At 47.7% G+C, this 57,671-nt stretch carries 33 protein-coding genes; 16 read left to right on the top strand and 17 right to left on the bottom strand.

The window, feature by feature from the left end:
- The first annotated feature begins 14 nt into the window (after positions 1-14).
- Genes DB398_RS00165 through DB398_RS00115 form a run of 11 tightly spaced genes read left to right on the top strand, consistent with a single transcriptional unit; the run spans position 15 to position 23,234 of the window.
- A complete protein-coding gene (locus DB398_RS00165) occupies positions 15-710 on the top strand; it encodes an ABC transporter ATP-binding protein (protein ID WP_108422390.1) in 696 nt (231 codons plus the stop codon).
- 39 nt (positions 711-749) lie between these two features.
- Positions 750-3,131, top strand: coding sequence for an ABC transporter permease (locus DB398_RS00160; protein WP_108422389.1), 2,382 nt, complete (start codon positions 750-752; stop codon positions 3,129-3,131).
- A gap of 32 nt (positions 3,132-3,163) precedes the next feature.
- Positions 3,164-5,551 carry an ABC transporter permease gene (locus DB398_RS00155; RefSeq protein WP_108422388.1) on the top strand — a complete coding sequence of 796 codons (2,388 nt, stop codon included), beginning with the start codon at positions 3,164-3,166 and terminating at the stop codon, positions 5,549-5,551.
- Positions 5,552-5,580: 29 nt separating this feature from the next.
- Entirely contained in the window at positions 5,581-7,995 is a 2,415-nt protein-coding gene (locus DB398_RS00150) for an ABC transporter permease (protein WP_108422387.1), read from the top strand.
- 21 nt (positions 7,996-8,016) lie between these two features.
- Entirely contained in the window at positions 8,017-10,449 is a 2,433-nt protein-coding gene (locus DB398_RS00145; protein ID WP_108422386.1) for an ABC transporter permease, read from the top strand.
- 24 nt (positions 10,450-10,473) lie between these two features.
- Entirely contained in the window at positions 10,474-12,873 is a 2,400-nt protein-coding gene (locus DB398_RS00140; RefSeq protein ID WP_108422385.1) for an ABC transporter permease, read from the top strand.
- A gap of 13 nt (positions 12,874-12,886) precedes the next feature.
- A complete protein-coding gene (locus DB398_RS00135) occupies positions 12,887-15,337 on the top strand; it encodes an ABC transporter permease (RefSeq protein ID WP_108422384.1) in 2,451 nt (816 codons plus the stop codon).
- A gap of 29 nt (positions 15,338-15,366) precedes the next feature.
- Positions 15,367-17,676: an ABC transporter permease gene (locus tag DB398_RS00130; protein ID WP_108422383.1), complete on the top strand. Its 2,310-nt coding sequence runs from the start codon at positions 15,367-15,369 to the stop codon at positions 17,674-17,676.
- A 31-nt stretch (positions 17,677-17,707) separates the two neighbouring features.
- Positions 17,708-20,104, top strand: coding sequence for an ABC transporter permease (locus tag DB398_RS00125; protein WP_108422382.1), 2,397 nt, complete (start codon positions 17,708-17,710; stop codon positions 20,102-20,104).
- A gap of 39 nt (positions 20,105-20,143) precedes the next feature.
- Entirely contained in the window at positions 20,144-22,561 is a 2,418-nt protein-coding gene (locus DB398_RS00120; protein WP_108422381.1) for an ABC transporter permease, read from the top strand.
- A 10-nt stretch (positions 22,562-22,571) separates the two neighbouring features.
- Positions 22,572-23,234, top strand: coding sequence for an ABC transporter ATP-binding protein (locus DB398_RS00115; protein WP_072876386.1), 663 nt, complete (start codon positions 22,572-22,574; stop codon positions 23,232-23,234).
- 69 nt (positions 23,235-23,303) lie between these two features.
- Here DB398_RS00115 and DB398_RS00110 read toward each other — a convergent pair whose 3' ends face one another.
- The 7 genes from DB398_RS00110 to pdxA all read right to left on the bottom strand — a co-directional run bounded on the left by DB398_RS00110 (position 23,304) and on the right by pdxA (position 29,495).
- Entirely contained in the window at positions 23,304-24,422 is a 1,119-nt protein-coding gene (locus tag DB398_RS00110; protein WP_108422380.1) for an NAD(P)/FAD-dependent oxidoreductase, read from the bottom strand.
- A 35-nt stretch (positions 24,423-24,457) separates the two neighbouring features.
- Positions 24,458-25,816: an acetyl-CoA carboxylase biotin carboxylase subunit gene (accC, locus tag DB398_RS00105; protein ID WP_108422379.1), complete on the bottom strand. Its 1,359-nt coding sequence runs from the start codon at positions 25,814-25,816 to the stop codon at positions 24,458-24,460.
- 89 nt (positions 25,817-25,905) lie between these two features.
- On the bottom strand, positions 25,906-26,394 hold the full coding sequence (gene accB / locus DB398_RS00100; RefSeq protein WP_108422378.1) for an acetyl-CoA carboxylase biotin carboxyl carrier protein: 489 nt from the start codon (positions 26,392-26,394) through the stop codon (positions 25,906-25,908).
- Positions 26,395-26,421: 27 nt separating this feature from the next.
- Positions 26,422-27,417 (bottom strand): beta-ketoacyl-ACP synthase III, encoded by a 996-nt coding sequence (locus tag DB398_RS00095; protein ID WP_108422377.1) that lies wholly within the window; start codon positions 27,415-27,417, stop codon positions 26,422-26,424.
- A 174-nt stretch (positions 27,418-27,591) separates the two neighbouring features.
- Positions 27,592-27,792: a 50S ribosomal protein L32 gene (gene rpmF / locus DB398_RS00090; protein WP_072876398.1), complete on the bottom strand. Its 201-nt coding sequence runs from the start codon at positions 27,790-27,792 to the stop codon at positions 27,592-27,594.
- A gap of 7 nt (positions 27,793-27,799) precedes the next feature.
- A complete protein-coding gene (locus DB398_RS00085) occupies positions 27,800-28,333 on the bottom strand; it encodes a YceD family protein (protein ID WP_108422376.1) in 534 nt (177 codons plus the stop codon).
- A gap of 109 nt (positions 28,334-28,442) precedes the next feature.
- Positions 28,443-29,495, bottom strand: a complete 1,053-nt coding sequence (gene pdxA, locus DB398_RS00080; protein WP_108422375.1) for a 4-hydroxythreonine-4-phosphate dehydrogenase PdxA — start codon at positions 29,493-29,495, stop codon at positions 28,443-28,445.
- 58 nt (positions 29,496-29,553) lie between these two features.
- Here pdxA and DB398_RS00075 point away from each other — a divergent pair, with 58 nt between their 5' ends.
- The 3 genes from DB398_RS00075 to DB398_RS00065 all read left to right on the top strand — a co-directional run bounded on the left by DB398_RS00075 (position 29,554) and on the right by DB398_RS00065 (position 31,548).
- Entirely contained in the window at positions 29,554-30,144 is a 591-nt protein-coding gene (locus DB398_RS00075) for a riboflavin synthase (RefSeq protein ID WP_108422374.1), read from the top strand.
- Positions 30,145-30,289: 145 nt separating this feature from the next.
- On the top strand, positions 30,290-31,045 hold the full coding sequence (locus DB398_RS00070; protein WP_108422373.1) for a sulfite exporter TauE/SafE family protein: 756 nt from the start codon (positions 30,290-30,292) through the stop codon (positions 31,043-31,045).
- A gap of 131 nt (positions 31,046-31,176) precedes the next feature.
- Positions 31,177-31,548 carry a hypothetical protein gene (locus DB398_RS00065; protein WP_108422372.1) on the top strand — a complete coding sequence of 124 codons (372 nt, stop codon included), beginning with the start codon at positions 31,177-31,179 and terminating at the stop codon, positions 31,546-31,548.
- Between the two features lie 78 nt (positions 31,549-31,626).
- Here DB398_RS00065 and DB398_RS00060 read toward each other — a convergent pair whose 3' ends face one another.
- From DB398_RS00060 to DB398_RS00030, 7 genes are all read right to left on the bottom strand, one after another.
- A complete protein-coding gene (locus DB398_RS00060; protein ID WP_108422371.1) occupies positions 31,627-34,242 on the bottom strand; it encodes a M14 family metallopeptidase in 2,616 nt (871 codons plus the stop codon).
- 199 nt (positions 34,243-34,441) lie between these two features.
- Positions 34,442-35,095, bottom strand: coding sequence for a gluconate 2-dehydrogenase subunit 3 family protein (locus DB398_RS00055; RefSeq protein ID WP_108422370.1), 654 nt, complete (start codon positions 35,093-35,095; stop codon positions 34,442-34,444).
- Entirely contained in the window at positions 35,095-36,813 is a 1,719-nt protein-coding gene (locus tag DB398_RS00050; RefSeq protein WP_108422369.1) for a GMC oxidoreductase, read from the bottom strand. Before DB398_RS00050 ends, DB398_RS00055 begins: the two co-directional genes overlap by 1 nt.
- 292 nt (positions 36,814-37,105) lie before the next feature.
- Complete coding sequence (locus DB398_RS00045) at positions 37,106-37,909, bottom strand: hypothetical protein (RefSeq protein ID WP_108422368.1); 804 nt, start codon at positions 37,907-37,909, stop codon at positions 37,106-37,108.
- Between the two features lie 28 nt (positions 37,910-37,937).
- A complete protein-coding gene (locus tag DB398_RS00040; RefSeq protein ID WP_108422367.1) occupies positions 37,938-39,647 on the bottom strand; it encodes a RagB/SusD family nutrient uptake outer membrane protein in 1,710 nt (569 codons plus the stop codon).
- A gap of 15 nt (positions 39,648-39,662) precedes the next feature.
- Positions 39,663-42,821: a SusC/RagA family TonB-linked outer membrane protein gene (locus DB398_RS00035; RefSeq protein WP_108422366.1), complete on the bottom strand. Its 3,159-nt coding sequence runs from the start codon at positions 42,819-42,821 to the stop codon at positions 39,663-39,665.
- Between the two features lie 615 nt (positions 42,822-43,436).
- Positions 43,437-47,600 (bottom strand): two-component regulator propeller domain-containing protein, encoded by a 4,164-nt coding sequence (locus DB398_RS00030; protein WP_108422365.1) that lies wholly within the window; start codon positions 47,598-47,600, stop codon positions 43,437-43,439.
- A gap of 1,398 nt (positions 47,601-48,998) precedes the next feature.
- On the opposite strand from DB398_RS00030, the gene DB398_RS18405 reads away from it, so the two are divergent.
- On the top strand, positions 48,999-50,582 hold the full coding sequence (locus DB398_RS18405; protein WP_199913333.1) for a MauE/DoxX family redox-associated membrane protein: 1,584 nt from the start codon (positions 48,999-49,001) through the stop codon (positions 50,580-50,582).
- Between the two features lie 142 nt (positions 50,583-50,724).
- A complete protein-coding gene (locus DB398_RS00020) occupies positions 50,725-51,003 on the top strand; it encodes a DUF6520 family protein (protein ID WP_108422364.1) in 279 nt (92 codons plus the stop codon).
- Between the two features lie 65 nt (positions 51,004-51,068).
- On the opposite strand, the gene DB398_RS00015 is transcribed toward DB398_RS00020, so the two are convergent.
- From DB398_RS00015 to DB398_RS00005, 3 genes are all read right to left on the bottom strand, one after another.
- Positions 51,069-53,639, bottom strand: a complete 2,571-nt coding sequence (locus DB398_RS00015; RefSeq protein WP_159076271.1) for a S9 family peptidase — start codon at positions 53,637-53,639, stop codon at positions 51,069-51,071.
- A gap of 79 nt (positions 53,640-53,718) precedes the next feature.
- The gene (locus DB398_RS00010; RefSeq protein ID WP_108422362.1) at positions 53,719-55,104 is read right to left on the bottom strand and encodes a RagB/SusD family nutrient uptake outer membrane protein; all 1,386 of its coding nucleotides are present in this window, start codon (positions 55,102-55,104) and stop codon (positions 53,719-53,721) included.
- 17 nt (positions 55,105-55,121) lie between these two features.
- The coding region (locus DB398_RS00005; RefSeq protein WP_108422361.1) for a SusC/RagA family TonB-linked outer membrane protein at positions 55,122-57,671 on the bottom strand (2,550 nt) is incomplete at its 5' end.

Genomic DNA, 57,671 nt, shown 5'->3' with positions numbered 1-57,671 from the left:
CAACCATCTAAAAAATGATACAGATACAGAACCTTAAAAAGAGCTTCAGAACAGAAGAAGTGGAAACCTTGGCCCTGAACGGGGTCAACCTAAAAGTGGCCGAGGGGGAATTCGTGGCCATCATGGGCCCTTCCGGGTGCGGGAAGTCCACTTTGCTCAACATTATTGGTATGCTGGACAATCCCTCCGATGGCAGCTACAAGTTTGCGGGCCACGAAGTGGGCGGGCTGAAGGAGAGCCAACGCACCCAATTGAGAAAGGGAAACCTGGGCTTTGTGTTCCAGAGCTTCAACCTTATTGACGAGCTCACCGTTTTTGAAAATGTGGAGCTTCCCTTGATCTACCTCAAAATGAGCAAGGCAGAGCGCAAGGAAAAAGTGCAAAAAGTGCTCGAGCGGATGAAGATCGCGCACAGGGAAAAGCATTTTCCACAGCAACTTTCAGGAGGGCAGCAGCAAAGGGTCGCCATTGCCCGCGCCGTGGTCACCAACCCAAAACTCATTCTGGCGGATGAGCCCACGGGAAACCTGGATTCCAAAAACGGCATCGAGGTGATGAACCTGTTGACGGAACTCAACCAAGAGGGCACCACCATTGTGATGGTAACGCACTCCGATCGTGATTCACACTATGCGCACAGGGTCATCAACCTGTTCGACGGGCAAATTGTGACCGAAAGCCAAAACAAACCCATGAAAGCCATGGTCTAGGGGTTTATTCATCAATCAAAACAATCAAAAAACACCATTATGTTCAGGAACCACCTAAAAGTCGCATGGCGCAACCTAAAGTCCAACAAACTGTTTTCCATCATAAACATTGTTGGGCTTTCCATGGGTCTGACCATTGTTATTTTGCTGTTCCTGTTCATTTCACACGAAAGGAGCTTTGATTCCTCTTTTCCAAAAAAAGACAGGATCCATAGGGTGCTGCTAAAAACCAATGGGGACTTTGGTTTTGAGACCTGGGCATCGGCACCACCGGTCACTGCATTGGCCATGCAGGAAGAGGTCACCAATGTGGAAAGTGCCGCAAGGTTGCTCAAACATAATTTTGGGAGGCCTGCCTCGATGCGCATTGATGATCAGAATTTTACCGAAAATCTGTTCTATTGGGTCGATAAGGAACTGTTGACCATTTTCGATGTTGAATTGGTAAAAGGAGATGCGAGCGGTCCTTTGGACAGACCCGGAACAGTGATTATCTCCGAGACCGCGGCCAAAACCTATTTCAACCATGAGAATCCTTTGGGCCAGACTATTTTGGTGGACAACAGCCTTGCCCTTGAAGTAACCGGGGTTTATAAGGATTTCCCCGAGAACAGCACCTTGGATGCAGAGATCATGGCCTCCAGCAACGGATCTTGGTTCCATGACCGAAAATCTTGGTCCAATGCCAGTTTTGAAACCTATTGCCTGTTCAAGAAAAATGTTTCTTTGGATGCTACCCAGAAACAAATGGACCAAATGCTTGATGCCAACCTCCCAAAAAACCAGCAATGGTATTCCTTTGGTTTGCAGCCCTTGGAAAAAGTCCACTTGCATTCCGCTTCCTACGGGAATTCCTACTCCTCAAGGATAGGCGACATCAATGAAGTCCGCAACCTCACCTATCTGGCCATTTTGATCCTTCTCATCGCCTGTGTAAACTATATGAACCTGACCACGGCCCGGTCACAAAAACGCTCAAAGGAAGTGGGCATCAGCAAGACCTTGGGCGCATCTTCCGAATCATTGATTGGCAGGTTCTATGTGGAAACCGGACTCATCACGGCTATATCCATTGTCTTGGGCATTGTTCTGGCCATATTCTTACTTCCAAGCTTCAATGGGTTAACCAACCAGAACCTCAACATAGGCCTCTTGTTCAACAGCTCCTTTGGATTGGTGGTCTTGGGCATGTGGGTGGTCACTACCTTCTTTTCAGGGCTATATCCTTCCCTATATCTGTCCCGGTTCATGCCGAAAGAGATTTTATCCCCCTCGCTTACCCGGGGAAAAGGGAACGTGCTTATCAGAAAAGGATTGGTCGTGATGCAATTTGCCGCTTCCACCGCACTTATTGTGGGGGTCATGGTCATTTACCAACAGACAAAATATATCCAAAACAAAAATCTTGGTTTCGCCGCAGAAAACGTAATGGCCATTTCCGTAGGCGGGTTGCGGGAAGGGGAAAACAAGAGGGCCTTGGTGCAAGAGTTCGAAAACCTTTCGGAAGTCACTGCGGTGTCCATGGTACAGGGCTATCCCGGAATGGATGTGAGTGGGCGTACCCTTCGGAAAAAGGAAACGGACGAACAGGGCATGAACATACAGACCAACGTGACGGATGCGGGCATTGTGGACGCATTGAAACTCCATCTTTTGGCCGGCAACAGTCTTCCCAAATCCAAAAGTGAAAAAGACACTTTGGTGGAAGTGGTATTGAACAAAAAAGCGATTGACTATCTTGGGTTTACCCCTGAAGAGGCCATCGGCAAAGAAGTTTATATCGGTGTCCCCAACACCATTGTCGGGGTGGTCGAGGATTTCAATTACGAGTCCCTGCACCAACCCGTCGGGGCCTACGCCTTTCACAACAGCCCAAGCGAGGGGAAATCCTTCATGTTGGTGCGCTTCAAATCCAGGGAACTGGTCAGTACCGTTGCCACACTCAAAAACACATTCACGAGGGTAGTCCCCAACCTGGATTTCAATTATTCCTTCTTGGACCAGACCATCGCAAGAATGTATGCCCGTGAAAAAAGGGCAGGAAACATCAGCATTGTGTTCTGTCTTCTGGCCATTTTCGTTGCGGCCCTGGGCCTATTTGGTCTTGCGGCCTATACGGCGGAGCAGCGCAGAAAGGAAATAGGCATCCGAAAAGTGTTGGGGGCATCGGTAGGCAAGATCAGTCAGATGCTCTCCAAGGATTTTGCCCAATTGGTGCTCATTGGCCTGCTGATCGGTTTTCCAGTGGCCTACTTTTCCATGGAAAATTGGTTGGAAGGTTTTGCCTATCGCATCGATATAGAATGGTGGGTGTTCCTGCTGGCAGGAACCATTGCCCTGGGCATTGCCTTACTCACCGTGAGCTTTCAATCCATCAGAGCGGCATTGACCAATCCCGTAAAAAGTTTGCGGACCGAATGAATTGACATCAACATCATCAAAAAACGACCACCATGATCAAAAACCATTTCAAAATCGCCTGGAGAAGCCTTACCAAAAGAAAGGGCTTTGCCTTCATCAATATTTTTGGCCTATCCCTGGGCTTTGGTTGTAGCATATTGGTTTTCCTTTTTGTGAGCCACCATCTACGGTATGATAATTTCCATGCCAACGCGGAGCGCATCTACAGGGTGAACACCGAGGAGCACAGGGACATCATCGATTACGAAGCGGCCGTGCCCCCTGGCTTTGCCAATGCTTTTAGGCAAGATTACGATTATGCCGAGATCGTGGCCAAGAACGTGACCATGAACGATTGGCTGGTGACCTCAGAAAACGGAACTGGGAAAAAACAGTTCAAAGCTGATGTGGCCTTCACCGAAACCGGGTTTTTTGAAATATTCAACTATCCTTTGATCGACGGTTCCAATGGAGCACCCATATCGGAGCCCAACACGGCCCTGATCACTGAACAGCTGGCCAAAACCATTTTTGGGGATACCAATCCGATAAACCAGACTTTTGTTTTGGAGAACAGTGAGACCATCCGAGTAACCGGTGTGCTGAAGGACCTGCCCAAAACAACGTTGACCCAATCCCAGATTTTCGTGTCCTTCGAGACCTTGAAAAGCTATGACGAATTTACGTCATCGGAAGGTTGGGGTGGCATCAACTCTTCGCTGCACTGCTTTGTGCTCATGCGTCCAAACCAAGATATTGCCCAGATCGAGGAACAGCTCCAAGGGTATGTGCAAAAATTCAGGCCCGAACACAAGAATGTGCACCATTACAAATTGCAACAGCTATCGGACGTCCATTTTGACAAACGCTATCAAGGCGGCATGGATCCCAAAACCCTGTGGATATTCTCCTTTGTAGGTCTTTTTATCCTAATCGTGGCCAGCATCAATTTTATCAACATATCCACTGCGCAATCCACGTATCGTTCCAAGGAAGTCGGTGTGCGCAAGGTACTCGGCAGTTTTAAAGGGCAGTTGTTCTGGCAGTTCATGGCCGAAACCTTCATCATTTGCATTTCAGCCTTGGTGCTGGGCGCTGGCCTATGCCTTTTGGCACTGCCTTCCTTCAATTCTGTTTTTGATCTGGAGCTTTCCTTCCAAGAGCTCTTGAATGTCAAGTTCTTTGCCTTTGTGCTCTCCATTTTGGCATTGGTCACCTTATTGGCCGGAAGTTATCCCGGGGCCGTATTGACGCGCATAGCTCCCGTCTTGGCCCTAAAAAGAAAAATCTCCCACAATGATGTGGGCGGATATCTCACCCGAAAAACATTGGTGGTCACCCAGTTTACCATCTCCATTGTGCTGATCATTGGCACCATAGTCATTGGAAAACAATTGAAATATGCCATCAACTCCGATCTCGGCTTTGAAAAAGAGAGCATTGTCATGGTCGAGATCCCAGGTGAAATAGACCTTGTGCCCCTTCAGGGCTTCAAGGACCGACTGCTGCAGAATTCGAACGTGCATGGGGTGACCGCTTGTTTTACCTCTCCCGGAGCCGGCAACAATTCTTGGGGGACCAGTGTGACGTTCAACAACAAGCCGGAACCGGAAGAATTCAACATTAAGGTAAAGGCCGGGGATGAGGATTATTTGGATGCGTTCAACCTGAAGCTCATAGCGGGCCGAAAATTTTTCGCAAAAGATTCCGTGGATGAAATCATCGTCAATGAGGACTTTGTGAGAAAGGTGGGGCTATCGAGCCCGGAAGAGGCCTTGGGCAAGGAGATGAACATAAGCAAGGATTTCATACAGGGCAAGATTGTAGGGGTGGTCGCGGACTTTCACGATGAAGATTTCTATTCCGGGATCAGTCCCATTTTTATCGCCCCAGACTCAAGGCTGTATGCAGAAATGGCCATCCAAATCAATTTGTCCGATGCCAAAAATGCCCTGGCGCATATCGAAAGGGAGTGGTCGTCCACATTCCCCGAATATGTTTTTGGATATTCATTTCTGGACGCCCGTGTCGCACAGCTTTATGAATCGGAACAACGCTTTTTGTCCCTCATCGGGGTTTTCTCGGGACTTGCCATTTTCATAGGTTGTTTGGGGATATATGGCCTTATCCTGTTCTTCATTGTCCAAAAGACGAAGGAAATCGGCATCCGGAAAGTATTGGGTGGCAGCGTACAACATCTAGTGTCCATTGTGATCCAGGATTTTTTCAAGCTCATCATCATTGCAGGGGTCATTGCCGCGCCAGTGGCTTGGTATTTTATGAACAGATGGCTGGAAAACTTTGAGTACCGCACCGATTTAAGCTGGTGGATCTTTGTTGTGGCGGTCGCCGTTGTGATGGCCATCACCCTGATCACCATTATCTATCAAGCATTGAAGGCCGCATTGACCAATCCCATAAAAAGTTTGCGGACCGAATGAAGTGACATCATCATCAAAAAACAATCATCATGTTTAAAAACCATTTACGAATCGCTTGGCGCAATATCAAAAAAGATAAACTTTTTACCACCATTAAAATTGGTGGTTTTGCCGTTGGTATAGCCGCTTGTCTCTTGATTGCCCTTTTTATTGGGAATGAGCTGAGCTACGACACCCATTACCAGAACAAGAACCGGATCTACCGTGTGGTGATGCAGGGCACCATGGGGGGCGAACTCCTGAAGAGCGTCCATTTTCAACTTCCTTTTGCAGAGACCTTGGAGACCACCTTCCCCGAAGTGCTGAAGGCGGGCAAAATAAACACCAGCGAGCTTTTTGGTGCAGGAAGAAGGCCTCTTAGGGCCGCCGGCACCTCCCAGAACAATTTTGAGGAAGGCTTCATCTATGCGGACCAACAGGTTTTTGAAATTTTGGAACTTGAGCTGGCGGAGGGTACCCCAGAGAATCTTTTGACCAATCCCGGAAGCGTGGTGATGACGGCCGAAAAAGCTGCCAAATATTTCCCAGAGGGCAATGCCGTGGGAAAAACGGTCTATTTGGACGATAATTCCACTAGGCCCTACACGGTGACCGGGGTCATTAAGGATGATCTTTCAAAGAAATCCCACCTTGATTTTGATTTTCTTCTGGCCATCGAGGACACCAACATGAGCTGGTCCAACACCAATTACTTCACCTATCTGTTGCTCGACGACAACGCGGACGTGGCGGCCTTGGAGCTGAAAATGCGTTCCATTCTAGATCAATATGTCATCCCGTCTTATAAGGAACGCATGAGGGGAGAGGAATTCATGGAGGTTTTAAAAACCTTGGAATACAAACTACAACCTGTTGGGGACATCCATCTCAGATCCGATGCAAAAATGGGCGATGGCCTTAAACATGGTGACATCCGTTTTGTTTGGCTGTTTGCTGCCATTGCCGGGTTTGTACTCTTGTTGGCGGTGATCAATTTCATCAATCTATCCACTGCAAAATCCGCCAATAGGGCCAAAGAGGTGGGCTTGAAAAAAACCGTTGGTGCCTTTAAAAGCCATTTGATAAGCCAATTCCTCACCGAATCTGTCATCTATAGCCTCATTTCCTTTGTTATCGGGGTTTTTCTGGCCTGGCTGTTGCTTCCCACCTTCAATACCATTGCGGCCAAAAGCATTGTTATGCCCTGGTCCGCTTGGTGGTTCCTGCCTACCATTGCACTGGCGGCCCTGTTCGTTGGGATCATGGCCGGTCTTTATCCCGCCTTCTATCTATCTGCCTTCAAACCGGTGAACGTGCTGAAGGGCACCCTGAGCACTGGGAGCAAAAGTGGCAAACTCCGCAGTGGTCTGGTCGTTGTCCAATTTACCACCTCAGTGGTGTTGATCATTGGCACCTTGATCATCTACAACCAAATGAATTTCATTTTGGACAAGAAATTGGGCTTCAACAAAGACCAAGTACTGGTCATAAAAGGGACCAATCTTCTAAAGGACAACTCACAGTCCTTCAAAGAAAGGCTTCTTGGGCTGTCCGATGTGAAAGCGGTTTCCATAAGCGATTACCTCCCCATTGAGGGCACCAAGCGGAACGGGAACACTTTCGGGACGATCTCCAACGGAAGGCAAGAGGTTTCAGTGCCCGCGCAGATATGGCGTGTGGACCACGATTACATCAATACGCTTGGGTTGCAATTGAAGGAGGGACGTGGATTTTCGAAGGATTTTGCCAGCGATTCATCCGCTATTGTGATCAATTCCACCATGGCCAAGGAACTGGGCTTTGAGGACCCGATAGGAAAACGCATCAACAACGGCGAGGACTGGACCATCATCGGGGTGTTGGAAGATTTCCATTTCAAAAACCTTAAAGAGGATATTGCCCCGGTCTCCTTGGTCATTGGCGATAGCCCCAGCATGGTTTCCGTGAAACTGAACAGCAGCGAAGCCGCAAACGCCATCCATGACATACAGGCCATCTGGCAACAATATGTGCCGCAACAGGCCTTTGAGTATACCTTTCTGGACCAAGAGTTTGCCCACATGCACGACGATGTACAGCGAATGGGCAAAATATTCAACAGTTTTGCCCTCTTTGCCATTTTTGTGGCCTGTTTGGGACTCTTTGCCCTGTCCGCATTCTTGGTGGAGCAACGGAAAAAGGAAATTAGTATCCGTTTGGTCCTTGGGGCCCCGTTCAAAAGCATTTATCAGCTGCTCACCATGGATTTCATGAAATTGATCCTATTGTCGATCATCATCGCCATCCCTATCGGTTGGTACATGATGGACCGATGGTTGGAGGACTTTGCCTACAGGATCCATATCTCATGGGGAACTTTTATGCTGGCCGGGCTTTTGGCCCTGATGATCGCATTGTTGACGGTAAGCTTTCAATCCATACGAGCCGCATTGACCAATCCTGCCAAAACACTGAGGGCAGAATAAACAATCAAAAAAACGAGCACCATGTTCAAGAACAATTTGAAAATAGCCTGGAGAAGCCTGAAGAAACAACCTTTCTTCACTTTCCTGAACACATTTGGGCTGGCCATAGGCATGGCCGGTGGACTTTTGTTGGGCCTTTATATCTATGACGAGCTCAGCCACGATAGCATGTTTGCCGATTCGGAGCGCATCTATCGGCTCAATGCCGATATGAAATTTGGCGGCAAGGAAGAAGCACTTGCCGAAGTTTCCGCGCCCATGGCACAAGCCATACTGAACGATATTCCTGAAGTGGAGCTCACCACCAGGTTCAGGGGCATTGGCAGTACATTCGTCCGCACCCAAGAAGCCCTCAGCAATGTACGCGAAGCATCGGTGACCTATGCAGACTCTACTTTTTTTAAGATGCTGGGGCTGGAATTGTTATATGGGGATGAAGGGACCGCCTTGACGGAACCCAACACCTTGGTGATGACGAGGACCGCCGCCGAAAAGCACTTCACGATCGATCAGGCCATTGGAAAAACTTTGGTGCTGAACGATAATGTAACCTATACGGTGACAGGGGTCATGGAAGACCTGCCCAATAATTCATTTCTTAGGGACCGGAGCCTTTTTCTTTCCATGGCAGGTTATGAGGATGCCCAATTGGCCGAATGGGGAAGCCACAACTATTACACCCTCATCAAAATGATTCCCGGGACCAAGGCCGAGGCTATCCATGATCGGTTGCAGCAAATGGTGGGCAAATATGTGATCCCCTACGCCCAGGCATTTTTCCCGGGCATCACGGAGCAGCAGTTCATAGATTCAGGCAATTACATGATCTATTCCACAATCCCGTTGGAGGACATCCATTTGTATTCCAGAAGAAGTCCGGAGTTCAGTGCGGTGAGCGACATCAAGAACGTTTACATCCTTGGGGCCATTGCCCTTATCCTATTGGTTCTGGCAAGCGTCAACTTTATGAACCTTTCCACGGCACATTCCCTCAAAAGGGCAAAGGAAGTGGGCATCCGAAAAACCTTGGGGTCGCAACGAAAGAGCCTGATCGGGCAGTTTTTAACGGAATCGGCATTGATTGCCTTGGGATCCCTAGTGGTCGCCGTGATCATTGCGATAGCCGTTCTCCCCTTATATAATGACCTGAGCGGAAAGGACCTTTCCCTGCCCATATCCAATCCCGTGTTTTGGTCGGTCCTCTTATTGGCGGCTTTGGCATTGGGGTTCCTCTCCGGAAGCTATCCCGCACTTTTCATGTCCCGCTTTGTGGCCGCCAAAGTGCTCAAGGGACAGGGAGACCAATCTGTGGGCGGTGGCCGCGTGCGGAATGTCCTCGTCATCCTACAGTTTTCCATTTCGGTATTCTTGATCATGGGGACCCTCACGGTTTTCCAACAATTGCAATTTATTCAAGGAAAAGACCTGGGATATGCCAAAAATCAAGTCCTGATCATTCAAGGGGTGAATGCCCTTGAAGGAAAAAAACATGCTTTCAAAGATGCTGTCTCCCAACTCAGCCAAGTCAAGACAACCACATTGAGCAGTTATTTGCCCACCCCTTCGTCAAGGAGCAGCGGGACTTTTTTGCGTGCAGAGGACCAAAGCATGGAAAAAGCGCTGAACATGCAGCAATGGCAAGTGGACGAGGACTATTTGACCACTATTGGGCTGGACATAGTTGCCGGAAGAAATTTTGATGTTGATCATTTTGCCACTGATTCTTCTGCCATCCTGCTCAATGAAAAGGCCGTTGCCACTTTGGGGAAAACCCCCGAAGAAGTGCTGGGCTTACAATTTGTGGACGAATTTGATGATGGTTCGGTGGTAACCATCATTGGCGTTGTGAAGGATTTCCATTTTGAGAGTCTTAGGGACGAAGTAAGTTCCTTGGGACTGTTCTATGAAACGGATTTTGCCAGCAATTTGGCCATAAAGCTCCATGGGGGCGACGTTTCCCGAACCCTTTCGGAAATAGAGGGAATTTGGAACGATTTGGCCCCTTCCCAGCCTTTTGAGCATTATTTTATGGACGATTCCTTCAACACCAGTTATGATGCGGAACAGCGTTTGGGACAGATCTTCATGATCTTTACGGTGCTTTCCATCATCATTGCCTGTTTGGGTCTTCTTGGTCTGGCCGCCTTCAATGCACAAAAAAGGGTGAAGGAGATCGGGGTTCGGAAAGTATTGGGTGCCGGTGTGGGACAAATCGTTTACCGACTTTCGATGGATTTTCTACGACTTGTGGGGCTGTCGGTCATCATCGCATTGCCCTTGGGTTGGTATGCCATGGACCGCTGGCTACAGGATTTCTCCTATCGCATCGACATCCCTTGGTGGATCTTTGCCCTATCGGCACTCATGGCCGTGGGGGTTGCACTCTTGACCGTAAGTTACCAAAGTATAAAGGCCGCTGTGGCCAACCCTATCAAAAGCCTAAGAACCGAATAAATCATCAATCAAAATCGAAAAGCCATGTTTAAGAACTATTTTAAGATTGCGTGGAGGAACCTTACCAAGAACAAGGCCTACACCGTTATCAATGTGGGGGGGCTTGCGCTGGGCATGGCCGTGACCTTGATCATTGGCCTATGGGTGAGTGACGAGTTGAGTTACGACAACTACTTTACCCATAAGGACCAGATTGCGCAAATTTTCCAATCACAGACGTTTAATGGGCAGACAGGGACGGGACCGGCCATTCCCCGACCACTCGAAAAGGCTTTCAGGGATGGGTACATGGACAATTTCAAGCACGTGGCCATGTCTTCATGGAACACCTCGCAATATTTGAAATACAAGGAAACGAGCATCTCCCGGGATGGTAATTTTATGCAGCGTGATGCCCCTGAAATGCTCGACCTCAAGATCCTGAAAGGTGAAAAGGACGGCTTGCGCGAGATCAATTCCATCATGTTGAACGAATCCACGGCCAAGGCCCTTTTCGGTGATGAAGAACCCATTGGGAAGACCATTGAGGTGAACAGTCAATACGACATGATGGTGACCGCCGTGTATGAGGACATTCCTTTCAATACCTCCTTCGTCGACACAAAATTTCTGATGCCCTGGGACAAATATGTATCGGTGAACGAATGGATAAAAAATGCTGAGGACCAATGGGGAAACAACTCCTTCCAGATGTTCGTGCAGATTGCCGACAACACTACCATGGAACGGGTGACGTCCACCGTAAAAGATGCAAAAAAGACGCTCAATAAAAATACGGAGGAGTTCAACCCACAATTGTTTCTCTTCCCCATGAAAGATTGGCACCTGCGCAGCAACTTTGAAAATGGGAAACAGGTTGGCGGACGAATCAAACACGTGTGGCTCTTTTCCATCATCGGGGCTTTTGTACTCCTATTGGCCTGCATCAACTTTATGAACCTCAGCACGGCCCGTTCCGAAAAAAGGGCCAAGGAGGTGGGTATCCGTAAATCCATTGGCTCACAACGTATTCAATTGATCAATCAGTTCTTGGGCGAATCCTTTTTGGTGGTGCTCTTTGCCTTTGGCATTGCCATGCTCATCGTTCTGCTGTGTCTCCCCGGGTTCAACGACCTCGCCAAGAAAGAAATGTTGTTCCCCTGGAGCTCTGCGGAGTTTTGGGGCATGTCCTTGGTTTTCATTCTCTTCACTGCTGTTCTGGCGGGAAGTTACCCAGCCCTATACCTGTCTTCCTTCAGACCTGTGAATGTGCTGAAAGGGACTTTCAAGGCCGGAAAACATTCAGGACTGCCCAGAAAAATCTTGGTTGTGGTACAGTTCACCGTATCCGTGGCCTTTATTATTGGCACCGTCATCGTGATGCAACAGATCAACCATGCCAAGAACAGGCCCATTGGGTATGACAAAGAAGGACTGGTCCAGATCCCGACCATGAGCCAAGACTTCACGGGCAAGTTTGAGTTGATGCGGGACGAGTTCATCGCTTCGGGTGCAGTCATGGAAATGTCCACCTCCAGCGCACCTACCACCAATATTTGGTCCAATCGAAGCGGATTTGTTTGGGAAGGCAAACCGGAAGGCTTCCAAGAGGATATTGCCTGGACCGAGGTTTCCCCGGAATATGCAAAAAGCCTCGACTTAAAAATCGTTCAAGGAAGGGATTTTTCCAGGGAATTCCCATCCGACTCCAATGCCGTATTGATCAACGAGACCGCTGTCAAATATATGGGGTTGGAAAATCCTGTAGGCCAATTCATCAAAGATGATGATGAAGAGGATCCCGGACCTCCCCTGAAAATCATCGGGGTGGTGCAGGACATGATTGCCCAATCGCCCTACGAGCCGGTAAAGCAAGGCATGTATGTCTTTGACAAATACAACAACGGATCTTATTATAACCTTCGGTTGAACCCTAACCAAAGTGCCAGCCAGAACATTGCCATTATTGAGCGTGTGTTCAAGGAGCATTTTCCCGAAATTCCTTTCCAATATGACTTTGTGGACGAGGAATACGGAAAGAAATTTGCTTCTGAGGTGCGTATTGGCACACTTTCCGGCATCTTTACGGCCCTTGCCATATTGATCAGTTGTTTGGGGCTTTTTGGGCTCACTTCCTTTGTGGCGGAGCAGCGTACCAAGGAGATTGGTGTCCGAAAAGTATTGGGAGCCTCTGTTTTCAATGTCTGGAACATGCTTTCCAAGGACTTCTTAAAACTGGTCATCATCTCCTGTTTCATCGCCGTGCCCATTGCCTATTACATCATGAACGGATGGTTGCAGGAGTATCCTTACCGTGTGATCTTGAAGTGGTGGATTTTTGCCCTGGCCATGATCGGGGCGATGCTCGTCACGGTCATAACCGTAAGTTTTCAGGCCATAAAGGCCGCAAGGTCCAATCCTGTAAAAAGTTTGCGTACCGAATAAAAAAAAGAAAAACATGTTCAAAAACCACCTAAAACTCGCCTGGAGAAGCATACTTAAGAACAAATTGTTCTCTACCATCAATGTGATCGGGCTTTCCATCGGACTTTGTGCCGCCATGGTCATTGGGGCCATTGTGTACTATGATTTTTCATTTGATCGGTTCCATCCCGACAGTGATCGGATCTATAGGATCACCACGGTGTTCAAATCCAACGACGCGGAATTTTCCAACCGTGGGGTCTCGGTTCCTTTGATGCGTACCTTTCAAGAGGGTGTGCCCGGTGTGGAGCTGACAGCCCCTTTCTTCAACACTTCATTTTATAAGGTGGAGAACAGGGAGGCCGACCTGAGTTTTAGGAACGCGGAAAACGCAATTCTTGCCGATGATGCCTATTTTCAGTTGTTCCAATATGAATGGCTGGCAGGGGAAAGCAGATCTGCCCTTTCGGAACCGGGCCAAGTGGTCCTTTCCCAAGAAAAGGCCGAAAGATATTTTCCGCACACCCAAGTGACGAACATTATTGGGCGCACACTGATCTATAATGATTCCATTCCCGTAAAAGTGACCGGGGTAGTCGCCGACTTCGAAAAGAAAAGCGACTTGACTTTCACCGAGTTCATGTCCCTGGCCTCTGCCAAGATGTTCGATAGAAAAGACGTGGCCACCAACGATGCCTGGAACAGCACAAGCTCTGGAGATCAACTTTTTATCAGGATAACGGATGCGTCCAGCATCCCTGCCATCCAATCCAGATTGGACGCTTTGGCGGTTGAGCACAAAAACACGGAGCCTTGGGCCATCAACGATGAGCGGTTGTTCGTTCTCCAGCCCTTGGCCGACATCCATTTTGGAGGAAAACATGGCGACTATCCGTTCAACAATTCGGACCATGTGGCCAGCATGACCGTTTTAAAGAGCCTTGCCTTCGTGGCCCTCTTCCTGCTCTTATTGGGTTGTGCCAACTTCATCAATCTGACCTCTGCCCAAGCATTGACCAGGGCCAAGGAAATCGGTATCCGCAAGACTTTGGGGAGTTCAAAGAAACAAGTGGTTCGGCAGTTCTTGGTGGAGACATTCATCTTGACGTTGCTGGCCGCAGTGCTGTCCTTAGTGTTGGCACCTGTACTCTTGCGCCAGTTCAGGGACTTCCTGCCCGAAGGCGTCGATCTCTCGGTGCTCTACAGCCTCAAAGGCACCTTGGGCATATTGGCATTGGTTGTTGTGGTGAGTCTTCTTTCAGGCTTTTATCCTGCCTTTGTGCTGTCCAAGTTCAAGCCGGTCCTTGTCTTGAAAGGTCAGTTCAGCAAGGGGGACAAAGGGGTTCGCCTAAGAAAGACACTGACCGTTTTCCAATTTGTGGTGGCACAGGTCTTTGTCATCGCCACCGTATTGGTCGGCAAACAGATCTACTTTGTAATGAACAAGGACATGGGCCTCAAAACCGATGCCGTGGCCTACGTATACCTGCCTTGGAGCAACAATTCCGAGGTAAAAAAAGAACGCCTCTTCCATCAAATTAAAGAGGTCAAGGGCATTTCCAATGTAAGCTGGGGAAACAACCCCCCTACTTCCAATAGCACTTCCTCTTCGATACTTACCTATTACAAAGATGGAACGGAAATGCACCAAGAAACTGAATTTTTGTGGGGTGACCTTTCCTATTTAAAAACATACCAAATTCCCTTATTGGCCGGAAGAGAGCGATTAAATGACAGTATCCGGGAATATGTGGTGAACGAAGCTTTTGCGAAGGTTCTGGGATTCCAAAATGCTCCGGATGTTGTGGGGGCAACAGTCAAGTTGGACACGATGAGCATTCCCATTGTGGGATTGATGCGGGATTTTAACCAACGTTCCCTGCGGTCCACCATCAACCCCATGGCACTTACGGGTGATTGGGGAAATGGCGAATACTCAAATTTCCGAAGCATCCATTTTGATCTGGGCAAGGATACGGAACAGTGGGCAACATCCATCGCGGAGATTGAAAGCAAATGGGCCTCTGTGTTCCCCGATGAAGAGGTGGAAATCGAATTCATGGATGAGACCGTGGAAGGTTTTTACAGAAGGGAGCGCAGTACCATGCAATTGCTCAAATGGGCCACCGGCCTGGCCATTATGATCAGTTGTCTTGGCCTTTTGGGATTGGCGGTCTATACCACGGAACGAAGGATAAAGGAAATTGGGGTACGCAAGGTGCTTGGGGCCAATTTGGGCCAACTGAACCTGTTGTTGTGTAAGGAATTCTTACTGTTGGTCGGTGTCGCCTTCGTTATTTCCGTGCCCATTTCGTGGTACCTCATCCATGAATGGATGCAGAGTTTTGCCTATAAGACCTCCATGAGTTGGTGGGTATTCCTTTCCAGCGGACTGGGAATGGTGGTAGTGGCCCTGGCTGTCATTGGGACAAGGACCTATAGGGCGGCCAACATCAATCCTGTGGAAAGTTTGAGAACGGAATAACATTCATCAAAAACGAAACGATTAAAAAAATGTTAGGTCTAAAAACATATCTCCGACACCTCTCCAGAAACAAAATGTACACGGCCGTGACCGTTTTGGGCTTCGCCCTGTCACTCACCTTTGTACTGCTTCTTGGCGTCTATATCCAAAATGAACTGTCTGTTGACAATTTTCATACAAATGGGGACAGAATCTATCGCCTGGAAAATGAAACGGTGGACTTTTCTCCTCCCATAGCCACCGACCTCAAGAACAGTTATGCTGAAATCGAGGATTTTACAAGGGTATGCAATGTCTCAGGACGAATCTCCCAAACCGATGGCCAAAAGGTAAAATTTGATTATCTGGCTGTTGACCCGGGCTTCTTCAAGATGTTCTCCTTTCCCTTGATGAAGGGTGAAGCGGAAGATGCACTCCAAACCGAGGATGGTATTGTCCTGTCCCGGTCCACCGCCCTGCGATTGTTCGGTTCCACCGATGTCATTGGCCAATCGGTTTTTATCAATACAGAGCATAAGTTCACGGTCACGGGTGTCATGGAAAACTTTGCGGAGAACACCCATTTCGTTGCACAAGATGCGTTGGTCAACCTAAAGGCCTTAAAAACCATATGGGGCTTTGAGAACATCATGGATGAATATGGTTGGTGCTCTATCAGTATTTACTTTATGGCCCACAACAATGCCAATCTTCCCGCGAAAGCCCCACAGATATTGGAAAATTTCAAAAAAGATTTTTGGCTGTACAAAGAGGGCTGGGCAAGTACGGTGGAATTTACTCCTCTAAAAGAACTGTATTTCAGCAACAAGGCCGGCAATGCAACAAAAAGCAACAGCAAGACGATGATCATCATTCTTTCGGCCATTGTATTGATCATTTTGTTGTTGGCGATTGGCAACTATATCAACCTCACCATCGCCCAGGCGACCTTTAGGGGGAAGGAAGTGGCCGTAAAAAAACTATTGGGAGGGTCCAAGGAAAAATTGATGCGTCAGCTGGTGACGGAATCCTTCGCTCTGTGCTTCGTTGCTGTTTTACTTGCCTTCCTGCTCGCCAAATTGTTGGAGCCTACCCTAAACTCCCTATTGGATACCCATTTGAACCTCAATCAGAGCCTGTCGTTCTCCAACATCCTATTGGCTTTGGGCATGCTTCTCTTGATCGGTTTTATCTCGGGCATTGTCCCTGCTTTGAAAATTTCGAGCTTCAAACCCATTGAAGTGGTCAAGGGTGAATTACGGACCAAGGCCAAAAGTGTTTATGCCAAAGCTTTCATCACGTTCCAATATACCGTGGCCATTTCCCTATTGGCCTGTAGCTGGATCATTCTAAAACAGACCGAATATCTCAGAAGCAAGGATCTAGGGTTCAACAAGGAAAATATTGTACACTTGGAATATTTGGGCGGTACCAACCAAAAAAAAGCCATTGCTGGCGAACTCCTAAAAATTCCAGGCGTAAAGGGAGCTTCCTTGACCTGGCAAAGTCCCTTGAGTGGGGGCAGCAACCAAACCTTCGATCACGAGGGGAAATCGGTCAGCTTTCAGGAATTTGCAGTGGATTCTGCCTTCTATGATGTCTTCAACATCGAAGTGATGCCCACCGGGGTGGCCTACGCCCCCAATGGGGTCGTCCTCAACGAAGCCGCTCTAAAAGAGCTGGGGCTCACCGGAAACCCTGTTTCCTTCAAAATGGAAGAAAGGGACATTCCCATTTTAGGAGTGGTCAAAGATTTCAATTTTAAGCAATTACGCAGTAATATTGGTCCCTTGATGATGCACCAACAATCCCCGGAGCGCTTTGTTGACAACATTTTCTTGAAAATAGATGGAAAAGGAGTTGTAAACACCCTCGACCAGATCAAGTCCACTTATGCCGGCATTGTAGGCGATGTGGAATTTGATGTCCGATTTGTGGACGAGACCATAGACCAATGGTACAAAAAAGAGGAACGCACCGGAAAAATCATCAGCTACTTTACGTTCTTGGCAGTCGTTATCTCTTCCATGGGCATCTTGGCCATGGCCACTTTCTATATGCAGCAGCGAAAAAAGGAAATCGGGGTGCGCAAAGTGAACGGGGCCACCATTGGCAAGGTGATGGTACTTCTGAACAAGGATTTTGTGAAGTGGGTGGCATTGGCCTTTGTGATTGCCGTGCCGCTTTCTTGGTATGCCATGAACAGATGGCTGGAGAGTTTTGCCTACAAGACCCGCATGGACTGGTGGGTGTTCCTTTTTGCGGGAACGCTAACCTTATTGGTGGCCCTGCTTACCGTAAGTTGGCAAAGTTGGAGGGCGGCCAGCGCCAATCCGGTGGAAAGTTTGAGAAGCGAATAAAGAAAACATCAATCTAAAAAATGGAAAAATCATGTTGAAGAACTATTTTAAGATCGCTTGGCGAAACCTTGTGAAGAACAAGGTGTATTCCTTCATCAATATTTCGGGGTTGAGTTTGGGTCTGGCCTGTGCGATGTTGATCATTCTCTATGTCAAGGATGAGGTGAGTTATGACCGATTCCATAAGGATGGAGAACATATTTATCGGATTGTAAGCCAAAACTTTAACGAAAGTGGTGTCCCGGATGGCATGAACTCCAGTACCGGCTTTCTGCAAGGGCCAAGGTTTACAGAGGACATTCCGGATATCAAGGAATATGTGAGGATACAAAGTACCAGAAGGGATGTAAAGATTGGGGCTGAGGTCGCTTCCCTGGATTTGTTCTATGCCGATCCCAACTTCTTTTCCATGTTCACCTTCCCGGTACTCTCAGGAAATCCCAAGACCTGCTTGTCCGAACCCTTTTCGGTGGTCATTTCGGAAGAGCTTGCCCTCACCCAATTTGGTACTACCAATGCGGTGGGCAAGACCATGATGTTTCGCGACAATGAGGATTTTGTTCCCTATACCGTGACGGCCGTATCCCAGAAAAGTCCACAAAACTCTTCCATAAAATTTGACATGCTCCTGCCATTGCATGTTACTGAAAAGGACCTCGCCAACAATTTCAACTGGTTCAATTCTTTCTTGAACACCTTCGTTTCCTTGAGGCCCGGGGCCAATGTGAGCTTGGTCAATGACAAAATGCAGGACTTATATTTGGCGCAAACTTCCGAAACGGCAAAAATCATCAAAGAGCAATATGGGAACAATAGATTGCCCCCAAAACACTTCCTACAGCCTTTTACGGACATGCACCTCAACAAGGAACTCCCTGCCCAAAACGGGTTGACGGATGCCAGCAATCCCACTTTTTCCTATATTTTATCGGGCATTGCACTGTTCATCCTTTTGATTGCCTGTATCAATTTTGTGAACCTCACTGTGGCCCGTTCCGTAAGGCGGTCACAAGAAATCGGCATCCGAAAAGTGGTAGGAGGGAAAAGAAAACAACTCGTGTTCCAGTTCTTGGGCGAATCTTTCCTGTTGTGCTTTTTTGCCTTTGCTATGGCCATACTTTTGGTACAACTCGCCCTGCCCATTTTTAATGGTTTGGCCAACAAGCAATTGTCCATCTCCTTTTTGTTGGACGCCAAGTTGGTGTTGGGGTATGTAACATTGTTCGTGATCACGGGTTTATTGGCCGGGTTCTACCCAGCTCTCGTTCTCTCCAAGTACAGCCCCGTGGATACCTTGTACAGCCGCTTTATGCTCTCTGGAAAGAATTACCTTCAAAAATCACTGGTGGTGCTTCAGTTTACCTTGGCCTCCTTGTTGATCATCTGCACTTTTGTCATTTACGAGCAGTTCAACTTTTTGACCACCCAGGAATTGGGTTATGATGATACTGATCTGGTGTTGCTGCAAAAAAACAACTTGACCCCGGATGAATTTGACACCTTCAAAGCCCGTCTTGCCTCCCATGGAAACATATTGAATGTTGCAGGCAAAAATGCCGGTTATTGGTTCACGGTTGCCAAAGTGGGAGCGGACAAGCAGATAGATTTTGCCAATGAAACGGTAAACCAGTCCTACATCCCCACTTTGGGCATACAACTAAAGGAAGGCAGGAACTTTTCCGAGGACCATCCTTCGGATGCCACACAATCCGTTTTGGTGAACGAGTCCTTTGTGAAGGAAGCTGGTTGGAAGGACCCCATCGGCCAAACAGTGGATTTCTGGTACAATGATGAAAAATACAACGTGATCGGTGTGGTAAAGGATTATCATTACGAATCCCTTGGTCTGACCATCCGGCCACAGCTCTTTACCATGAAACCATCCTACGACCTAGGGATGCTGTACGTGAAAATCGCCCCGGGAAGTGCCACATCATCCATAGCGAACATTGAAAAAGTATTCAGGGACATGTTCCCCTTCGACCCATACAGCTACCATTTTCTGGAAGACCAGAACTATCAAAGCTATGAGGCCGAAGCGAAATGGAAACAGATCATGCTCTTCAGTGCCATTCTCACCATCTTTATTTCCTGCATTGGGCTGTTCGGTCTATCTGTGCTCTCCGCCGAGAAACGGACCAAGGAAATCGGGATCCGAAAAGTTTTGGGTGCTTCCATCAACAATGTGGTTGCCATCCTTTCCAAGGATTTTATAAAATTGGTGTTGGTCGCCCTGTTGATCTCCATCCCTGTCGCATGGGCCATAGCCCATAAATGGCTGGAAAACTATCCCTATCGAATCCAGTTGGGGTGGCAGGTGTTCGGCATTGCCTCCCTATTGGTCATTCTGATAGCGCTGTCCACCATCAGCTTTCAGTCCATCAGGGCAGCAGTGGCAAATCCATCGGACGCTTTAAAGGCACAATAAGTTGACCTGAAGGACTGTATAAACCAAAAAAAGGAAATCATGTTGAAGAACTATTTTAAGATAGCTTGGCGAAACCTCATCAAGAACAGGGTCTTTTCCCTAGCCAATATCATTGGCCTTAGCTGTGCCTTTGCCGTGGCCATTCTTTTGAGTATGACCGCTCTTTTTGAACTTTCCTTTGACCAATTCCACGAAAACAAGGATTCTGCGTATCAGCTTTACCTTTCCAACCAAACCCCAAGGGGTACGGAAATCAGTACTTCCAATCCAGTACCCTTGGCCCCTGCCCTTTTGGAAGAGGTATCGGGTATCAAGCATATTGCTCGGGCGGTGAGCGAGGATGTGTTGCTGACCTACAACGCCAAGGAATTGGGTTTGGATGCGGAATATGTGGATCCAACGTATTTTGACATCTTTACCTATCCCATCCTTTTGGGAAACACCGAGAACCCCTTGCCAGAAAAAAACACGGTGGGGATTACGGAGGAAACAGCCAAAAAAATATTCGGAACCACCGACAATGTGGTCGGAAAGATCATTTCCCTTAAAATGGGAAGGGACGAACAGCCTTTCACTATTGCCTCCATACTAGCAGAGACCCCAAAGAACAGCAGTGTTGACTTTGAAATTGTGGTGCCCTTCGAAAACCACCCGGATTACCTGACCAATAAAGATGTATGGGATTCCCAGTTCCATCCGATATACCTCCAACTGGAAAAAGGGGTCTCTGTGGCGCAGTTTGAACAAAACACAGCTCCCTTTACCGCCCTCCACTACAAGGGAAGTATAGAAAGTGAGATCCGTGATGGTGCCGTTCCGGATGCCAATGGAATGTACAAACAGTTCCATTTGATGCCCATTGCCGATAGACATTTTGCATCCTACACATCTGGTGTCGCAAAAGTGGACCGCATTTTCCCCTATATGATCTTGGGGATAGCCTTCGTGATCATTTTTATTGTAAGTGCCAATTTCATCAACATGAGCATTGCCCTCAGCGAAAAACGCTTTAAGGAAATCGGGATGCGCAAGACCTTGGGTGCCATCAAAAAACAACTCTTCTTTCAGTTCTGGATGGAAAGTGTGTTCGTCTTTGCCGTTTCTGTGGCATTGGGATTGGTGACGAGCAATTTGCTCTTGAATCCGTTCAAAACGCTTTTTAATACCAGGGCCTCATTTTCAGATGTTACCCAACCCATTGTGGTCATTCTTTTTGCACTTGCCCTCTTCATCATCACACTGATTGCGGGAGGTTATCCTGCCCTGATGATGAGCAAATTGGGCACGCTAAAGGCCCTCAAGGGAAAATTGGAGGTAGGAAGGAACCGTCTGCGCAACAGCTTGATCGTTCTTCAATTTGTGATTGCTATCATCCTCATCAGTGGGACCTTGGTGCTACATGGCCAAATCGAATTTATGCGGAACAAGGACCTAGGGTATAATAAGGAACAGGTCATCTCCATTCCTTTGAACGGAAAGAAGAACAGCTACAGTGTGGTGAACCTCCTTCGCGACGAGCTAAAGGGCAATCCGGACATCTTGGGCGTTTCGGGTGCCGACAACAATCTAGGCCGCGGACGGGACGGAAGCCAATCCAGTAGCATGATGGGCTTTGATTACAAGGGAAGGGGAGTCGTCACCAATGCCCTGACCGTCGACTATGACTACACCAACACCTTGGACCTTCCGCTAGTTGCCGGACGTGCATTCGACAGGGATTTTGCCACGGACAGCCTCAGTTTGGTCATCAATGAGACCATGGCAAAGCAACTTGGGGACGAGGACCCACTTTCCATTCGTATTCCCATGGATGATGGCGCGGTAACCTACTCCGTAATTGGTGTGGTCAAGGATTATCATTTTCAGGACATCAGCAAGCAGATAGCACCACTGACCCTGTTCATGAACAAAGATTGGGACCTGTATTATGCCTATGTGAAAGTTTCACCAAAAAATTTGGCCAACTCCTTTGATGCCATAAAAACCGCTTGGGGAAAAATTGAACCCCAGGCCGAATTTTTAGGATCTTTCTTGGATGAAAATGTAGATCGGACCTTCAGACGTGAAAAAACCATGGCCACTATTGTCTCCAGTGGAAGTGTCCTAGGTATTTTATTGAGCTGCATCGGCCTCTTTGCCATTTCCATGTTGGTGGTGGCACAGCGCACCAAGGAAATTGGGGTGCGCAAAGTGGTAGGGGCCAGTGTTTCCTCGGTGGCCTTGTTGCTCACCAAGGATTTTTTAAAGTTGGTGGGCATTGCCTTTGTGATCGCCACGCCCATTGCTTGGTACTTTTTGAATGAATGGTTGCAGAACTATGCCTTTCATGTTACATTGAGCCCACTGTTCTTTATGGGTGCTGGGTTTTTGGCAACCCTTATTGCATTCATCACTGTGGGGACCCGAACCGTGAAGGCCGCATCGGCCAATCCTGTAAAAAGTTTACGAACCGAATAAAAACATCATCATGCTATTACAACTCAACAACTTGTTCAAATGGGTCAACTCCGGTGGCCAACGTATTTTTTTATTGAAGGACATCAACCTTGAAGTAGAGGAAGGGGAGTTCATTTCCATCATGGGTCCTTCGGGTTCCGGAAAATCCACTTTGCTCAATGTCATTGGGATGCTGGATGCCTTTGATGAGGGCGAGTACCACTTTTTGGACGAGTCCGTACATACACTGAAGGAAAAACACAGGGCCAACCTGTACAAGGAATACATTGGATTTGTGTTCCAGTCCTATCACCTGTTGGACGAGCTTACGGTGAAGGAAAACCTAGAAATGCCCCTCATCTACAAAAATTTCAAGGGTTCGGAACGAAAGGCCATGGTAGCCGATATGCTGGACCGTTTCAGCATCGTGGGCAAAAAAGACCTTTTTCCCTCCCAACTGAGCGGTGGCCAACAGCAATTGGTGGGCATTGCACGGGCCCTCATTTCCAATCCAAAGTTGATCTTGGCGGACGAACCGACCGGCAACCTGAACTCCAAACAAGGGGAGGAAATCATGGACATCTTCAAGCAACTGAACGATGACGGGGTGACCATCATTCAAGTGACGCACTCGGAGAAAAATGCGGAATACGGCAGCAGGGTCATCAATCTTTTGGATGGAAGGATGATTTGATTAAAAAAGTTCAAGTATCAAGTTCAAAACAAGAGAAATCCCTTGAACTTGATACTTGCGCTTGATACTTTAGCCAGCTAGTTCGGCCAATTCCTTGCCCACAAGACTGCCCAGGGCCACTCCCATGCCTCCGAGGCGTACCCCACAGAAAACGGAATTGGAAACTTGCTTGATCAGCGGTGTCTTTTGCGTGCCCACGCCCATGATACCACTCCACCTTCGGTCTATTTTTACCTGCTGATGGGGCAAAATGATGTTGTGGAGCAGTTCCTCCAGCTTGGCCTGAATGGTCTGGGTCTGTCCAAATTCCATGGTTTCTTCTGTTTTGAAATCGAGGTTGCGGCCCCCTCCAAAAAGAATCCGGTCATCAATGTTCCTAAAGTAGTAGTACCCCTCATCAAAATGGAACGTACCCTTGATCTTCAGACCTTTGATGGGTTCTGTGATCAAAACTTGGGCGCGCGCCGGCTTTACGGTTTCGGTCTTCAGCAATTTGGCCGCAAAACCGTTGGTGGCCACAAAAACCTTTCGTGTCTGGAACTGAAAATCGGGGGTGACAAGGGTGGCTCCATTGCCCTGCTCCAACAACTCCTCCACTTGTATGCCATTTAAAATGGGAATCCCTTTGGAAAGGCACTTTTGGATGAGTGCGTGCATCATCTTGCCCGTATCCAATTGTCCTTCAAATTGATGGGTGATATATTTCTCACGAATATGCCGAAATCCAAAGGTGTTTTCAGTAGTAACGAACGGGTCTTTTCCAAAAATGGGCCGGAGCAGTCGGTTCATATGCTCCATTTGGTCCAAACAGTTGTCGTAGAGATCAGGGTTATTCTCCGCAAAAAGTTCATGCCCTCCCCTTTGCTCAAAACCAATCGTCTTGTCCCCCAAAAGTTGCCGAAGGTTATGAATGCCCTCCCAGCGTTTCTGTACAAGGTTCACCACCTCTTCCTTGGAATGCGACCTAAGGTCGGACAACACTTCGGAAATACTACCGAAACAGGCAAAACCAGCATTTTTGGTGCTTGCTCCTTGGGGCAAACTGCCTTTTTCCAAAACCAGGATCTTGCTCTTGGGGTATTGTTCCTTGAGTTGAAGGGCACAGTTCAGACCAACGATGCCACTGCCAATGACAGTAAAATCCACATTGGAGAACCAGGTTTTATATTCCCAATAGCTCAGTTGCATAAAATAAAAACCCCGACTTTCATCGGGGTCTCAAATTAATGTTCGTCTTGATATTTTGGATCCATCTTGAACCCTTCCATAAATTTGGTGGTGTAATTGCCCGCCAAATAATCGGGGTGGTCCATCAACTGTCGATGGAACGGAATCGTGGTCTTTATCCCTTCGATCACAAACTCGTCCAAGGCCCTTCGCATCTTGTTGATGGCCTCTTCCCTGGTCTGGGCCGTGGTGATCAATTTTGCGATCATGGAATCATAGTTGGGCGGAATCATATAACCGCTGTACACGTGGGTGTCCAAACGCACTCCATGCCCACCGGGAGTGTGCAGGGTCGTGATTTTTCCTGGGGATGGCCTAAAATCGTTATAGGGATCCTCGGCATTGATCCTACACTCGATGGAATGCAATTTTGGATAGTAGTTTTTCCCTGAAATCGGCACACCACCGGCCACCAAGATCTGCTCTCGAATCAAATCGTAGTCCACCACCTGTTCCGTGATCGGGTGTTCTACTTGGATACGGGTGTTCATCTCCATAAAATAGAAGTTTCGGTGTTTGTCCACCAAGAACTCTATGGTTCCCGCGCCTTCATACTTGATGTATTCCGCAGCCTTTACCGCTGCTTTACCCATTTCTTCCCTTAGGGAATCTGTCATAAAGGGCGATGGGGTCTCCTCGGTCAATTTTTGGTGCCTACGCTGTACGGAACAGTCCCTTTCGGACAGGTGACACGCTTTTCCGTACTGGTCTCCCACCACTTGTATTTCAATGTGTCTGGGCTCTTCGATGAGTTTTTCCATATACATGCCTCCATTGCCAAATGCAGCAGTGGCTTCTTTAACGGCACTCTCAAAGTTTTTCTCTATTTCTTCCTCGGACCAAATGGCGCGCATTCCTTTTCCCCCGCCACCAGCAGTGGCCTTGATCATTACAGGGTAGCCCATTTTTTTGGCCTCCTTCTTGGCGTGGTCCACATCTTTCAACAGGCCTTGGGAACCTGGAACGGTTGGCACACCGGCCTTCTTCATGGTTTCCTTGGCCGTTGCCTTGTCACCCATTTTGTCTATCTGCTCCCCAGAAGCGCCAATGAACTTGATGTCGTGCTCGGCACAGATCTTGGAAAACTTGGAGTTTTCGGAAAGGAAGCCATATCCGGGGTGGATGGCATCTGCATTGGTGATTTCCGCTGCAGCTATGATGTTGGGGATCTTCAAATAGGACTCACTACTTGGCGCGGGACCGATGCATACGGCCTCATCCGCAAAACGTACGTGAAGGCTCTCCTCATCGGCCTTGGAATATACCGCCACGGTCTTAATGCCCATTTCCTTGCAGGTACGTATAATGCGCAGTGCTATTTCCCCCCTGTTTGCAATCAATATTTTCTTGAACATAGAATACAATTTTAAATTCTGGATTCTAAATTTTAAATGGTTTTAAATAACTAACAATTAGTCACTTAAAATTTAGCATTTAAAATTATCTATGATGGGTCCACTAGGAACAATGGTTGGTCGAACTCCACTGGGGAGGAATCATCGACCAATATTTTTACAATCTTACCGGAAACTTCGGATTCAATATCGTTGAAAAGTTTCATGGCCTCGATCACACAAAGGACATCTCCTTTGCCGATGGAACTGCCCACCTCAACAAAAGCAGGCTTGTCCGGGGATGGTTTTCTGTAGAAAGTCCCTATGATGGGGGATTTTATGGTAATGTATTTTGCATCTTCCGATTTGGGAGCGGCTTCCGCAGCGGGAGCGGCGGGAGCACTTGTTGCAGGTGCAGTGGCCATTGGGGCTGCTGGGGCCTGGGCCATTGGAATTTGCTGTACAATGGTGGTTTCGGGATAACTTGAGTCTCCTCCGGTGCGAATGGTGATCTTAAAATCCTCCATTTCCAACTTTACCTCACTGGCACCCGATTTGGCCACAAACTTGATTAAATTCTGAATTTCCTTAATGTCCATCGAATATGAATTTGTTAGTTGCGTGATTTATGAATTATAGGCCCATTTCAAATAAATGGATCCCCAAGTGAATCCTCCCCCAAAGGCGGCGAATATTAGGTTGTCCCCTTTTTTCAATTGCTTTTCGTAATCATATAGCAATAAGGGCAGTGTGGCCGACGTCGTGTTCCCATATCGGTCAATATTGATCATCACCTTTCCAGGGTCAACACCCATCCTATTGGCGGTGGCATCAATGATCCTTTTATTGGCCTGGTGTGGCACCAACCATTGCACGTCTTCGTGGGTAAGGTTGTTGCGCTCCATGATCAATGCGGAAACATCGGCCATATTGGAAACGGCAAACTTGAAAACGGACTTGCCGTCCTGGTATACATAATGTCGTTTGTTCTTCACGGTCTCTTCGGAAGCAGGCAATATGGAACCGCCTGCGTCTATCTTCAAAAACTGTCGCCCTATCCCATCCGAACGAAGGTATTCGTCCTGAAGGCCGAGACCTTCTTCATTGGGTTCAAAAAGTGCTGCGCCCGCACCGTCCCCAAAAATGATGCAGGTGGTACGGTCGGTATAGTCAATGATGGAGGACATTTTGTCCGCTCCTATCACCAATACTTTTTTATACCTGCCAGATTCGATATAGCTGGCCGCCGTTGACATTCCATACAAAAAACTGGAACAGGCCGCTTGCAGATCGTAGGCGAAGGCGTTTACCGCTCCTATCTCCGAGGCCACGTATGCTGCCGTGGACGCTACTGGAAGGTCGGGTGTTGCCGTGGCCACCAGCACAAAATCAATCTCGGCCGCATCCAATCCCCTTTTTTGGAGCAGATCTTCCGCAGCCTTGATGGCCATGAACGAGGTGCCCGCATTCTCCTCCTTTAAGATTCTCCGTTCTTTGATTCCTGTTCTCGTAGTGATCCATTCATCGTTGGTATCTACCATGGTTTCCAATACTTTATTGGAAAGAACGAATTCTGGAACATATCCTCCTACAGCTGTGATCGCTGCTGTTGTTTTTTTCATTTTAGCCTCTCTTTTTTTGTCAAAAACAATGGTATTTGACCCAAAAGCGGTGAAAATTAGTCATTTTATATGACTTTCCCGTCAAAAATGCCCCGTTTTTGATGTTAATAATGGACCATAAAAAAACTCCCGCTGTCTTGGAACGGGAGTTGGTTTATTTAGTGGAGTTTGCGATTAGGCCGCAGTTTCTTCCTCTGTTTTGTCGATCAATACCTGACCTCTGTAGTACAATTTGCCCTCATGCCAGTGAGCTCTGTGGTACAAGTGCATTTCACCTGTTACAGAATCTTTGGCGATGGTCGGTGCCACTGCTTTGTAGTGGGTTCTTCTCTTGTCCCTTCTGGTCTTCGATGTTTTTCTTTTAGGATGTGCCATTATAAACCTATTTGTCCGTTAGTAACTTTTTTAAATCGTCCCATCTGGGATCTGTTTTGTCCGTTTGTTCCTTTTTCTCTTTTGGCTGTAGCTCTTCGAGCTTTTCCAAGATGTCCGACTTCAACGTTCCGTCCGCAACACCGGGATGTACCCGTTTTTGTGGAACGGCCAACACCAACATTTCATATATATATTGTGCAATGTTGAATTGGTGCTCTCCGTGGGGTATGATCAGGATTTCATCATCCTCATCGTTGTATTCTTCCCCAAACTTGACAACGAGGTGCAAATCTGAACTGATGGGCTGGTCATAGGCCTCTCCCGTCAGGTCGCAATCCACATTCACCGTTCCCTTGGCCTTGATCTTGAGCTCCATCATGGTGTTCATCTTTTCCAAGATGGCTTTCACCTGGATTGAAGCTCCGTTAAACTCTTGGTACTCAAAAGATTCAAAGAACGCATTTTCAATCTCGTACACAAATTCATGTTTTCCCAGCTTCAGACCTGAAAAAGGGATATTAAACTCTTTCAGCTTCATCATTTCTACACTTAAGGTTTGTGTACCAGCCTCTAAAGGCGGGTGCAAAGATACTACTTATTTGCAAAACTGCAATTCCATAGCAAACAAATATCACTTCAGGGCCAACTTTTTAGCTTGCCCGTCGTGTCTTTTGCTTTTGCAATGGGTTTTTGGTCAATTCCAGATACTCGGTCCTGTTCCTGAATACCTGTATGGCGGTGAACACGGCCTCCTTGAACGAGCTCTCGTCTGCCTGTCCCTTTCCTGCAATTTCATAGGCGGTGCCATGGTCGGGCGAGGTGCGCACCTTGTCAAGCCCAGCCGTGTAATTTACCCCTTTTCCAAAGGAAAGGGTTTTAAAGGGGATCAACCCCTGATCGTGGTACGCGGCCAAGATCGCATCAAAGTTCTTATGCGTGTTGGAGCCAAAGAAACTGTCCGCGGAGTAGGGCCCATAGACCAACGTGCCTTTGTTGAACAGTTCTTGGATGGTCGGTTTCAGAATTTTATCGTCCTCTTCACCAATGGTTCCATTATCGCCACTGTGAGGGTTGATGCCCAATAGCGCAATCTTTGGTCTACGGATGCCAAAATCCATCTTTAGGGATTTTTCCATGGTCGCCACTTTGTTGCGGATCAATTTTGGGGTTATGGCCTGCGCCACATCCTTCACTGCAATGTGGTCCGTCAACAAGCCTACGCGCAGCGAATCGGCCACCATGAACATCAGGCTTTCTCCCTTGAGCTCTTGTGCCAAAAAATCGGTATGCCCGGGAAACTTGAAATCCTCGGCCTGTATGTTGTTCTTGTTGATCGGGGCCGTCACCAAAACATCTATGGCGCCTTCCTTGAGTGCCTGCACAGCCGCCTTCAGCGATTGAATGGCATAGGCTCCCCCTTCTTTGGTGGCTTGGCCATATTCAATCTGGGGAGCTTCCTTCCACACGCTCACGATGTTGATCTTGCCCTCAACGGATTGGGAGGCATCCCTTACCCCATTGAAGGTCAGGTCTATCCCCAAATCGTTCTTTTGCTGTGTTATGGTCTTGTTGGATGCGAAAATGACCGGGGTACAAAAATCCAACATCCTTGCATCCTCAAAGGTTTTCAACACCACTTCGCATCCAATTCCGTTGATGTCCCCAATGGAGATCCCCAACCTTATTTTTTGACTTTCTTCCATAAAATCATTGCCGTTATGGCTACTTTTGCATTACAAAACTAGTCAATTAATAAGACACATGTTCACAGGGATCATAGAGACTTTGGGGAAAGTTGAAAAGCTTGAAAAAGAAGGGGGCAATCTGCACCTCACCATTTCTTCGGATATTACATCGGAACTGAAAATAGACCAGAGCGTGTCCCATAACGGGGTGTGCCTGACCGTGGTTTCCCTAAATGAGGACCAATATACAGTGACGGCCATCGAGGAGACCCTGAACAAGACCAACCTTGAGGAACTTACCTTGGAAAATGAGGTGAACTTGGAGCGAGCCATGGTGCTCGGTGCTCGGCTGGATGGCCATATCGTCCAAGGCCATGTGGACCAGACCGCTGTATGCACTTCCATTGAGGAGAAAGACGGCAGCTGGGTCTTCACCTTTGGCTACGATTCCAAATTGAACAATGTCACCATTGAAAAAGGGTCCATCACCGTGGATGGGGTGAGCCTTACCGTGGTGGATTCCCAAAAAGACCATTTCAGTGTGGCCATCATTCCTTATACGTTTGAACACACGCGTTTCCACACCTACAAAGTAGGCACCAAGGTGAACCTGGAGTTTGATGTGGTGGGCAAATATGTGGCCAGGCTCCTGGAACTCCGGAATTGACAAGGGGCACTTTCCCAAGACCACAACTTAGTATTCCTTCGGTTGATTGACTGAAATTTCACTCGAACTGATGGTTTTGACCTAGGGCACCCCGAGTTATGGGTCGTTTTTTTGGGTTACTTTTGTGAACGAGTAAAAAATCTACATGTTTCTTTCCGCTTTCACTGAAATTTCCGTGGCCGCTTGGACCATGGCCGCTACTTCCGTTTTCCTGATGGGCATTTCCAAAGCGGGGCTCAAGGGCATGTCCATTTTCAATGTGACACTGATGGCCCTTGCTTTTGGGTCTAGGGCATCCACGGGGCTTTTTATTCCTTTGCTCATTGTGGGCGATATTTTTGCCGTGGTCTATTACAACCGCCACACGCAATGGAAATACATCCTAAAATTTATTCCTTGGATGATTGCGGGCATCCTCATCGGGGTGCTTATCGGGAAGGATTTGCCCGAACGGGAATTCAAGTGGGGCATGGTGGTGGTCATTTTCCTCAGTTTGGGCCTGCTGCTGTGGTGGGACAGGCGAAAGTCTGAAAGCGTGCCCTCCCACTGGGTGTTTGCGGGTTCCATGGGAATCTTGGCAGGCATTTGTACCATGATCGGAAACCTCGCCGGGGCCTTTACCAATATTTTCTTTTTGGCAATGCGCCTGCCCAAGAACGAATTTGTGGGCACTGCGGCCTGGCTCTTCTTCATCACCAACCTGTTTAAGCTGCCTTTTCACATTTTTGTGTGGAACACCATTTCCGCGGAAAGCCTGCTGATCAACCTAAAATTGCTCCCCGCCATTTTTGCCGGTCTTGTTCTCGGGGTTGTCCTGGTGAAAAAAATCAACGAGAAAAACTACAAGCGATTTATTTTGGTGGTGACCGCAATCGGTGCCGTGGCGATTCTTTTTAGATAAGCCGTTTCTGCTTTATAAAAAGTTGGTCCATTTAAATATCCGTCAATTGAATATGGGCATCCGTCAATTTTGGGAAACAGTTCCATTTCTTTTGGGTTAGGTTTGGTGTATCATCACCCATACAATTTATTATGAATGGATATGAAAAGATTGTGAACATCGATCTGGAAATCCACAAAGTTGCCAATACCGCCGATTGGGAAAGATATGATGCGGCCTTGCCCATAATCTCCCTTCGGCTTTTTCAAAAAAACCTTGGCGCTTGGGGTGGAAGGGAAACCTATCTGGGAAAATCCGCGGACGGTTTCATCAAAACAAACTATTGGTTCGTGTTGGAGTCCTGTGTTGAAAAAGCCCGGGAACAGATTGAGGGAATCATCAAAAATTTCAATCTGGGCGGTTTTACAAGATTAATCGTGGGCGATGCCGTTCCCTCGGAACATGATTTTAAAAAAGAACTGGAAGAAGCTGAAAGTTTGGAATGGGTTTGGGACAGGGATTAGGCCGGTATTCCAAAGTCCACTTTACAAAAACAAAAAGCCCCGTCAAATTTGACGGGGCTTTTCTTGAATTTCTTCACCTTATTCCGAAGCAGCTTCGTAAATCGCATTGAAAATGAGTTTGTACGTGCCGCGGGGCTGTGCCCTGAACTGTGGCCTGAAGGCGAACAGCACACAAGAGCCCTTGCCATATTTGGTCTTCACCAAGGCCGGCTTTTTCGCAATGTACCTTTGCTCCCCCAAGGCCCATCCGCTCATGAGCAGGTTCTTGGCGGCATAGGTGGCAATTACCTCTACTTCGGGGGCAGGGGCATCCTTGATGTCCTCTTTCCCTCCTTCACCGGTCTTGCTTTGCTTGTCTATGGTGAATGCCCTACTCCTATTAAACGAAACGGCAACAGTGTCCTTCATGCCAAAAGCAATGGGGTGTGAGGTGTCTATCCCTGTTTTGATGAGCGATCCTGGGATAAAGAAGTCCTTGCTGTCCGCTCCTTCCGTCGCATCGCGCAATGGAAGTCCAAACTGCTCGATGACAAAATCACTGGCCTCGTCAAAAGCGATCAGGGTGCCCCCATCCTTCACATACTTGCTCAGGGCCATGGAGCCATCCAAGCCTATTCCCCCGGTAAATTTTTCCGGCATGTCCAAAACACTGTTCCCATGGAGTATGGATTTGGATCGTTGGGAGGGTAAAATGATCGCATCATATTTGGACAGGTCCATGGTTTTGATGTCCGCATCGTGCAAGGTGTCCATCGCAAAGGCGTATTCGTCCATCACAAAACGGGTCCACCCTTCATCCATATTGGACACCCAAGATTTGTAGAGCCCCACTTTGGGTAGATGGATCTTGGTCAATTGGACCTCTGGTTTGGCGGCCAATCCTGTAAATTCCAAGCCATATTCTTTGGCAAGGGACTCCACTAGGGCCTCATCCCCGGAAACCACAAAAGACCCAGCCGGGAATGTTGATTTCCCTGCCTTGAACTCGGTCATGGCCTTAAAAGCAGTTCCTCCTGCTTTCAAAATCTTGTTCGTAGCGGCCACCGAGGCGTTCGTATTCACGCTAAGGGCATATCCGAAGGAACCGTTTTTTGAAATGCTTCCGTCATAATAGTCCACCTGCGGGGTCGAAATCTTTTCTGTTGCGACCTGGAAGGGCTCCTTGATCTTGTCCACATCGACCCCCATCTGCATGGGCAAGGTCCATCCGGCCAAATCGTAAGGAGTGTCCGGAGGGCCACCAGGATATTGGAAACGTGTCGGATAGTCCTGTTTTTCCATAAGATCCAAAAGATAGGGCCTGAAGGCTTGGCCTGCATAGATCACATAAGTGCCTTTTTCATATTTTTTGCCATTTACGGTAAAATCCCTAGTGGCTTTTTCAATTTCGATGCCTCCGTGCAACAACACATTCACCAAGTTTACGGCCTCAAAGGAATCCCATTGGTTCTTGTCGATGATATAGGCAAAAGGGCCTTCGGTCTTGCTTTTTTCAATGGCCGATTTCCCCATTTTATAGATGTTGTGCAAGTAGTTCTCCTTTCGGTCCGCAGCCAGGTCCAATGTGGCCCAAGTGGCCGTCAACATATAGTCCACGGCATCCCTGAAGTGCGACTCACCGCCCTTCCACGGGTCTGGGTACATAATGTCCGTGCCGTCGGTAGGGGTCCCTCCTGCAACGGTCTTGGGCAATTTTTCTGGGTCGTAAAACCTGGGCGTGGGTGTGGTGTGTCCGGTTTCGGTGAGGATCCCGATCATGTTGTGGTAATAGGGAACGGTGCGTCCGCCGCCATTCCAGAACATGGTGTAGACATTGTCCGCAATGGCCCCAGGCATGTTTTCCAATGAAAAGCGTTTGGTCATGGCCGAGCCCACCTCACTCACTGCAGCAGTGACCGCCGGGTGAATCTTGGGGTTTACCGGATCTGCATAGGGCGGAAGGGAAATCTTGGTCCAGGCCGGGGAAGATTGGTGGTGGTTGTACACAATCTGTGGATACCACTCGTTGTACAGAATTTTGGTGACGTTGTACGTTTCCGGCATGTTGTTCATGAACCAGTCCCGGTTGTTGTCGTGTCCCATATAGTAATGGTACAGTATCGGGGGGCGGGAAGTTTCATAGGGTGTGCCCATGTTCTTTCGGTACCAGTCCACCACAATGTCCAACCCATCTGGATTCATCACGGGCATGAGCAGGGTGATGACATTTTCGCGGATGTTCTTCATTTCCGCAGTTTCAGAAGTGGCCAAGGTGTAGGCCAGTTCGGAAGTCATCTGCCCATGTGCGAGTTCGGTGGAGTGCATTCCCCCATCAATCCAAACAATGGCCTTTCCTTCCTGGGAAAGTTTTGCGGCCTCTTGGTCGCTCACCGATGCCCGGGCCAACTTGGCGCTAATGTCCTTCCATTTGTCCAGTTGTGCCAGGTTTTTCTCCGAGGAAATGAACAACAGGTACATTTTTCGACCCAACACGGTTTCGCCTATCTCAATTTTTTTGATGCGGTTGGACGCATTGTCCAATTGGGTCAGGTAATCTTCTATCTGGGCATAATCTGCCAGTTTGTAATCGTCTCCCACCCTAAATCCATATACATCTTTGGGGGATGGGGCTTTCTGCGCCACGGCCAAAGAAGCGCAGGCCAATAAAAGTACTGCGGCCAGCAGTGCTTTTGGTGCCTTGGTTTTTGAAATCATTTTGAATTAGTTTGAATTTTGTTGAAAATTAAGGATTTGTGTGGAGGAAATTGCGTGAATATGGATTGAATTCCCCTTCGCATTGCTTTTTGGGGGCCGCTGTCCAACCACCTCCTATTTCGCGACCCTCTGTTTTTTGATGAATGAAAAGCAAAGGGCCTCCCAAACAGGAGGCCCTTTTATTGTGATATGACCTAGTCTATTCGGACCAAGCCTTTCCGCCTGTGAGTTCCTGCAAATCGCCACAGGGAACAAATTCCCCGGGTATGGGCAGGTAGGCCAGTACTTCTTCTCCGACCATTTCGGAGGACTTATAGGCCCATATGGCCAAATCCCTAAGCTCGTTGGCGAATGCATAGCACGCCACTTCCGAATCCAGAGTGGCCTCGCCGCCTTGCTGTATGGTCTGAAAATAGTTCATCACGGCCTCCCTATGCGCTTCCTCTTCTTCGTCGGTGCGCTTCCTGAGATAGGTCGTCAACACGGAATCGATATCTTCCGCCTCCACGTCCGCCAAGTTGTCCTTTCCAGAGCTTTCCAAAACCTTGTCGTAGAACTTCTCCATCTTCATCATGGTGAAATCCCTTTGTTCCAAGGGCATCACCTCATCCATATAGGAGTCGATAAAGGTGTGCACGTTCACCTCTGTGGCCGATGGTGTATCGGTCTTGGGAAGGATCACGTCCAAGGTCAGGGCCAAGGCCTGTCCTTGTTCCTTGCTGAGGAAGCTGGGTACCCATTCGGCATAGGACGGCTTGTCCTTGCAGCTTTGGAGCAGGCTTAACAGTGTAGGGGTTGCCACGGCGTAGCCGAAGGCCATCCCCATGTTCTTGAGTGCTGATCTTCTTTCCATTATATGTTTCCTTTTTTAAGTTCTTGGGCGGCATGTTCGGCAGCCCTTGCGGTGAATGCCATGTAGGTGAGCGAAGGGTTCACACAGCTGGCCGAAGCCATAAAGGCGCCATCGGTCACATACACGTTCTTACAGGTGTGTACCTGGTTGTTCCCGTTGACCACGGAGGTCTTTGGGTCCAGTCCCATACGCGCCGTGCCCATTTCGTGGATCCCCAAACCGAGGGCCCCTGGGTTGTCAAACGGTTGAACATCCCTCAAACCTGCTTTGGTAAGCATTTGAACGGCCTGTTCTTTCATATCTTCCCTCATCTTCCATTCGTTGTCCCTGAATTCGGCATCAAAAGTGACGGTGGGAAGCCCCCATTGATCCTTTTTGTCGTAATCAAGGGTCATGCGGTTGTCCTCATAAGGAAGTACCTCACCGAAACCTCCCATTCCAAAGGTCCAACCACCGGCATTCAGCATGGCGTCCTTATATTCCTTTCCGTGGGATAGTTCCGCTACGGTCTGTTCCCAGTTGCCCCTTCCGGCTCCTCCTTGGTATCCATAACCACGGATGAACTTGTCGGAGTTGGTGCCTTCTCCCAAATTCCTGAACCTTGGGATATAGATGCCGTTCGGCTTTCTTCCTTTATAGTATTTGTCCTCGTAACCGTCGAACTTGCCACTGGCCCCAACGCCGAGGTGGTGGTCCATGATGTTTCTTCCCAATTGGTCCGAGTCGTTTCCAAGACCGTTGGGGAACCTATCGGAACGGGACTGCATCAAAATGGAGCTTGAAGCTATTGCTGAGGCACAAAGGAAAATGACCTTGGCCTTGAACTCGAACTCCTCTTTGGTTTCCCTATCGATGACCTTGACCCCTGTTGCCTTTTGAGTATTGGGGTCATAAATGACCTCATGGACGATACTGTCCGGTCTTAGGGTAAGGTTGCCTGTTTTCTCCGCTGCGGGCAGGGTAGATGACAAACTGCTGAAATAGGCCCCGAAAGGACACCCACGGATACAACGGTTCCTATATTGGCAACGCACACGGCCATCACCCTCAAATTTTTTATCACTGTTGATGTGTGCCGTACGTCCTGCGGTGACGACGCGACCATCAAAATTTTCGGCCACTTTTTCGCGGAAATGCTGCTCTACGCAGTTGAGCTCCATCATGGGTTCAAAAATACCATCCGGCAACTGGGGAAGTCCCAAGGCTTCACCGGAAACACCGATATAGCTTTCCACCTTATCATACCAAGGGGCAATGTCTTTATAGCGCACGGGCCAGTCCACTGCGATACCATCATTTTTGTTGGCACCGAAGTCGATGTCGCTCCAACGATAGCTTTGGCGGCCCCACATAATGGAACGGCCTCCTACGTGGTAACCTCGTTGCCAATCGAAACGCTTGGTTTCGTTGTAGGGGTGGTCCACATCGTCCACGAACCAAAAGTTATGGGCGGAGTTGCCCAAATAGCCTGTCCGTAATTGCTTTTCCTGTCTGGCCTTTTGCTCCCTTGTCAATTGTCCGCGGTGCGGAAGGTCCCAAGCGTCCAAGTTGGCCGTTGGGTAATCCTCGCGGTGTTTTTTCATAGGGCCACGTTCCAAGACCAAGGTCTTTAGACCTTTCTCGCACAGTTCCTTGGCCGCCCAACCGCCACTGATGCCCGTGCCCACCACGATGGCATCATAGGATTCCTGTTCCTCGTTGAAATAAAATTTGCTCATTTAGTATATTCTTAGTTGGCTCAATTTACCAATAAATAATTAATGCTGACATGATGTTTTGTTGAATAACAACCCTTTATCCGTAAAAATTAAATGGGATGGGGCAGAAAGAAATTATGAAACCCTTATCGGAGCTAGGGATTTACAGGAATATAAGTGTTGAAACAACTCTTTTTGGTTTGTAGTGTAAAAACTAAAAACCCCTCCAAACAAGTCGTTTGGAGAGGTTTTGACGACTAACTCCTATTTATAGTTTTTAATATTCATCCTTTTTGTTGTTGGTATAGAAAGATTACTCTGGCCTGAAAATCCATGTCCATCCCGTACCCCCCTCATTGTTGGGTACATACAGAATCATTTCATCCTCGGTCAGGGAGATAATCGTGTATACTCCATTGGGGTTTCCCCGAGGTGCTTCAGCCCCTAAAATATTGGCCCCTGTCACTGTCAAGGTCTGGTCGGTAACACTTAAAACAAAATTTCCTTCCACTGGATCCGCCGATGGCCCGGAATAATAGGTATAGTTGGCGGCACCATCCAAGTCAAATACCATTCTTCCTGCTGCATCAACGGGTGGACAACAATCTCCTGCTGCATTCCACCAAGCGGTCTGCCATGACGCTGGATCATTGTTGGGTGACATATACCACCACATTCCCCCATCGGGGTCTGGACCCCCGTCAAACACCCAGGTCTTCCCCAAAGCGGTCTCTTCTCCCACCAGATCGTACCAATCTTGATCTAGGGAATGGTCCAATTGATCGATCTGTACTTCTATGGTCTTGGAAAAAAACTCGGCCCCCAAGGTCCCTGTGAAGGTGAACGTTGCCGTTCCCGGTATAGGGTATATGAATTCGACCCTATCGGTATAGGCTCTTCCGAGGTTATAGTCCCAATACCCCGTAACACCTGGTGTTGTCATGTGAAGTTCAATCTGATTGCCCCCTTGTGTACTTTGAGTTGCCACAAGTTCCACTCCTGCCACATCGGTATTGTTCTCTAAATAGCTTCTGTCCTCTATAGGCTCACAGGACATTAGAGCGATGGCTGCGTATAAGCTCGCCAACATTATGATCGTGATTCTATTTTTTTTCATCTCTGTTGATTTGAGTTATTGTTTTAATCTACCAACCAGGATTCTGTTGATAAACCCCATTGGAAAGCCTGACCTCAGTTTCTGGTATAGGAACCAATCCCTTGGTCTCGGGTCTGTACTGCACACTATATTTTGCGTCTATTCCCGAGTTCCTAACATCGATGGTCTCTCCGAAGGCCGATTCCACATCGCCCCAACGTACCAAGTCAAACCATCTCAGTCCTTCGAATGCCAATTCGTGCATTCGCTCTTGCTTTATGGCATCCAAAGAGTATCCTACGGGCCCAAGGCCCACCCTTTGTCTGACCAAGTTAAGACCTGTATTGGTACCTGATATCTCCGAGTGCATCAGGAGCACATCGGCAAACCGCATCAATATATAATCCTGGGCCGCCCAGAGCTGCATGGGATCCCCGTGGTTCATGTCATAGAGATAGTAGAACATGCCCCGCACTCCATCGGCACCATCATGTTGAACGGTAGTATACTTTTTATTAAAATACCCTGTTTCATGGTCACCTTTGTCCGCCTCATATCCATCTGTTCCTTGATCTGCATTTCCCAATTCGATAATTGATCCCTCTTTTCGGGGATCGGCGTTGTCCCATTGGTTCCAGAGCTTCGGATTTACAGTACCCCAACCCCAGCCTTGTCCGAAAGGCACCATGGAGTTGTCCCTAATTCCAAAGAATAGGGGCATTCTGTTGTTGTATTTTTGACCCTCGCTCCAATCCCAGTTTCCGAAGGCATACCGAACCATGAACATGGTCTCGTAGTTTCCAGTACCAAAGGTTGGTGAGTGTCCATCCTGGCCCACCCATGATAGTCCTTCCGCATCTGCCCAAGGCAATACTACGGCTCCAGCACTTTGGTTGACGTAGGAATAAGGCCAAAGGTTCCTAAAGTCAGAGGCCAACCCATAACCACTATTATCTATACAGTTATTCAAATAGGCGAGTACCTCACTGCTTCCCAATGTGCCTCCCGAGGCCAATGGAAGCTGATCTGTGGCCTGCCCCTCGATGTTGGTCATATATCCTGTATAAAACAGGTATGCCCTTGCCAAGTATGCCTCGGCAACCCATTTGTTCGCATGCCCGTACTCAGAAGTCGGAATTTGCTGGAACTGAACTGTTGGCATAGTGTTGATTGCTGCGACAAAATCCTCAGCGATCTGGGCAAAAGTTTCGGTAAAAGATGATCTGGGCGCATCGCGAGGGTCGTCAATCTTAAGTATCAACGGCATACCACCAAAGAACTTGGCCGCCCTGAAATAATAGAAGGCCCTCATGAAATATGCTTCCCCAATGGCTTGGGCCTTGAATGTCTCTGCTTCTGTCGCTGTATCAAAATAGGATGAAAAATCAGCTTCCTCTGTTTTTTCCAAAATGGCGTTCGCCCTAGTGACCCCATTGTATGTCTGAATCCAAAGATCTCGATATGTATCTTCTTCCGGGTCTTGGAACTGATCTACATTCTTTGCCGATTTGTCATCGGGTCCGCCCCCGCCCAACATCATATCGGAGAGGAGGTTGGCCGCTATGGCCTCATCACTGTGCACCCCTCCCGTGTACATGGCATTATAAACCCCTGACATAGCCTCTTGAATGTCTTGTGGTGTCTGGTAAAAGTTATCCAGACTCTTTTCATACAGGTTGTCGGTCTCCAAAAAGTCCTCACTGCAACCTATCATAACAAACATGATGGTCAAGGACAAAAGATATATTGATTTTTTCATAGTGTATTTTAAAGATTAAAAGTCGATACTAAGCCCGAACATCACTGTCCTTGGCAGGGGATAAAGCCCTAGGTCTATTCCAGATGCCCAGCTGGCATCATGGCCAAAGGATACATCCGGATCCATTCCGTCGTACTTTGTGAAGGTGTACAGGTTGTTCACTGCACCATATATCCTTATTTCCGAGATGTAGTCTATATTCGAAAGATACCTGCCCAACTTGAAGCCGACCGTAAGGTTATTGATCCTGAGGAAATCGGCATCGTGCATATAGATGTCAGAGATAAAGTTGGTGTTCCTGTTGGACACCGAACTCATGCGCGGCAGTCTATTGGATGTGCCCGCCCCGTGCCATCTATCAAAAATTTCGGTCGTATAGTTTTGGTCAAAATTATCCGAAAAGGACCGGTAGGACTGCATTACTTGCATACCAAACTTTCCTGCCATGGTAATGTTGGTGAAAAAGCCCTTGTATTCCATGTCCAACTGGATGCCCAACTGGAAATCGGGGTTGGGATCGCCCAACATCACCTTGTCCGCCTCATCAATAATACCGTCTTGGTTTTGATCGACAAACCTTACGTCTCCTGGACGCTGATCACTAAAATATGGTGTCCCGTCGGTAGGTTTCACATAAGCATCCACTTCCTCCTGTGTCTGCAAGATTCCATCTGTCTGGTATCCATAGAAAAACCCTATGGGTTTGCCCACCTCGGCCCTGGACACTTCTGAAGTTCCCTGGGCCAGTACCGAACTGGGGCCATGTATGATCCCATCGGCATTTGCAATTCTGGTGATTTCATTCTTGTTGTACGATCCGCTCAGAGTGATCCCATATTTAAAATCATTGGCCGAATCGTTCCATGACAGCATTGCTTCCAATCCTGTGTTCTCGATATCCCCTCCATTCACATATGGGGCACCGGCACCCGATGTGCCTTGAATGGGTGCCACGACCAACCAATCCTTGGTGGTCTTTTTGTACCAATCGAACGTTAGTCCGAGCCTAGACTGTAGCAATCTCATGTCCACACCAAAGTTTAATTGTTCCGATGTCTCCCAAGTGACATCGGGATTTGTAACCCTTGCAGGAACCGCTGTTGGCTGGGAAATGGGCTTTGTGTCCCCGAAAAAATATCCCGGGTTCAGGTATGCTATGTTGGAGCTATAGATAAAATTATCTATGGACTGGTTTCCGTTTTGTCCCCAGCTGGCCCTTAGCTTGGCAAAGTCAAGTACCCCTTTGGCCCCTGACAGAAAATTCTCTTCTGTAAGGATCCATCCTGCCGAGAGGGATGGGAAATAGCCCCATCTGTTCCCTTTGGCAAAATTGGAAGAGCCATCGGCACGCATGGTGGCCGAAAGCAGGTATCTTTCCTTATAATTATATTGTGCACGTGCAATATAGGAGAGCAGTCCTCCACCACCTGCGGCGTTGTCCCTGCCCCAAGTGTCTATTGAGTTGACATCCGTCTTGTCCACATTGTCCAAATAGGCGTATTCGGGGAAACCGAAACGGGTGTTTGCCTTGGAACCGCCCACATTGGTGTTGATCTGGTTTTTGTACATCTCATACCCCACTAATGCATTGACCTGATGGTCCCCAAAGGAACGATCATAAGAAATGGTATTGGTCCAGGTCCAATTATTCCCAAGGTACTGGCTTTGTTCGGCCCGGTCGTTCGTATTGCTGTACAGTACCCCAAGGGCATAGGTGGGTGCCCAAGAACGACTATGTCCGAACCATGCATCGATACCATACGATGACCTTAATTTCAGGTTTTCGATGGGTTCAATCTCCAGATAGACGTTTCCAACCACTGTATTGTTCCGGTTGCCCAAATTGCTATAGTTGTGCCTATAATACATCACGGCCAATGGGTTTGTCTGATTGTTGGAAAGGCCGTCCAGGGTAGGGGTAAACCCATATTGATCGGGGGATTGGTCCCAATAGGCCGGCATCAATGGATTTTGTACCAATGCATTGTGGAGGTCGTTCCAATAGATGTTCCCCGTGGCCACGCTCCTGTTCTCACTATTGGTGTAGGTGAGGTTTTCCCCAAGGGTGATCAGGTCACGTTCATCTTTCTTGAAAAGGGTGAACTCCGTGTTCATCCGCAAAGTAAGTCGTTTGAAACCTGCATTGGTCAAGCTGCCCCCAAGGATACCTGTTTGGTCAAAATAGGACATGCCGAAGGCATATGTATTGTCTTCCCCTCCTCCGGTCACGTTGATGGTGTGGTTGGCGACCGGCGCATTTCTCGTGCTCATTTCATTTATCCAGTTGGTCCCTTGCCAACCATTTTGGAGCATGTCCCAAATATCGGCACCCAGTTGGGTTCCCAGATTGCCCGGATAGTTGGCGTTCAGCCATGCATTGTTCTGGAGAATTGCCTCCCAATTGTTGGGTTCCAGACCATCGTTCACCCTTCCTTCGTCCATGATATACATGTATTCCTGGGCATTTAAAGGGGAAACGTTCTTATAAATTTTCTGGAAACCATAATATGTATCATACCTCACATGGGCAGATCGGCCCCTTCTTCCCTTTCTGGTGGTGACCAGTATAACTCCATTGGCCGCCCGTGACCCATAGATTGCCGCAGATGCAGCATCCTTGAGCACGTCCATCGACTCTATGTCGGAAGAACTGAGATAATCGATGTTGCCCACTGCCACCCCATCCACAATGTAGAGTGGGGAGGAGTTGCCAATGGTCCCGAGTCCTCGGATGGTCACTTTGGTTCCTGCTCCCGGTTGTCCGCTGTTTCTCGTGACACTTACCCCAGGGGCAATACCTTGTAAGGCCTCCATGGCCGTGGCGGTGTTCAGCCCTTCAATATCGTCTCCCCCCACGTTTAGGTTCGCTCCTGTGGTCAAGGCCTTTTTTTGGACCCCGTAACCCACAACCACGACTTCTTCCAAGGATTCCAAAGACTCCTCAAGAACAATGTTAATGGCAGTTCTGCCATTCACGGCCACTGTTTGCGCCTCCATTCCTATATAGGAGAAGAATAGTTCATCGGTAGTCTTTACCCCTTGGAGGGCAAACTTTCCATCAAAATCAGTGCTTGTACCGTTCGTTGTCCCCTTTACCAATACGGACACTCCCGGTATGGGCATGCCATTTGTATCAGCAACGGATCCTGTCACGGTCACAGTCTGTGCCCACATGAATATCGGACAACATAGCACCAAAGCAATAATTAGTAATTTAGGATTTATCATTATGTAAGCAATTTTAGTTAGTATTTTGACAGAGTAGCAAAGGGCCTTTCAACATTCCTATAGCACATACATGATGAGGAAAATAAAAAGGCCAATAATTACGGCCACGAGAACTATTTCTGCGTATTCCCAATATTTTTCATAGAAATATTTTCGTTTCATCAAACAAATGTTAATTTTTTAATAATTACTCAATATCAAAATCGGCCCAGCAATCAATACAAATGTTGCAGAATTGGAAGAAAGATGCTTTTTGCTTCATATTTTATAGGGTATGGCACATTTGTTTTGGCGCTTTTTCTTCAACTTTTCAACAAACTGCCCTCTAGGGCATTGCCATTTCGTGTGATATGACATACTTTCTCAGGAAAAAGAGGTTAAAATTCGAGTAAGTAGTTAAAAGAAGGGCAGGGAACATTTCCGTCGTTTTTATGCGAGGTCCTGATCTGGACCACAATGTGGGCATAAAACGAAACGTTCATCCCTGAGCAATAGTAATGCCCAATCTATATCAGTCATCAAGGCTTGTGACATTAAAGATGGATTTGTAGTATGGGGTTCTTATGATATTTCAGGGCTGTTTTTTAGAGCAGCCAATTGGGTGGGGATGATTCCAAAATGTTGCTTGAAACATTTGGTGAAATAGGAAGGCGAGGAAAACCCTACCTTGTGGGACAACTCCCCGATATTGGTTTCCCCTCCATTTTCAAGAATCTGTTTGGCCACTTTCAATCGGACGCTTCTTATGAACTCCGAGGCTGTCATGCCTGAAAGGGTCTTGATTTTTCTATATAGCTGGCTTCGACTGAGTTTAAGCTCTGATGCCAAGGATTCTACTCCCAGAAGAGGGTCTCCAATATTGGTGTGGATATGTTCGAGTATTTTTTCAATAAATTCCTTGTCAACGGGATCCGTATGGCGGGATTCAACCTTTGTGCCAAGTTCTCCAAAGTATTTGTTGAAAATGAGCTGCCTAGTGGTGATCAATTGTGAAAGCCTGGTTTGCAACAATCTCATATCAAAAGGTTTCACCAAGTACTCATCCGCACCTTGTTCTATCCCTTCAATATGGTCGTCTGTCAATGATTTTGCAGTAAGCATCAAAACTGGGATATGGCTTGTCCGCATATCTCCCTTTATGCGTCTACAAAGCTCATATCCATCCATTTCGGGCATTATCACATCTGTTAGGATAACATCGGGCAACAGCTGTTTGGCCAACATAAGCCCTTCTTTGCCGTTTTTTGCAACCCTTGTCCTATAGTGGGCCGAAAGCTCTTTGAAGAGATAGTTTCTAAGTTCTGCATTATCCTCTACAATGAGCAGTGTGTGGGGACAAGCCGTTTGGCCGACCCTTTCCGATGGAACAAGTGCTGTTTGGATATCGGCATATAGGTTCATAGCCCCTTTAGGTATAGTAGGATCCTTCAAAATCTCCTGTTCGGTGAAGTGGGCATTCCCTGCGGGCAAAATGACCCTAAAGGTCGTTCCCTCTCCCAATCTGCTGTCCACCATCACTTTACCCTTGTGCAGTTTCACAAAGCTTTCCACTACTTCCAACCCTATTCCGGTCCCGCCATAGTAGGTATTGTTGAGATTCTGCACTTGATAAAAGCGTTCGAATATCTTTTCCAACTGGTCTTCATGGAGTCCTGGACCCGTATCCGATATGCTGAATTCCACTGCCTGGACCGGAACGACCGAATCCACTAATGGCAATAACACGGGTTCATCGTACCGATACATTTCAATATTGATAGATCCCCCATCTGGCGTCACCTTGAAGGCATTGGAAAGGATGTTGAAGGCTATCTTCTCCAACATATCCGAATCTGCCCAAAGTTCTATTTCCTGACATTGTGTGGTGATATCCATTTGTATGCCCCTGGACCGGGCCTCTTCCTTAAAATGGTCGGTGACCCTGCCCATAAAGTCACCAAGGCACAATTTGGATGCCCTTATCTCCACTTTGTTGATCTCCAATTTCCTAAAATCCAACAGCTCGTTCACCAATCTACTGAGCCTGTTGGTGTTCCTGTATATGGTCCTATGTTTTTCCCTGATGTCCTCGGGAAGTTGCAGGGCTGTATCTTTTAGAATATCCTTTAGCGGATTGACTATAAGTGTGAGCGGTGTCCTAAACTCATGGGATATGTTTGTGAAAAATTGGAACTTCCTTTCGTTCAGTTCCGCTTCCTGCAGTCTTTTCTCCCTTTCGTTGGATACCATTTGTCTTTCCTGTATCCTAATGTTCGTCACCCAGTTAAGCAGATAAAGGGCGGACAACAGCAATGTGACATATAAGATGATGGCCCAACTTGACTTCCACCAAGGCGGAAGCACTTTGATTGCCAATGTAAGGGGTGATTCGCTCCAAACACCATCATTGTTTGAGGCTTTCAATTTGAAGACATAGTTGCCAGGGGCTAGGTTGGTATATGTTGCACTCTTGACATTGCCCACATAGTTCCATGTTTTTTCGTACCCTTCCAGGTAATAGGCATAATTGTTCTTCTCTGGCCTTGTGTAGCTTATCCCGGCATACTCAATAGTGAAAACCGATTGCTTGTTGTTCAGAACAATGCTGTCGGATTCGGAGATGACCCTTGCCAAGGGGGACCCTTTTTCCAGTGGGGTGACCTTTTGGTTGAACAGTTTCAAGTCCTTTAGATACAGCGAAGGCCTGTCAGTATTTTTGATTATCTCCCCGGGATCGAAATAGTCAATCCCTTGGTAGCCTCCGAAATAGATCTGCCCTTTGTTATCCCTAAAAGTGGAATTCATATTATAATCATTGGAAAGAAGGCCATCGTTGATGGAATAGTCCGTGAACTTTCCAGTATCTAGCTCCATTTTGGTAATACCGGAGTTACCCCCCAACCATATGTTTCCCCTATCGTCCCCTATAATTCCACAAACATTCTCCTGCTTCTGCCCCTTGTAGGTATTGTACCAGATAAAAGTGCCAGAGGTTTTATCGTATCTGCAAACTCCTGCTCCTTTTGTGCCTATCCAGAGTATATCATCTTGGGTTTGATAGAGGGAAAGGATATGGTTGGCCGTCACAGGGTTGTCGTATTCCTTTTGCATACCTTCCTGTAAGCCTTTCACCCAAAGTTCCCCGTTCTTTGATTTGTAGACCCTATAAAGTCCCTTGGTCGTTCCCATCCAAAGATCACCATCGGTATCGAACAATATCTTCCATATGAAATACCCATTGGGACCATTCTGCCCAACGATATCGCCATGGTGCACAAAATCCCCTGTTCCGGGAGTATATGTGTAAAGCCCGCTACGGTAGGAACCAATCCAAATGTCACCATTGGGGCCTTCGTCGATACTCATCACCGTATTCGCCGTAAAAATGCCATTGGTGTTGTTTGGATTGTAATTTATGAAATGGGTAGACCCCCTTTTAAGAAAAAAGAGCCCTTTGTCCCAACTCCCAGCCCATAGGTTCTGATGGCTGTCCAAGAAAATCGTCTGTATGTAGTCGCTGGTCAGCCCCGAATAGGCCCCATGGGTCCTGGTATTGATGTGCGTGAAATGGTTTTTGTCCGGGTCATAGATATCAATCCCGCCACCATCCATACCTATAAAGAGTTTGCCGGACGAATCTTCCACTATGGATGTGACGGAACTTACCTGTAGGGAGTTTGGATTGTTGTAGAGGCTCTCCAATTCGGGAAACTTGTCAAATAACGGATCATACACGCTCAGTCCCTTATTATAATATCCCATCCAAATTTTGCCATCCCTATCCTCCAGCAAAGCCCAAATGGAATTGGACAGGATTCCTTTTTCATTTTCTTTGCTGTATAAATATCGCCTCCTTACCGATCCATTGGGGGCCATGTGAAAAAGCCCATCGTTTTCAGTTCCACAAAGCAGGCTACCATCGGAGAGTTTGGTCATGGAAAGAAATGTGTTCTGCGAAATGGGAAAATGATCGGCCCCCGAAAGCAAGCCATTTGAGTCCCTGTTCACCCTGTAGAGTCCTTGGGAAAAAGTTCCTGCCCAAATACGGTCCTCGCCATCAATGACCATGGATCTGATGACACCGCCTATACCAATTCCTTCTGATTGAACGCCCAACTGAACCGGAATCAGTGCCTTTTCATGAAGATCCAGTTTCAACAACCCGTGGTCAGTCCCTACGTATACCCGGTCTTTGCTGTCCCGCTGTATGGCATGGATAGTCAATTCGCCCCCGCCGGTCACTTTTGCTTCAACAAATTCCACCACATGTGTTACTGGGTCCATTTGCAACAACCCTTGTCCATAAGTGCCAATCAACAGATTTCCTCTGCCGTCCTCATTGAGACTGCTGACAGACACTTGCGAAGAGGTCCCATCGGCACTCGAAAGCCTGATTCTTTTGAATTGGTCCCGTTCGCGGTCATATAAATCCAATCCTTCATCAGTGCCGATCCATATTCGCCCCTTGGCGTCCTGATAGCTACAAATGACCAGACTGCTACTGATAGAGGTTTTGTCCCTGATGTCATTCTTATAGGAAACATGATCCATGCCATCATATCGATAGAGTCCCGAACCATTGGTTCCTACCCAAATAAAACCTTGATTGTCCTGCAAAATGGTATATATCCCTGCCTTGGACACATCTTTCATGACATTCACAAAACTGAAATCGTCAAAAGTGTCCTGTGGGAATGCCACATCCATGAAAAACACGACCAAGAAAAAGGAGAGCATTCGCTTCATATGGTGCAAGTACTGATGGAACAATATTGGATTGGTTCTTCACCTATTTGAAAAAATCTTGGGCATGGCTCACGCCACTTCTCGGTAGGCGTTGATTTGAGTTCCCAAAAATTTTAACTTCCTATTCTGAACCTCTTCAAAACCACGGAGTGATTTTGAATTTGCCAAAACAAGACACAATGTAATAATAATATGTTAAAATTTTAAACATAATGTTGTCAAAACCCCTGTTCCGGTCATTGACGGACTTTATCCATATGTTACATTCCCAACCATGAGGACCACATTCAACTTTATAGGAGGGCAGCTTGATAATCATGTAAATTTTGTAGAAAACCTGTTGTAAAGATCGTGGTATCTCCAAATATCGGAAGCTGCTCTGTCAAATGATTCCCTTGACATATTGTTCAAAAAGTATAGTATCCTATAGGATACTATACGTCAAAGGCATGCCTTTTTTTGAAAAAGTCAAATATTGTTTGTTTTGTGGAAGACCGGAATAGAAAAACGTGAAGTTTTATTCGTTATCTCATATAAGAGACAACGATGCGAAGTAATGCCAATTGCACCAATTGGCAACTTGTATAGGTTGCGATCATTATCGCTGGACTGACGTTCTTTTGGATTATTTTAAAAGCCTAGGGAGGGGAAAAGAGCTGATTTTGAAAACAGCCTTTTTGACATACTTCCCGACGTTTTAAACATTGCTCAAAAACCTGAAAAGAAAAGAATATCCTTTGGGCACTGAGGAAACAATGAAAAATCGAGCCCCATGGAAAATATCCAAACCTATTGCCTAGCTATTTTCTTAGGCATTTCCAAAGCAAAAATTTCCAAATAGGAATTTTGCTTTGACCCTCTATCTATTGAAATTGCTGATTTCAAAGCATAAAGGACAAGGCAACAAGGCCCTGGGATTTATACCTTTTACAGACCCCATGGAGTATCTAAGGGAAACACACCGTATGAGATTTTTATGTGTCAAAGACATATAATTCAACTCTGGTAAAATTTCTTAGTTAAAATTCGAGTTTATCCCCAAAAAAAGGTGATTTCCTCAAAAAAATACTACATCTTGATTTATCCGAATACATAATGATCTGCCAATCAATAGAAGTATACTCATTACATTGGGCGAGTTGATGAACAACATTGAGAAACCAGCTTCAGCCATCAACTACAACAAGGGCTGGATTTCCTGGTAAAAAAGCATTACAAGAAGTTTCACATTTCTAATTGCCGATGTAGAAGCACTAAGGTTTTCACATTTTTTTAAGAAAAAAAGCGAAAATACTCCCTCTCAGTCAAGAAATAATCCTTCTCAGAGCCAAAGTAATCCCTTACAGATCCATCATCCTCTTTAATTTTACCATTGTAAATCAAATGGTTATAAATAAAATGAAATGGAGCGCAAAACATAGTAGGATCATATTGGAGATCATATGTCTGTTGTACATCCTCCTTTTTACCTATGCCGCTGTCAGCAAACTGTTGGATTTTGAAAGTTTTCGCATTCAATTGGCCCAATCCCCCCTTCTTACCGCACATGCGGATTGGGTGGCCTGGACGGTTCCCCTTTCAGAACTCATCGTGGCAGGAATGCTTTTTGTTCCCCGGCTACGGTTTTGGGGGCTGAATGCCGCCTTTTTTTTAATGGTCATGTTCACCACCTATATTGTCATTATCCTGAACTTTACCGACTTCATCCCCTGTTCCTGCGGTGGTGTCCTGGAGGATTTGGGATGGACCGAACATTTGGTCCTCAATCTCCTTTTTGTGCTTTTGGCACTCATCGGAATACTTCTATTGAACCCAAAGGGAAGCTACAGAAGAAACCAAGGCCAACAGCGGAACAATCCTTCGGAACTAAAGAAATTGACGGGCAGACCGCTTGTAATCATAGGGGGACTTGCCTTGGGCAGTATGGCCCTGGTGACGGGCCTATTTCTATCGAGCGAGAATATGGTCCATCATCGGAACAATTTCACCCGCCGTTATCCCCACCACCCCATAAAACGCACCCATGAACTGGGCCTGGGCTTCAATTCCTATTACTTGGCCGGAGCTGGCCAAGGCAGGATATTTTTGGCCAATCCCACTTCCCCGCTCCATATGGTGGTCAGTGATACCACATTAAGGGACACCCTACACATCCAAATGAAGATCCCCCATCAAAATATAGGTTTTCGGTCCATCAAGACCGTTGTACACCCTCCCTATTTCTATTTCATGGACGGCACGGTACCCACCATATTCAGGGGCGGTACCGATACCTGGGCCGCCAATCCCATATTAAGGGGCGAAGCCTATTTTTCATTGGCGGTTCCCCTGTCCCCCAACACTTTTGCCATACGGGCACGCAGTACCCAAAACAACGAAAATGAACTTGGGTTGGTCCGGTTGGGGGACAGCATCCCATTGTCGTTGAAGCCCGACATCCTTCAAAAACAGGTGGACGGCGTCTTTGATACCGATGGGGTATTGTTGCACGACCCGGTATCGAACCAAGTGGTATATGTGCATTATTATCATAACAAGGTCATTTTGGCCGATACCCTATTGCAGAGGACACGCTTTGGCCGGACCATCGATACCATCAGTTTTCCCCAAATAAAGGTGGCCACACTTCAAAAGAGTGATCAACGAAAAATGGCGGCCCCTCCCTTGATCGTCAACAAAAGGGCCGCGGTCAGCAACGGCCTTCTCTTTGTCCAGGGAAATCTCCTGGGTAGGAACGAATCCGAATTTATGTGGAACAGGGCCTCGGTCATAGACGTTTACGATCTAATGGACTTAAGCTATGTCCTCAGTTTTTATGTGCATCATATACGGAAAGAACCCCTGAAGGATTTTTTGGTCTCCGATGGAAATTTCATCGGGATCTTTGACCAGACCCTGGTCACCTATAAACTGCAAGGGCCGCCTTTTGATAACATAAGGGCAAAGGCCCATAACGATACACTTGCAATAAGGCAGGATTAGACAGAAAAACCGGCGCTAATGGGACAAAAGGCCCAAAGTGCGGGATAAAGATATCCGGATGCTCCGCATCAAGGTCCAAGGCCTATCACCTTGTTGTTGGAGCTGAACAAAAGCATGGGTCTTAATTTTAAATTCTATTATTATGAGAAAAAACCTTTTTAAAACAATCATGCCCGCTATAGCAATCGTTTTTGCCGTGGCGGCCGCCTTTGCCACACAGGCAAAGACTGAAAGCAGTTCCGCCCTTGTGGATGCGTACATCCCCATGGGGCCTGGACAGCCTTGTGAAAATACAGGGCTGAAATGTGAGACAATTCAGACCGAATTCATCTGTACCGTCAATGACCAACAGGCATTTGGACTTAGAAATCCATCTGATGATACCAGTTGCAGTGTTGACCTATACTACCCTGAACAGTAGTATCGGAATAGGTTTGTAAGCAAGAGGTGCACTGCTAAAGTGGTGCACCTCTTGTGCTGTTCACACTAGATATCCTTGTTCAACATCCATGCTTTTTTTGGGCTTCCCTTTAGATAATGGTCCATCCACTCACTCATCCGCCTTACAAGATCTCTTTTGTTTTCCTCGCTCAAAATGGTATGCTGTTCTCCAGGATACACTAGGAGTACATGCTCCTTTTGGAGCCGTCTCAGCGCCAAGAAAAGTTCTACACTCTGGTGCCAGGACACGTTTGGGTCTTCCTTACCGACCCAGGCCAACAAGGGAGTGTTCATCCCATGCACGTTATAGACCGGCGAATTACCGGCAAAGCCCTCAAAATCCTCCTTAAAACTGTCGCCCATACGAAACTGATGGTGCTCATAACGCCAAGCCTCTCCCTGTCCGCTCTTTTCATTTATGGAGAGGTACCGGCTTACAATATCCGTTATTGCAGCGCCGGCAATTGCAGTTGCGAACAGATTGGTTTGGGAAATGATATAGGTCGTTTCAAAACCACCGAAGGATGCCCCGTACAGGCCAACCCTTTCAGGGTCGGCAAGACCCATGTCAATTACCTTGTTGACCGCCGACACCACACAGTCCAGCGCACTCTCACCGGTCTTTCCCAATTCATATCGGATATTCGGATAAAGTACCAAGTATCCCTTGGATGCCAGGACCGATGGGTTCATGTAGTCGGTAGTGATGGACTCCGTGGGAACAACGGACTTATATAGTCTGCCCAGTTGTTCCTCATAAATACGTACCACCATGGGGTATTTTTGTCCGGGATCGTAATTGGCCGGATGGACCAATACACCTTTTAACGTATCTCCTTTCTTGTTTTGATAATCGATCAATGAGGACCTGCCCCATGCGTATTCCTTTTGAAAGGCGTTGGGCACTGCCAAGGTCCTGGGGTCCTGTCCCATTTTGAGGTGGACCAGTCGGGTCGGTTCTTCAAAGGTTTCTTCCAGATAAATATAAACCCCCGTACTATCGGCCGTTTTTAACCCATAGAACCTTTTTGGTCCATAAACCAAGGTTTGAGTTCCCTTGTCCGCTCCCCATAAAAAGTAACCAGAGTTCAGGTCATCCCCTGACCCTTGAAGTACCAATCCCTTACCCAGATCAAATCTCCCACCCATAAATGCGGGGAATGAGTGGGCATACGGTTCCATAATACTGCTTACATGGATCCGGTACCGGATCCCTTTTTCCCTTCCCCGGGTCAACCGCTCGCGGTGCCTTCCGTCGACCGTAACCTTCCAAATGTCATAACGGTCATAAACAAGCACCTCCTTCCCTGTTTTTCCCCAACCTGGGCTCCCATAGGCCACGACATTGTCACTATTGTCCCTTTCCACATAGGACCAATCCCTGTCCAGGCCCTGGGTCAAGTTGATGTGCCGCTCCGCTTTTACATCATATAACCACCAATTTCCCTTTTTGAAATATTTCAGGTACCTACCATCGATCGACATGGTCAAATATTTTACCTGATAGGTCAGTTCATCTACGACGAGTTGTTTTTTCCCAGTTTCCAGGTCGGTGATATAAAAATCCAGATCTGCATTGCGCTTGTATTGGGGTTCATTGTCCCAAAGGTTAAAGGACAACACCTGCGAGAAATCGGGAATGGGCACTACGTTGGGGTGCATGGGGCTTCCTATTCGTTGGACCCGGTCGGCCCCCGGTCTCCAGATGTGGTCATATGGTCGGATTGATTCCATGCCCAATGCCTTCCTTCTGGGATAGATCAACTTGTCCATTGAATGCCATATCTCCACATTGGGTTCCCCCTCTTTGCTTTTCTCCACCATGGACCTGCCCTTGAACAGCACCTTGGAACCATCAGGGGAAATCAATAACCGTTGGTCCGCCACCATCAGCGTATCACTATTTCCCGGCCCCAAGCGGGACCATTGCCCCATGGGACCCATCCTGTGGAAATAAAGGATGAGACGATCTTTGGACCCGCTTTCCTTCTGAAGGAATGCAAAACTGTTGCCCGACGGGGCCCAGACCAGTTGTTGGAACGGAAATTTGGATGTCCTCAACAAAGTGGGCTTTGATTTCCCCGAACCCAAATCCAAGAGATGGAGGGTATACCTGTCCCTTTTTTTTCTGACAAAGAGGAGTTTTTCACCCTTGGGGGAAATCAAATGGGTCTCCACCGCGGCCAAACGGTATACTCTTCCGGTCCCCCAAAAACGTATTTCAAGACTTTGTCCCTTGTTTTCCTCTCCCGTCCTTTTTATCAAGGCCCATGTTCCTTTTTGGCCCATTTCATAACCTAGGACAGGTCCTATTTTCTCTATCTTTCCGTCGTCAAGCTCCTGTACGAGCAAAGTGTTCCCTTTTTTGACCAAAACCTTGCTTCCATCAGGACTGAAATCCGGACGTCCCCCACCAGGGTGAGCATATTGGTCCTTCCCATCCGTGGAGCGTATAAAAAGGGTGTCCTGGCCATAATCATACTGCTTTGTGTAGGAGACCCATTGGCCATCATCGGAAATTTGGGGCATCAAAAGGGTACTCCAACGGTGATAGTCCTGTGGGGTCAGGTTTTTTTTTGATGGTACCTGCCCCCATAGGAGGCAGGTGGCTAACATCAATAAAAAAAATGAAAACAAACCTTGACGGTTTACCTTTGGCCGTCCCTTTTTCATTGAAAAGTCGAACCAGTGTCTTTTAATAACCATCATTCTGGGGCCTCAGATTAGGGTTTGCCAATAGTTCCGATTGCGGTATGGGAAACAGTAGGTGGCCCTCTTGCCAATTGGGCTTGAGCGGAGCTAACACCTCTCCTGCTTTTTGAAGGCGCCTGAGATCAAACCAACGGTGGCCAAACTCAGTAAAAAGCTCATACCTTCTCTCCCGCAACAGGGTAGATTCCAGTTCTTCCCCATTCAGTCCTCCGAGATCTGGAAGACCCGCACGTCCACGGACCTTGTTCAGATCGGCCATGGCTCCGTCAAGATCCCTCAATTGCATACGGGCCTCCGCCCTTATCAAATAAAGCTCGCCCAATCGCAATACTACGGAATGTTCGACCGAACTTCCCGAAGGCCCCCTAGTCCTGTATTTGTAAGGGTGGTACCAAATATCGTTTCCATCCGTAACACTCTTTGTCCATTGAACTGCTCGCTGATCATTAATGGCAAAACCATCCATAAAGGGTCGGGAGAGGGCCCCCATTGTGGGAGGCCCCTGCTCAAATATAAATGTCAGCGCCTCCAATGTGTTGTTGCCCGGTGTTCCTGGGCTCAATTGCCATAGGATACCTTTGCTCCCCTTCAAGAACACCTTGCCAAGATCTTCTTCCCAGACATATTGGCCCGTTGCCCCAAGGACGGTATCCGTAGCGGAAAGTGCATCTTCCCAATACCCAAAATAGAGTTGTATCCTGGCCAAAAGGGCCATGGCTACAAATCGGTTTGCCCTAGTCCTATCAACTGTCACATATTCGGTGGGAAGCAATTCCATGGCCCCTGTCAGATCGCGGACCAGATGTTCGTGTATCACCGAGCTCCCCAATTTCCCTATGGTCGCATTTTCCATATGGTCTGTCCGGGTCACATAGGGTATGTCGCCAAATAGCTGGGAAAGGTAAAAATGGATGAACCCCCTAAGGAAAAGGGCCTCTCCCTTTATCTGTACCCTCTGGTCCTCAAGCAGGGACGTATTTTCCTCCAGACCTTCCAAAATGGAGTTACAGGCATAGATCAGGTTGTAGCTGTCGTTCCACAATGTAGCCACTTCGGAATTGGTCGCCAACACGGAATGGATGCTAAAGTCATACAGGGCCGCGGTCTCCGAACCATAATAGTCCAGTTCGTCCGCATAGTGTCCAAGAATATTGCCAATGCCACGGGAGCCGCCAGTGATCAGGGTCTGGTCTCTAAGGGACGCGTAGATATTTGCCAAGGCAGCCGTGGCCGTGGCGTAATCGTTAAAAACGGCCTCTCCTGTCAATTGGGAGGGTGGAAGTTCCATTTCAACAAAGTCCGTGCACCCCACTATCATAGGGAACCAGAGTGTCAGATAAAGCCTGAACATTAATCGTTGTTTTTTCATTGCAAAGAGGTTTTATGTTAAAATGTAAGTTTAGTGCCCAGGGCAATCTGTCTCAATGGGGGCAATCGACCACCTCCCACAAATTCAGGGTCGCCCCAACGGTACCCCGTAATTGTCAATAGGTTCTGGCCCTGCAGATAAAGGGTACAATCCATGCCTCTATCTTTATTGGGCAGGTCGTACACCAGCGATATGGTCTTCAATCTCACATATGAGGCGTCTGACAGGGCCATATTGCTGCTACTATAACGGTTGAAGCCCTGTACAGCAAGTGTATTGCGTCCGGTGGTATATCGCTGGATTGGGCCGTTGTCCCCTGTCTCCCGCCAACGGTCCAGTACATCGATCGGTTTGTTCGACATCAATCCGGGATAGCTCCCGTTGAAAATATAGTTCCAGTTCTGTTGCTTGTTGAACTGAATAAGAAAATCCATTGCAAAAGGGCCAATGCCAAAACTGTTCACTATGCCCCCAAAATAATCGGGGCTCACATCCCCGATCCATTGCTGGTCGTTCGGTGCCGAAATAACACCGTCCCCATCATAGTCCCTGAACCGGTAGACACCGGTAGCTGGGTCCACACCGGTACTTAAATACAGTTTACGTATGCCCAATGGTTCTCCCACCACTAGGCGGTTGGCATAGGTAGAGGCCTCCAGTCCAGGAAAGGAAATCAATTTGTTGTTGGGGATGCTCAGGTTCATGCCCAGTTTCCATTTGAATTTTGGGGAATCCCATAATCGGGAAGTAATCTCCAGTTCAAATCCCCTGTTCTGGACCACAGCATCCAGATTGGCCTGTAGGCTGGTGAAACCGGTCGTGCCCGGCATGGGAATGCCCACCAGTTGATTGGAGGACCGGTTGCGGTAATAATTGCCCGCCAACAGGATACGGTCCCTCCAGAGACCAAGCTCCAGCCCAACCTCCAATTTATCATTGCGCTCCCATCCAAAATCGGGATTGAACAGACGGGAAGGCACCAATGTTTCGATCCCATCATAATTGACCCCTCCCAAGCTATAACTCTCAAAAAATTGATAGTCTCCTATCTGGTCGTTCCCCGTGGTCCCGTAACTGCCCCTTAATTTTCCAAAGCTCAAAAAAGGAAACGCTCCCTTGATCAAGCTTTCTTCCGAAAACAGCCATGCGGCCCCAATGGCCCCAAAATTGGCGAACTGCCTACCGGGACCAAAACGGGAGGAACCATCACGCCTGCCGGTTAGGTTCAGGATATACTTCTTTTGATAGTTCAAGTTAATCCTTCCAAAAACAGCCTGGTATCTATATGAATCATGCGTGTTCCGGTCCACATCCATAAAATTGGCAGCAGAGATGTCACCCAAAAGATGGTTGCTTGAAAAACCTTCCACATCCATAAAATTGGCAGCAGAGATGTCACCCAAAAGATGGTTGCTTGAAAAACCTTCCCCATAAAGCCCCAATTGCTCTTTCTCCTCTTGTTGGAAAGTGCTTCCCACCAAAACATCAAGTTTGAGCCCTTTTGCCCGGCCTTGCCATTGCAACTGGGGTTCCAAGATCCAAGATGCCCGGGATGCATTTCCCTTATAAACGACTGAATATCGGCTATCGGCCCCGAAATAGGGATTGTATCTGGTCGAGGGCAGGACCCTACTGTCCCTCATCCGTGTATCGGTATAGCCCATGTTCAACTTGGCCATGAAGCCTTTGAAAACCTTATAGGTGGCGACACCATTTGTGGTCAGGGTCTTGGAATTGGAGGAAAAACGGCTTTCCAAATCTGCCAAGGGATTGTTCCAGGTATTTTCGGCCCAGTTCAGTTCCCCATAATCATCATAAAGTGCAGGGGCGTTGGGGGCCAGGGTACGGGAGGTAAAGGTAAGGTCAGCTGCGGGCAGGTCGTTGTCATCGAGAACATAGTTTCCGGAGAAATGCAGCTTGAAACGTCCATCTTCAGAACTATGGTCCAAATTCAACAGGACACTTCCCTTTTGATAACCGGACTCCCCTGGAAAAACAGTATTCTCCCTTTGATAGGTCCCGCTCATCAGGTAACGGGTGCCATTGCTGCCGCCGGATACGGATGCCTGTGCCATGGTCCTGTGCACCGTTCCCCCGATCAGCTCCTTTTGCCAATCGGTGTACCGGCCCTGATCCCAATTACCGTTCACATCATGGGCATTGGCGGGGTAGTCTTCGGTGCCATCATTGGCAAAGGCCTCCCTTCTCATTTCCAAGTACTGCGGCGTGTTCAACAGGGCCATGAACCGGGTGACCCTGCCCAGACTGGTATTGAGGTGGATGTTGACCTCTGCCTTGCCAGACCGCCCCTTTTTTGTGGTGATCAAAACCACCCCATTGGCGCCACGGGACCCATAAATGGCGGTGGCATCCGCATCTTTCAGGACCTCTACCTTTTCAATGTCGGCAGGATTGATTCCATTGAGCGGGCTTATGCTCCCTCCCAGGATTCCCGAGGTCTGGGTATTGTTGATCGGGTCGGAGGCAAAGTGCAAAAAACGGGCATAGTATACCACCTTCGGCGGATTAAACTGAGCCACCCGCGGCGGACCAAAGTGAGCATAGTG

The organism is Flagellimonas amoyensis (assembly GCF_003058265.1).
In the GTDB taxonomy this organism is placed as follows: Bacteria; Bacteroidota; Bacteroidia; order Flavobacteriales; family Flavobacteriaceae; genus Flagellimonas; species Flagellimonas amoyensis.
Note: the sequence above shows the minus strand (reverse complement) of the source record. Positions and strands in the feature narration are given on the sequence as shown.

What these genes read in the sequence shown, in the direction of transcription:
- DB398_RS00165 (WP_108422390.1), top strand. Translation starts at nt 15, where the DNA reads ATGATACAGATACAGAACCTTAAAAAGAGCTTCAGAACAGAAGAAGTG.
- DB398_RS00040 (WP_108422367.1), bottom strand. Translation starts at nt 39,647, where the DNA reads ATGAAAAAATCAATATATCTTTTGTCCTTGACCATCATGTTTGTTATG.
- pdxA (WP_108422375.1), bottom strand. Translation starts at nt 29,495, where the DNA reads ATGGAAGAAAGTCAAAAAATAAGGTTGGGGATCTCCATTGGGGACATC.
- DB398_RS00060 (WP_108422371.1), bottom strand. Translation starts at nt 34,242, where the DNA reads ATGATTTCAAAAACCAAGGCACCAAAAGCACTGCTGGCCGCAGTACTT.
- DB398_RS00140 (WP_108422385.1), top strand. Translation starts at nt 10,474, where the DNA reads ATGTTTAAGAACTATTTTAAGATTGCGTGGAGGAACCTTACCAAGAAC.
- DB398_RS00030 (WP_108422365.1), bottom strand. Translation starts at nt 47,600, where the DNA reads ATGAAGCGAATGCTCTCCTTTTTCTTGGTCGTGTTTTTCATGGATGTG.
- DB398_RS00015 (WP_159076271.1), bottom strand. Translation starts at nt 53,639, where the DNA reads ATGTTAGCCACCTGCCTCCTATGGGGGCAGGTACCATCAAAAAAAAAC.
- DB398_RS00020 (WP_108422364.1), top strand. Translation starts at nt 50,725, where the DNA reads ATGAGAAAAAACCTTTTTAAAACAATCATGCCCGCTATAGCAATCGTT.
- DB398_RS00070 (WP_108422373.1), top strand. Translation starts at nt 30,290, where the DNA reads ATGTTTCTTTCCGCTTTCACTGAAATTTCCGTGGCCGCTTGGACCATG.
- DB398_RS00095 (WP_108422377.1), bottom strand. Translation starts at nt 27,417, where the DNA reads ATGAAAAAAACAACAGCAGCGATCACAGCTGTAGGAGGATATGTTCCA.
- DB398_RS00050 (WP_108422369.1), bottom strand. Translation starts at nt 36,813, where the DNA reads ATGAGCAAATTTTATTTCAACGAGGAACAGGAATCCTATGATGCCATC.
- DB398_RS00085 (WP_108422376.1), bottom strand. Translation starts at nt 28,333, where the DNA reads ATGATGAAGCTGAAAGAGTTTAATATCCCTTTTTCAGGTCTGAAGCTG.
- DB398_RS00130 (WP_108422383.1), top strand. Translation starts at nt 15,367, where the DNA reads ATGTTAGGTCTAAAAACATATCTCCGACACCTCTCCAGAAACAAAATG.
- DB398_RS00055 (WP_108422370.1), bottom strand. Translation starts at nt 35,095, where the DNA reads ATGGAAAGAAGATCAGCACTCAAGAACATGGGGATGGCCTTCGGCTAC.
- rpmF (WP_072876398.1), bottom strand. Translation starts at nt 27,792, where the DNA reads ATGGCACATCCTAAAAGAAAAACATCGAAGACCAGAAGGGACAAGAGA.
- DB398_RS18405 (WP_199913333.1), top strand. Translation starts at nt 48,999, where the DNA reads ATGAAATGGAGCGCAAAACATAGTAGGATCATATTGGAGATCATATGT.
- DB398_RS00010 (WP_108422362.1), bottom strand. Translation starts at nt 55,104, where the DNA reads ATGAAAAAACAACGATTAATGTTCAGGCTTTATCTGACACTCTGGTTC.
- DB398_RS00150 (WP_108422387.1), top strand. Translation starts at nt 5,581, where the DNA reads ATGTTTAAAAACCATTTACGAATCGCTTGGCGCAATATCAAAAAAGAT.
- DB398_RS00035 (WP_108422366.1), bottom strand. Translation starts at nt 42,821, where the DNA reads ATGTGGGCACAGACTGTGACCGTGACAGGATCCGTTGCTGATACAAAT.
- accB (WP_108422378.1), bottom strand. Translation starts at nt 26,394, where the DNA reads ATGGACATTAAGGAAATTCAGAATTTAATCAAGTTTGTGGCCAAATCG.
- DB398_RS00135 (WP_108422384.1), top strand. Translation starts at nt 12,887, where the DNA reads ATGTTCAAAAACCACCTAAAACTCGCCTGGAGAAGCATACTTAAGAAC.
- DB398_RS00125 (WP_108422382.1), top strand. Translation starts at nt 17,708, where the DNA reads ATGTTGAAGAACTATTTTAAGATCGCTTGGCGAAACCTTGTGAAGAAC.
- DB398_RS00155 (WP_108422388.1), top strand. Translation starts at nt 3,164, where the DNA reads ATGATCAAAAACCATTTCAAAATCGCCTGGAGAAGCCTTACCAAAAGA.
- DB398_RS00115 (WP_072876386.1), top strand. Translation starts at nt 22,572, where the DNA reads ATGCTATTACAACTCAACAACTTGTTCAAATGGGTCAACTCCGGTGGC.
- DB398_RS00160 (WP_108422389.1), top strand. Translation starts at nt 750, where the DNA reads ATGTTCAGGAACCACCTAAAAGTCGCATGGCGCAACCTAAAGTCCAAC.
- DB398_RS00145 (WP_108422386.1), top strand. Translation starts at nt 8,017, where the DNA reads ATGTTCAAGAACAATTTGAAAATAGCCTGGAGAAGCCTGAAGAAACAA.
- DB398_RS00045 (WP_108422368.1), bottom strand. Translation starts at nt 37,909, where the DNA reads ATGAAAAAAAATAGAATCACGATCATAATGTTGGCGAGCTTATACGCA.
- accC (WP_108422379.1), bottom strand. Translation starts at nt 25,816, where the DNA reads ATGTTCAAGAAAATATTGATTGCAAACAGGGGGGAAATAGCACTGCGC.
- DB398_RS00065 (WP_108422372.1), top strand. Translation starts at nt 31,177, where the DNA reads ATGAATGGATATGAAAAGATTGTGAACATCGATCTGGAAATCCACAAA.
- DB398_RS00110 (WP_108422380.1), bottom strand. Translation starts at nt 24,422, where the DNA reads ATGCAACTGAGCTATTGGGAATATAAAACCTGGTTCTCCAATGTGGAT.
- DB398_RS00120 (WP_108422381.1), top strand. Translation starts at nt 20,144, where the DNA reads ATGTTGAAGAACTATTTTAAGATAGCTTGGCGAAACCTCATCAAGAAC.
- DB398_RS00075 (WP_108422374.1), top strand. Translation starts at nt 29,554, where the DNA reads ATGTTCACAGGGATCATAGAGACTTTGGGGAAAGTTGAAAAGCTTGAA.